We start from the raw sequence: 57,671 nt of genomic DNA, 5'->3' as shown, positions 1-57,671 counted from the left end.
ACCGCGGGACGTCGTCCTCTACGGCTTCGGCCGCATCGGTCGCCTCCTCGCCCGCATCCTCGTCGACCACGCCGGCACCACCGGCCTCCGGCTGCGTGCCGTCGTCGTCCGCAAGAACGGTGAGGGCGACATCATCAAGCGTGCCTCCCTGCTGCGTCGCGACTCGATCCACGGCAAGTTCGACGGTTCGGTCGTCGTCGACGAGGAGAACAACACGATCCTCGCCAACGGTGTCCTCATCCAGGTCATCTACTCGAACGACCCGGCCACCGTCGACTACACCGAGTACGGCATCAAGGACGCGATCGTCGTCGACAACACCGGCAAGTGGCGTGACGAGGCCGGCCTGTCCCAGCACCTGCAGGCGAAGGGCGTCTCCAAGGTCCTCCTCACCGCTCCGGGCAAGGGCGACCTCAAGAACATCGTGTTCGGTGTCAACACCCACGACATCACCCCCGAGGACCGCATCATCTCCGCCGCGTCCTGCACGACGAACGGCATCACCCCGGTGCTCAAGGTCCTGAACGACAAGTACGGCATCGTGAACGGCCACGTGGAGACCGTCCACTCCTTCACGAACGACCAGAACCTCATCGACAACTTCCACAAGGGTGCCCGCCGCGGTCGCGCCGCCGGCCTCAACATGGTCCTCACGGAGACCGGTGCCGCCAAGGCCGTCGCCAAGGCCCTCCCGGAGCTCAAGGGCAAGCTCTCCGGCAACGCGATCCGCGTCCCCACCCCGGACGTCTCGATGGCGGTCCTCAACCTCAACCTCGCGCAGGAGACCACGGCCGAGGAGCTCAACGCGTACCTCCGCGAGATCTCCCTGTCCTCGCCGCTGCGCAACCAGATCGACTACATCCATTCCCCGGAGATCGTGTCGACCGACCTCGTCGGTTCGAAGCGTGCCGGTGTCGTCGACGGCCTCGCGACGATCGTCGAGGGTGACCGTGCGGTCGTCTACGTCTGGTACGACAACGAGTTCGGTTACTCGAACCAGGTCATCCGCTGCGTCGCCGCGATGGCCGACATCGAGACCCCCTCCGTTCCGGCCCCCGCCGCCGGTGTGGAGACCGTCTCCGCCTGATCCTCACCCCGGCTCCGCCGGCCCCCTCCCGAGGCGCTCGCCCCGGTGACCTGCCAGGTCGCCGTGGCGGGCGCCTCGGCGTTTCCCCTCCGATCGGCCGCCGGAACCGGCCGATCCGCTGTGCGCCGGACCACGACGATTCCTCACCGCCCACTAGGATTCCGGTATGGGACATGTGCTTGCCCTCGACGAGGGAACGACGTCGACACGCGCGGTCATCTACTCCGAGGACGGGCGGGTGCTCGCCTCGAACCAACAGGAGTTCCGCCAGATCTTCCCGGCGGCCGGACTCGTCGAGCACGATCCGGTGGAGATCCTGCGGACGACCCGGGAGGTCATCGGTCGGGCGCTCGGATCGGCGCTGCTCACCGCGAAGGACCTCACGGCGGTCGGCATCACCAACCAACGTGAGACGACCCTCGTGTGGGACCGGACGTCCGGCGCGCCGCTCCACAACGCCCTCGTGTGGCAGGACACCCGCGGCGGCGAGCTCGTCCGGGCGCTCACGGAGGCCGGACACGCGGAGGAGATCGCGGAGATCACCGGGCTGCCGGTGAATACCTACTTCAGCGCGATCAAGGCGATGTGGCTGCGGGAGAACGTCCCCGCGGTCCGGGAGGGGCTCGACGCCGGCACCGCACTCATCGGCACGATCGACTCGTGGCTCATCTGGAACTTCACCGGGGGCGTCCACGGCGGCCTCCACGCCACGGATGTGACGAACGCGTCCCGGACGATGCTCATGGACCTGCGCACCCTCGACTGGTCGCCCCGCCTCCTCGAGCTCACGGGGCTCCCGGCCACAGCGCTCCCGGAGATCCGTCCCTCCGTCGGGGACTTCGGCACCGTCGCCCCCGGTTACCTCACGGCGGGCGTGCCCATCACCGGCGTGCTCGGTGATCAGCAGTCCGCCGCGTTCGGGCAGGCGTGTTTCTCCCCCGGCGACACGAAGAACACGTACGGCACCGGGTGCTTCATCCTCACGAACACCGGCGAGGCGATCCGGCGTTCGGCCCACGGCCTCGTCACCACCGTCGCCTTCCGGATCGGGGACGAACCCGCCCAGTACGCGCTCGAGGGGTCGATCGCCGTCGCCGGGTCGCTCGTCCAGTGGTTGCGCGACAACCTCGGGATCATCCGGTCCTCCGCGGAGGTGGAGACACTCGCGGCCTCCGTCGAGGACTGCGGGGACGTCTACTTCGTGCCCGCGTTCTCCGGCCTCTACGCCCCGCGGTGGCGGCCGGACGCCCGCGGCACCATCACCGGTCTCACCCGCTTCGCGCACAAGGGGCACATCGCCCGCGCCGCACTCGAATCGACCGCATTCCAGACCGCCGACGTCCTCGACGTGCTCCGCCAGGACTCCGGGTACACGATCGAACGGCTCCGGGTCGACGGCGGGATGAGCCGCAACGACCTCCTCATGTCGTTCCAGGCGGACGTCCTCGGTACCGAGGTCGTCCGACCCACGACCATCGAGTCGACGGCGACGGGAGCGGCGACGGCGGCGGGGATCGGCGCAGGACTGTATTCCGGTACCGCGGACGTCGCGCGCTTCTGGACCGAGGAGAAGCGCTGGTCACCGCGGATCGACGAGGACGCACGGGTCCGCCTGCTCCACCGCTGGAACGAGGCCGTGGACCGGTCGCTCGGATGGGCGTGAGAGTGCCGTGGTGGCACCGGCGTCTCGACATGGCACCGGAGCCACGGTGACTCCGGTGCCTTCTCGGGATTCCGGTGTCACCTCGGCGGCCCTTCGTCGGCGCGGCGGCGCCTCGTCGGTTCAGCCGCTGAGCTCCTCGTAGGCCCAGTACGGTTCGAGGTCGTCGATCCGCGCGGCGAGGGCGGGATCACCCTCCCGTTGCGCCGCGAGGTCGTCGACCGTGCGACGGTGCAGGAGGAGACACACCGGCCCGATGAGGCCGAGGACGACCGCCCCGATCGCCGCACCGACGGCGAACGCCGGCGCCTCGCCCTGCAGGACCGTCCCGAGGATCCCCGCCGCGACGACGCCGATGAGGAGCACCGTGATCGCCGCGGGCACCGTCGTCGGCGCGCGCAGGGGCGGGGGTCGACGAGCGGCGAGGTCGTCGAGGGGATCCTTCGCATTGAGCCGGCGTGCGCTCAGCACACCCCAGAGCGCGGCGAGAAGACCCACAACCGCCATCGCCGTCGCCGCGAGCAGGAGCACGTGCCGGACCGGTTGCGAACCGAGGGAGGAGACCGCCGCCCCGATCGACGCGGCGAGCATCGCGAGTGCCGCGAGGAGTCGCACCGCGACGAGGACGAGGCGCCGGGTCATGAGCGTGAGGAGTGCTTCGTTCACGAGGTCCGACCGGCGACGGGAGTAGGTCCGGTCGTTCACGCCCGTCCTTCCGCCGTGGTCGGACGTGCTGCGGTCTTCGGGCCCTCTGCCGAGTACCCCGTCGTGAGGTCGATCCGGTTCTGCAGGGTCTCCCCCGCGAGATAGCGGTCCCAGTTCGCGAGGAACCCGTCGGCGAGGCGCTGCATCCACCCGTGCGTGTCGCCGCTCATGTGCGGGGTGAGGACGAGGTTCGGGGCCGACCACAGCGGGTGGTCCTCCGGGAGCGGTTCGGTGTCGACGACGTCGAGCCCCGCCCCGGCGATACTGCCGGATTCGAGAGCCGCGATGAGAGCTGAGGTGTCGAGGCTCGCACCCCGCCCCACATTCACGACGCGGGCGTGATTCGGGAGGGCGGCGAACACCTCGGCGTCGAGGAGGTTCTCCGTCGCCCGGGTGAGCGGAGCGATGTTCACGAGCCAGTCGACGTCCCCGACGTGCCGGGCGAGTTCGGCGGAGTCGACGATCGTGTCGAAGTCCGGATCACCGTCGCGGGCGCGCGAACCGGCGCCGACGACCCTCATCCCGACCGCCCGGAGCAGCCTCGCCGTCTCCCGACCGATCGCACCGACGCCGACGATCATCGCGGTCGTTCCCGCCACGTCCTCGGTCTCCCGGTGCTGCCACACGCGGGCCCGCTGATCATCCCACGACCGCGGCATGTCCTTCGCGAGGAGGAGGACGAAGGAGAGCACGAACTCCGCGATCGGCCGATCGAAGGTCCCGCGCGCGTTCGTGAGGGTCACCTGCGAGTTCCGCAGCGCGGGGAACATGAGTGTGTCGACCCCGGCCGAGGCCGCGTGGATCCACCCGAGGCGGTCGGCCCGGTCGAACACGTCCGCGAGGGCCTCGGAGAAGAAATCCCACATGAGGAGGACGTCGGTCCCGGGCAGGGCGTCGCCGAGGTCCTGCGCCTCGACGACACGGAGCTCGGCCTCGTCCCGCAGCCGGTCGAACGCGGCGGGCCATCCCTTCGTCTCCGAGGTGAGGACGGTGAGCACGGGACGCGCCGCAGCCCACCGGGAGGTACCGGTGGGCTGCGGCGCGGGGGCGTCGGGACGGTCGGAGGGGCTGCTGTCAGCGGGAGTGGGGATCTCCGGCTGCGGACGGGACGCGATCATCGGCACTCTTCTTCTCGGACCGGGGAACGGACTTCTCCCCGGGTTCGGTGGCGGGTGAGACCACTGTATCCAAGGGCGCCGTTCCCGTGGCGGCGAGCTCCGCCGAGGTCGCGGTGATCGCCTCGTCAGAGGTCGACCGGACGCTCGGCAGGGAGCCGGTCGGCGAGGTGAGCTCCGCGGGCTTCTGCTCCGGTGCGGTGTTCTCCGTGGTCCGGGGCGCCTCGGCGGAATTCTCCTCGTCCACCCGGGCCCGGGAGGGCGCACCGCGGTCGAGCTTCGTCGCGAGCGGCACCTCCTTGATGAAGAATGCGAGGACGAGGCCGACGGCGACGAGCGGCACGATGAAGAGGTACAGCGGCACGAGCGCGTCGTTGTACGAGGTGACGACCGCGTCGTGGACGGGAGCAGGCAGCTCCTTCACGAGTTCCGGAGTGAGGCTCGCGGCACTGGCCCCGCCGGAAGCCGCACCCTCGGGGAGGCTCCCGGAAAGATTCGACATGAGGCGGCTCGTGAAGAGCGATCCGACGATCGACATCCCGAGCGAGGATCCGATCTGGCGGAAGAAGTTGCTCGAGGCCGTCGCCACGCCGACCATCGCGACCGGGAAGGCGTTCTGCACGACGAGGACGAGCATCTGCTGGCTCAGACCGATACCGAGACCGAGGACCGCGATGAAGCCCATCGTCACCCACGCGTTCGTGTCCGCCCTCAGGAGGGACATGAGGACGAGGGACACACCGACGAGCGTGATACCGACGAGCGGGTAGATCTTGTACCTGCCGGTGCGGGCGACGACGAACCCGACGAGCGTCGAGGACACGAGCATGAAGCCCATGTTCGGGATCATCATGAAGCCCGCGACCGAGGCGGACACACCGTGGGTCATCTGGAGGTACGTCGGCATGTAGCCGATGACACCGAACATCGCGACCGCGACCATGAGGCCGGCCGAGGTCGAGAGCACGAAGTTCTTGTCCTTGAACAACCACAGCGGGATGATCGGCTCGGACGCGACCCGTTCGACGAGGACGAAGGCGACGGCCGTGACGACGACGACCGCGCAGAGGCCGAGGATGACCGGCGAGGTCCACTCGTAGGTATTGCCGCCCCAGGCGGAGACGAGCACGAGCGCCGAGGTGAAGGCGCTCACGAGCACCATGCCGGCGATGTCGAGCTTCGGCCGCACCTCGTACTTCGTCTTCGGCAGCTTGAGGAAGATCGCAGCGGCGAGCAACGCGCACAGACCGAGCGGGAAGTTGATGACGAACGCCCAGCGCCAGCCGGGACCCTCCGTGAGCCAACCTCCGACGAGCGGTCCGGCAACCGAGGACACCGCGAACACGGAGCCCATGATGCCCATGTACTTGCCGCGCTGACGCGCGGGGACGACCGAGGCGATGATCGCCTGGGAGAGGATCATGAGGCCACCGCCGCCGATGCCCTGCAGCACGCGGCCGAGGATGAGCAGACGCATGTCCTGCGCGACGAGACCGCACACGGCGCCGACCATGAACACGGCGATCGCGAAGACGAAGAGCTTCTTGCGTCCGAAGAGGTCACCGATCTTGCCGTAGATCGGCATGACGGCGGTCGAGGCGAGCATGAACGCGGTCGAGACCCACAGCATGAGGTCGACACCGTTGAGTTCACCGACGATCGTCGGGAGGGCCGTGGCGAGCATGTTCTGGTTGAGGGAGAACATGAACATCGCCATCATGAGGCCGATGAAGAGGAGGAGAACGGCCGACTGGCTCATCGGTGCGTCCGGGTCGACGGGCGCGCGCTTCGCACGACGGGGCTTCGTCCGCGTCGGGGAGGCGTCTGCGGCGGCGTGTGCCGGAGCAGCGGTGTCGGAGGAGGGATGGGTGGTGGCTGGCTCGAAGTCGGATTCGCGTGGAGCGACGAGTCCGGCGGAGTCTGCGGCAGAATGAGCTGCCTTCCGCACGTCGGGCATCTCCTTTCGTGATCGGTGTGTCATGGGCGTGGCTTCCGGTTTCACTCGGCCCCCTCGAAGGGACCGGAGGACGGTCCGCGGAGCACATCGAGGAACAGGGCGATCGACCGCCCGAAGAGCTGGGCCGTCTCCGTGCCGGAGATCTCGCCGCGGTCCTTCGCCGCGAGTTTCCGACCCGAGAAGCGCAACGGAGCGGCGCAGACCTGGACGATCATGCGCGCGAGGTCCTCCGCGTCCTCCTCGGTGTCGTACTCGATCCCCCAGCGCACGAGTCGGCCGCGGACGATCTGCGCGGCCTGCTCCTCGAGGAGGCTCGTGCGTTCGAGCTGCCGACGGAGCAGGTGCGGGTGGAGCGCGAAGATGCGCCGCCGTTTCTCCGCCACCTCGTCGTCGTTGAACGTGAGCATGAACGCCTCGTGGATGAGGCGCGCGATGTCCTCGAGCATCGTCCCGTGGAGCGGTTCCTCCTCGATGAAGGCCCGCACCTGGTCCTCGTCGAGCGTCTGATCCGTCGTGAACCCGACGATCGCGTCGTCCTTCGAGGCGAAGTAGTTGAAGAACGTCCGGGTGGACACACCGGCCGCCTCCGCGATCTGCGCGACGGTCACCTTGTCCATCCCGTGTTCGAGCACGAGTTCCACGGACTGCACGTGGATGGCCCGGCGGGTCTGCCGGGCCTTGCGGTCCCGGAGCGACTCCTTCGGCGCGAGCGATTCCTTGGGCGCGATGTCCGGGATCGGTTCGGCGTCGGGGGATTCTGCGGTGGAGCCGTGTCGAGTCGTGATGATCGTTCCTGATTCCGGGAGAGGTGCGAGTGCGGTGCCGACCTGTGGATCCGTCTCACGAGGTGGTTCGTGGCGTCTCCGATACCGGTCACCCGAGCAACACCTCAATTTTGCATCCCGTGCAATTTTTCCTCAAGTGCAATCTTGCGTGATGTGCACAACTGCACGGAGTGCAGGCACGGGCCGTCCGGGGTGGAGGCAATCAGCTGCGCACTGTCGCACGATTCCGGAACCAGCTGCGCACTTCGGCACGATCCAGCCGCCTGAAATCGTGCCGAAGTGCGCAGCTGATAGAGGGATCCCTCCAAGAGGGGCCCCGCCGGTACGTCTTCACAACCCTCGTCCCCGGATGAGCCGGACAACGCATCGAGATCACGATTCCCCGTGGTGAACCCTGTTGAGATCGCGATTCCCCGTGGTGAGCCCGTTGAGATCGCGATTGACTGCGCGTTCTGGCGGAAACTCCACCAGCAATTGCGACCTCGACATCGGCAATCGCACCGGATAGCGACCTGAAGTGGTCGAAGCTGCTTCGCGCAGCCGACACCGCTGCCGCGGACGAGAGTCGGGCCGGCGCGTACCTCGTCGCAACCACCCGAGCCCCGACGGTTGAAGGGCTACTTCCGGTGTGGCGGTATTCACACCATGGCGGTACTCACACCATGGCGGGGCTGATTTCGAGGATCTCGCACCGAACTTGCTGACCGGGCAAGTTCAAGCGAGTTCTGCCCGACGGGTTACTGGGCAAGAGCCCTATCCCGTACACACATTTCGGCCTTTGACCCGGGTTGTCCGAGGTGGAGGGCCGACGTGTCCGGGACCACCTCGTGAATCCGCCGGCCCGGGACGCTCGAGCGACCACCGGGTCACATGAGCGACGGCGGTGTCACATGAAAGACGGCGGTGTCACATGAAGGACGGCAATGTCACATGAGCGACTGCAGGCGGGCGCGCTGACGCTGGAGGATCTGCAGCTGTTCGAGGAGCTTGCTGCTCGTCGTGAAGTCGGCCGGGTCCGTGCGCTGCAGCCGGGAGTGCAGTTCGCCGGCGATCCGCAGCATGTCCTTGTCGAAGAGGCGCGCGATGATCCCCCGGCAGTACCGTTCGATCCCCTCACCCTCGGTCGCCGGCAACGGCTGCACGGTGAGTTCGCCGACGAGGCCCCGCAGTTCCGGAGCGATCGCCTCGAGGACACGTTCGGGCCAGGCGGCGGGGTCGGTGATCCCGAGGCGCACTCCCCCGGCGGCCTTCATCGCCGCGTGCACCGCGCGGTACCGGGGATCGGAGAACACCTTGCCGTTGAGTCCGTCGAAGAGCTTCGCGTTCACGTAGGTCGGCTGCTGGAGCGCCACCATGAGTGCTCCGCGTTCGATCTTGAGCCCCGTCGGGTCGACGGGCGCGCCCTCGAGTTCCTCCGCGTAGGCCGCGAGCTCCCGGCCCGGATCGTCCGCCGATCCGGACCCGGGCCCGGTCTGCGGCGCGCCGGTCCGGGGCGCGCGTGCGTACCGACCGTCCTGCGCATACCGACCGTCCTGCGCAGTCTGCCCGTATTGTCCGTCCGGGCCGTACCGACCGTTCTCGTTCCGTCGACCGTGCGTGTCGGACTGTCCGTTCCGACCGTACTGACCGGTCGCACCGTACTGACCGGTCGCACCGTACTGACCGGTCGCAGGGCTCTGCCGACCGCCTCGGTCACCGGGGCCGGGGGCTGTGACGCCCTGGCTCCCGGCGGCCGGCTTCCCGCCACCGTGATTCCCACCGTCCCGGCCGCGGCGTCGTTCGTTCAGGACGGCACGGGTCACCTGGGCGGTGTCGACGCCGATGTGACCGGCGACGATCCGCTCGTACTCGGGACGCAGCGCCGCGTCACGGATCTGCGCGATGAGGGGTGCGGCCGACCGGATCGCGCGGACGCGGCCCTCGGCGGTCTCGAGGTCGAAGGAGTCGACGGTCGTCGTGAGCGCGAACTCGAAGAGGGGCCTGCGGGTCTCGATGAGGTCCCGGACCGCACCGTCGCCCTTCGCCACGCGCAGATCGCACGGGTCCATCCCGTCCTTCGCCACCGCGATGAAGGTCTGGGACACGAACTTCTGGTCGTCCCGGAAGGCCTTGAGCGCGGCCTTCTGCCCGGCCTCGTCGCCGTCGAAGGTGAAGACGACCTCACCGGCGTGCGTGGAGTCGTCCCCGAGCAGGCGCCGCACGATCTTGATGTGTTCCTCACCGAACGCGGTACCGCACGTCGCGACCGCCTGGTCGACCCCGGCGAGGTGCGCGGCCATGACGTCGGTGTACCCCTCGACGATGACGATCCGCTTCGTCTTCGCGATCGCGCGCTTCGCGAGGTCGAGTCCGTAGAGCACCTGGTTCTTCTTGTAGAGGACCGTCTCCGGGGTGTTGAGGTACTTCGGCCCCTGGTCGTCGTCGTACAACCGCCGCGCACCGAACCCGATGGTCCGGCCGGTGACGTCCCGGATGGGCCAGGTGAGACGCCCGCGGAACCGGTCGTAGATCCCGCGTCCTCCCTGGGACACGAGCCCCGAGGCGATGATCTCGTCCGAGCGGTACCCGCGCCCCCGCAGATGGTTCAGGAGTGCGTCCCAGGACTTCGGGGCGTACCCGACACCGAAGTGGGCACACGCCGCGTCGTCGAAGTCGCGCTCGGCGAGGTACTCCCGTCCGATCTGCGCGGCCGGGGTCGCGAGCTGTTCACGGAAGAAGTCCCCGGCGACCTGGTGCATGTCGACGAGGCGCTGCCTGCGGCCGTGCTCCTCCTTGTCGGGTCCCTTGCCCTCCTCGTACTGGAGCTGGACACCGTACTTCCCCGCGAGGCGTTCGACCGCCTCGACGAAAGTGAGTCCGTCGATCTTCTGGAGGAACGAGTAGACGTCGCCGCTCTCCCCGCATCCGAAGCAGTGGTACATCCCCACCTGCGGACGCACGTGGAAGGACGGCGTGCGCTCGTCGTGGAAGGGGCACAACCCCTTGAGGGACCCGATGCCCGCGTTCTTGAGGGTGACGTACTCACCGACGACCTCGTCGATGCGCGAGCGCGAGCGGACCTCGTCGATGTCCTCACGACGGATCAGACCGGCCATCGACGTTCACCCCCTCGCGCGCGCACGGCACGACTCCCCCGCAGCCTCACAGCAGGCTGGCCTCGTCCGCCTGCATGCGGTGGTACGCCGACCACGCGGAGTGATCGGTCATCGAGGCGACCTGGTCGACGACGACGCGCAGGCGGGCGGCCTCGTCCGCGGCCTCCCTGTGGTCGTGGAGGAAGATCCGGTCCATCGCCTCGGGTTTCTCCGAGAAGTACTCACACAGGGTGCCGAGCACCCGGGCCTGGATGCGCTGGAGGGAGAGGCGGTCCTCGGCGACCATGACGGTCACCGTCGCGAGGCCCTTGAGCACCGCGATCTCGTGGCGGGTGGCCTCGGGGACGACGAGGTTCCCGTCGTAACGGCCGAGGGGTTCCCAGCCGTACTCCTCACGGGTGGCGGCCTCCGCGGCACCGACGAAACGTCCGATGAGCTGACTCGTCATGTGCTTGAGTCCCGCCTGTGCGGAGCGCGACCCGTCGTAACGCTGCTTCGGCCAGTACGCGGCCTTCTGCAGGCGCCGGAGGGCACCGGTGATGACCTCGTCGCTCGCCTCGGGCAGGTACCACGAGCGCGTGATGTCGATGAGCCCGCCGAGCGCGTGGTCGTTGTCGTACGCGAAGAGGTCGAGGGCTCCGGAGAACACCGCGTCCTCGACGTCGTGCACGGAGTACGAGATGTCGTCGGCGAGGTCCATGATCTGCGCCTCGATGCAGCGCTGACCGTTCTCCCGCCCCTCGCGCAGGAAGGTGAAGACCGGGCGGTCCTCGTCGTACACCCCGAACTTCGTCACGGTGGAGCCGGCACGCGCGGCGATCGGACTCTCCCCGCGCGGCCACGGGTACTTCGTGCACGCGTCGAGGGTCGCCCGGGTGAGGTTGAGGCCCGCGGGGCTGCCGTCCTCCCGGATCACCTTCGGTTCGAGCCGGGTGAGCACCCGCAGGGTCTGCGCATTGCCCTCGAATCCGCCGATGTCGGCACACACCTCGTCGAGCACCGTCTCCCCGTTGTGACCGAAGGGCGGATGACCGAGGTCGTGCGAGAGGCACGCGGTGTCGACGATGTCCGGGTCGCTCCCGAGGTACCGGGCGAGTTCGCGGCCCACCTGCGCCACCTCGAGGGAATGGGTGAGGCGGGTGCGGACGAAGTCGTCCGAGCCCGGGGACACGACCTGGGTCTTCGCACCGAGGCGGCGCAGACCCGAGGAGTGCAGCACCCGGGCGCGGTCGCGCTGGAAGTCCGTGCGGCGGGGATTCTTCGCGGCCTCGGCCGCCCATCGCTCCCGATCGTGCGCGGAGTAGGAGGCGACGGCCGTGGGGATCACCGTGGTCATCGATCAGCCCCCGGAGACGTCGAGCTCGGCGAGCGCGAGTTCCGCCTTGCGGTCCTCGGCCATCTCCCGCGAGTCGAGCCAGCCGTCGGGCAGATGGGGCCTCTTCGGGCGGGTGGTCCGCCCACGGGTGCCCTCGGCGTCCGCACCGGGGTACGGGGCGTCGCCGAGGCCGTCGAGGAGCTCACGGAGCTCGGCGAGGGTGGACACCATCGCGAGCTTCTGCCGCAGCTGCCCGCCCACCGGGTACCCCTTGAAGTACCACGCGATGTGCTTGCGGAGATCACGGACCCCGAAGAACTCGTCCTCGTAGTACTCGGTGAGGTAGACCCCGTGCTGGTACACCGCATCCGCGACCTCCTTGAGACCCGGACGGATGCGTTCGTCGCTCCCGGCGAGCGCGTACTGGAGGTCGCCGAAGAGCCACGGACGGCCCTGGCAACCGCGTCCGATGACGACGCCGTCGCAGCCGGTGCGCCGCATCATCTCCACCGCGTCCTCGGCCGCGAAGATGTCGCCGTTGCCGAGGACGGGGACGGCGTCCCCGATCTCGTCCTTGAGCCGGGCGATCGCGTCCCAGTCGGCGCGTCCCGAGTAGAGGTCCGCGGTCGTGCGGCCGTGGAGCGTCATCGCGGAGACCCCGGCGTCCCGGGCGATCCGACCGGCGTCGAGGTACGTGAGATGGTCACCGGTGATGCCCTTGCGCATCTTGATGGTGAGGGGGACGTCGCCCTTCGAGGCCTCCTTCACCGCGGTCTGCACGATCGCGGTGAAGAGGTCGAGCTTCCACGGGAGGGCGGACCCGCCGCCCTTGCGGGTCACCTTGGGAACGGGGCACCCGAAGTTGAGGTCGACGTGGTCGGCCCGGTCCTCCTCGACGAGCATGCGCACGGCCTGCCCGATGGTGACCGGGTCGACGCCGTAGAGCTGGACGGACCGCGGGGTCTCATAGGGCTCGTGATGGATGATCCGCATGCTCTTGGCATTGCGTTCGACGAGCGCGCGGCTCGTCACCATCTCCGTGACGTAGAGGCCGGCCCCGTACTCGCGGCACAGGCGACGGAACGCGGTGTTCGTGATCCCGGCCATGGGCGCGAGCACGACGGGAGAATCGAGTGCGATGTTCCCGATCGTGAGGGACCGGGGCACGAAGGCACGCTGCGTGTCCGCGCTGCGTGAATCGGTGCTCCGCGCGTCTGTCTGAGGGGTCTCGATCGTCGTTGTCACGTCACCATTCTTCCACTTCTCGTCGTTCCACCGTGCCCCGTCCCCACGAGGTGCACGGAAGGTCACAGCCTGCAGTCCGAACGCAGGTCCTCCACGTCCCATTCCTCGTCCACCCCGGCCCGCCGGGCGAATTCGGGATCGTGGGTGACGAGGAGGACCGCTCCCTCGTACGCCTCGAGGGCCTGCACGAGCACCTCGGTGCTCGTGAGATCGAGGTTGTTCGTCGGTTCGTCGAGGACGAGGAGCCCCGGAGCGGGATCCGCGACGAGCCGGGCGGCGAGCGCCACCCGGAACCGTTCCCCGCCCGAGAGCGTGCCGCAGTCCTGCTCCACGCGGTTCCCCCGGAGTTCGAGTGCCGCGAGCACCTCACGGATCCGGTGCACGTCCGCATCGGGGGCCGAGTCGCGGATCGCCTCGAGCACCGTGCGGTCCGCCGACAACCCGTACTGCTGGGCGAGCGTGCCCACCGGCACGTGGACGTGCACTCCGAGGCCGGGGAACAACTCCGCGGCGTGCCCGGCCGGGCCGCGCGCTCCCCCGTCACCTGCTCCCCCGTCGCCGTCTCCTCCGCCGCCCGCTGCGCCGGTGAGCAGATCGAGGAACGTCGATTTGCCGGATCCGTTCGGCCCCACGAGGCGCACCTTCCCGGGTCCGACGATCCGGCGAACGACCTCATCGCTCCGCGTGTCGTCGGTCGCACGCACCACCTCGAGCACCTGTTTGCCCGCATGGACCCGGGTCTCCGGCAGGGACAACCGGATGAGGGTCTCCCGCCGCAGCGCGTCCTGGGCCACCCGGAGCGCCTCCCGTGCCGCGTCCTCGTCGGCGGCCTTGGCTCCCCGCACCCGCCCGGCGTTCCCCTGGGCCTTCTGCTTGAGACTGTTCATGAGGATCTTCGGGCCGCTGTCGTTCCGCTTCGCGCCGTACGCGGCGGCCCGGGCGAGTTTCGTCTCCGCCTCGATGCGTTGCTTCTTCTCCTTCTCGAACACCTTCCGGGCGTCGACGACACGTGCGCGCCGCGCCGCCTCCTCGGTCTCCACGGCCTCGCGGTATGCGTCCCAGTTCCCGCCGTACAGATGCAGCCCGCCGGCGAGTTCGGCGATCCACTCGACGCGACGGAGCAGTTCCACGTCGTGCGAGATCACGAGGGTGGGCCCCGTCCGGCGGGCGAGTACCTCGAACACGAGGGCACGCCCGGCGGCATCGAGGTTGTTCGTCGGTTCGTCGAGGACGAGCCAGTGCGCGCCGGCGAGGAGCGCCGCCGCGAGACCGATGCGCATCGCCTCGCCACCGGAGAAGGAGTCGACGCGCCGGTCGAGGACCGCCGCCGCCGAGGCGCCACCGGCCGCAGCCGGACCGGTCCCCTCCCGCGGGCCCGCTGTGTCGAGGCCCACCTCGGCGAGTGCCGCGAGAGCCCGTTCCTCGAGGTCCCAGTCCTGGCCGATGAGGTCGAGGTCGCCCTCGTCCATGTCCCCGGCGAGGACACGGCGGAGGGCGGCGAGCGCCTCGGCGATCCCGAGGGCCGTGGCGACGGTGACGGAGGAGGTGGGCAGGAGTTGGTCGACGACGTGGACCTGGCCGGCGCCGGTGATCGCACCGGAAGTCGGGGCGAGGGTGCCGTCGAGCAGCCGGGCGAGCGTGGACTTGCCGGAGCCGTTGTCACCGACGAGGCCGATGAGGCCCGGCGGCAGCGTGGCGGTGAGATCCCGGAGGACGGGAGTGCCGTCGGGAAGGGAGTAGGACAGTGCGGACAGGGAGATGCCGGAAGTGAGGTTGCCGGAAGGCATGAGGGAACCCGTTTCGTTCAGTACTGCTGTTCCGCACGGGAGGAATCCGGCGGAACACTGACGCGGAAGCGGGTTCTCACTTCACTGCGGTGCACCCTTCGTCGACGACACCTGCCCCACCATGGTAGTCCTGTACTCGTTTCCCCGCATGTCCGTTCCCTGCGTGTCCCTGTGCACCCCGCTCTCCCCTTCCGTGCCCGAGAGGAACCATGAACCCCGAGCTCACGTCCGGCGCCCTCGCCCTCCTTCCCGTCGCGGTCGCCGTCGTGTGCATCCTCGTGCGGGTCTCGCCGATGATCTCGGCGGGCCTCGGCTTCCTCACCGCCGCGGTCGTCGCACTCCTGTGGTTCCCGGAACCGGCGGGTGTCTGGGCGGGGAGATTCCTCGCACAGGTGCCCCTGTTCCTCGAGATCATGCTCATCATGCTCGGCGGTCTCGCACTCGCCCGGGTCCAGGAGGCCTCCGGGTACATGCGGACCTTCTCCGCCTGGCTCCTGCGGTCCGTTCCCGGTCCGACGGCCGGCGCCGCTCTCGTCGTGTGGGCGATCGTCCCCTTCGCGGAGAGCGTGACCGGCTACGGCGTCGGGATCACCATCGGCATCCCGATCCTCGTGCACCTCGGTTTCGGTCCGCTGCGGGCGGCGTTCCTCGGCGTGCTCGGACTCACGATGGCGCCCTGGGGATCGCTCGGTCCGGGAACCCGCATCGCGGCGGAACTCGGGCGGGTCGACCTCACGGAACTCGGGATCGAGAACGCGTGGATCAACGGAGCCGCGGTGCTCGTCTCCGTCGTCGTCGTCACCGCGACCCTGCGATTCCACCGGCCGGAGCACACGGTGCCGATCGTGCTGTGGAACCTCCTCGGAGGGGTGACGATGTGGGCGGGCATCCTCGTGGCGAACATCCTCGTGAGCACACCCGTCGCCGGTGTGCTCGGGTCGGTGCTCGTGCTCGCCGTCCTTTTCGCGGTGTTCCGCCTCCAGGGCAACGACGTGTCGATGAGCCCGCGGGTCCTCCTCGCGCTCACGCCCTACCTCACTCTGCTCCTCGGCTGTGTGGCGGCCGCGTTCGTCGCACCGCACGTGCCCGCGGCGGCCGCGACCGTGCTCACCTCGCCGGCCCTGTGGCTCGCAGTGGGCACCGTGACCTCGTTGTTCGTCTCCGAACGCGCGTGGGCCGGTCAGGAACCGGCCCCGTGGAACCTGCCGGCCACCGCGGTCGCGGTCGTCCGGAGCTGGGCCCCGGCGGCGACCGCGACCCTCGGTTTCCTGCTCCTCGGATTCGTCCTCACCGCCACCGACATGGCGGCGTCGATCGGTGACCTCATCACGCTCACCGGACCCGCCGGGTTCCTCTGGATCGGCGGGTTCCTCTCGGTGCTCGGCGGAGTCGTCACCGCCTCGGGCACGGGGACGAACGCGATGTTCGCCTCGACCTTCGGACTCGGGGCGGACGCTCTCGGGATGGACCGCACACTCGTGCTCGCGACGACGAACGAGGTGGGCGCGATCGGCTCGAACGCCTCGGTCGGGAGGGCGATGCTCGCCTCACAGGTCGCCGGGACGGACGCCGCAGCCCGCGGCACCCTCCTACGCTACCTCTTCCTCTGGGTGCTCGCGGTGTACGTCGCGGTGCTCGCACTCGTCCAGCTCGTGCTCGCGTTCGTGTGAGCGGGGCGCGCACGGCCGCGAAAGCACCGCTTTGCGCCGCGTGACAGGGATTGTTTCCTCCTCACCGACGCAAAGTGGTGCTCACTCGGGACCAGGCGCCGCCTCAGGACCCGGCGCCGCCTCGGGGCGGGCTGGCACCGCGACGAGCGCCGCGATCCCGGTCGTGAGCGGGATCGCGAGGACGAGACCGATCGAGGTGACGAGGATGTTCACCACCTGGATCGCGAGCTCGCCGAGGGTGAGTGACTCGAGGAAACCGCGCGAACTCGACACGACGAGCAGGAGTGTCATGAGCGCTCCGCCGACGAATGCGAACGCGATCGTGTAGACCGTCGAGGCGATGTGGTCCCGCCCGATCCGCATGGCCGACCGGAACACCTCGAGGCGCCCGGCCCGCGGGTTCGAGGACCGCAGTTCCCAGACGGCCGCCGCCTGCGTGATGGTGACGTCGTTGAGCACGCCCAGACCGGCGACGAGGATCCCGCAGACGACGAGGTCCGCGGTGGACACCCCGTTCGAGTACAGGAGGTAGCTCTCCTCGGTGTACACACCCGACAGCCGCGACCACTCGCTCCACCACAGCCCGAGCACCCCGGTCACCGCGATCCCGCCGAAGGTGCCGAGGAGCGCCGTCGTCGTCCGGGCCGAGAACCCGTGAGCGGCGTAGAGGACGACGAACATGATGACCGCCGAGGCCACGCACCCCACGAGCACCGCCGAACCCCCGTCGAGGAGCGCCGGCAGCATGAAGCCGAGCATGACGGTGAATGCGAAGACGAGCCCGAGGAGCGCCCGCACCCCCTTGAGCCCGGCGACGAGGGCGACGACGAGCGCATAGACCACGGCGAGCACCCCGATCGGCAGGTTCCGGTCGAAGTCCGTGAACACGTAGTCCGCAGCGCCCGGGGCCGCCGCGGCCTCCGCCGCCACCGAACTCTCCGTCCCCGCCGGAGCTCCCGGACTCGCGACGTCGAGCGAGAACGCCTTGATCGGATCCCCGGGGGCGAGGCCGGCGCGCATCGCCTCCGGCGGCACGTACAGGCTCCCCTCCCGAGGCGCCCCACCGGATCCGGCGGAGTCGCCCTCCCGGAACGTCGCCGCCGAACATCCGGCGGTGTCCGCATCGGGGCACTCCCCGAGGTCGAGGGCCATGACGGTGCCGGTGACGAAACCACTGCCGGCGGCGGTGGCGGCGGGATCCCACAGGGTGTCCGCGGGGGAACCACCGCGCGCCTCGGCGCCGGGCCACAGGAGGACGAGCCCGAGGACGGTCGCGAGGACCAGCGGCGCGAGGAACGCCGCCATGAGTGTCCAGGCGCGCCGGGAGACGGCGACCTGCGCCGCCGCCGTGTCACGACCTCGGCCACGCCGACGGGAACGGAGCGAGGAGTGGGGCATGTGCATCGGGGGACCTCGGGATCGGAGGGGGCGAACGACGGCGGGGCCGGAAGCACATGCTCCCGACCCCGCACGGTGGTGTGTCCTCGGCCGCCCTCAGCAGCCGAGGCCGGCGGCGAGGTACGCGGGCACCTCGTCGAGGGCGATCCGCTCCTGCGACATGTCGTCGCGCTTGCGAATCGTGACGGCATCGTCGTCGAGGGTGTCGAAGTCGACGGTGATGCAGTACGGCGTCCCGATCTCGTCCTGCCGGCGGTACCGACGGCCGATCGCACCGGCGTCGTCGAAGTCGACGTTCCAGCGCTTGCGGAGTTCCGCCGCGAGTGCCTGGGCCTTCGGCGAGAGCTTCTCGTTGCGGCTCAGCGGGAGCACCGCCGCCTTCACCGGCGCCAGGCGCGGGTCGAGCTTGAGGACGACACGCTTGTCGACGCCGCCCTTGGTGTTCGGCGCCTCGTCGACGGTGTACGCATCGACGAGGAACGCCATCATCGACCGGGTGAGACCGAAGGACGGTTCGATGACGTACGGGGTGTAGCGGTCACCGGACGCCTGGTCGAAGTACTGGAGCTTCGCGTTGGAGTTCTCGGTGTGGTTCGTGAGGTCGAAGTCGGTGCGGTTCGCGATACCCATGAGCTCGCCCCATGCGTTGCCCTGGAAACCGAACTCGTACTCGATGTCGATCGTGGCGGCCGAGTAGTGCGCCCGGTCGTCCTCCGGCACATCGAAACGGCGCATGTGCGCGGGGTCGATGCCGAGATCGACGAACCAGTTCCAGCAGTCCTCGACCCAGTTGTCGAACCAGGTGCCCGCCTCGTCCGGGTGGGTGAAGAACTCGATCTCCATCTGCTCGAACTCGCGCGTGCGGAAGATGAAGTTGCCGGGGGTGATCTCGTTGCGGAAGGCCTTGCCGACCTGGCCGATGCCGAACGGCGGCTTCTTGCGGCCGGCCGTGACGACGTTGTTGAAGTTCACGAAGATGCCCTGCGCGGTCTCCGGGCGGAGGTAGTGCAGCCCCTCCTCGTTGTCGACCGGACCGAGGTAGGTCTTCATGAGGCCGGAGAACTGCTGGGGTTCCGTCCAGTTGCCCTCCTGGCCGGTCTCGGGGTCGCGGATGTCGGCGAGGCCGTTCTCCGGCGGGTGGCCGTGCTTCGCGGTGTACGCCTCGATGAGGTGGTCGGCACGGTAGCGCTTGTGGGTGTGGAGGGACTCGACGAGGGGATCCGTGAACGTCTCCACGTGACCGGAGGCCTGCCACACCTGCGAGGGCAGGATGATCGAGGAGTCGAGGCCGACCATGTCGCCGCGTCCGCGCACGAAGGTCTGCCACCACTGCTGCTTGATGTTCTCCTTGAGCTCCACGCCCAGTGGGCCGTAGTCCCATGCGGACCGGGTTCCGCCGTAGATCTCACCCGCCTGGAACACGAAACCGCGTCGCTTGGCCAGTTCGATGACGGAATCCAACGTCGATGCCACGAATATCTCCTTCATAGGGGGCGAACGGCTGGCTGTCGCTCGCATGCGCGATCCCCCAGCGTAGTCGAGACGTCCCGGCGACACGCAGGGTGCGCGCGAGTCCGACGGCACGGTGTGCGAGCGCGGCCGCACCCGCGACTGTGGCGCAGCGAACACCGCCCGAACGCCCCTCACCGGCGATCCCGTGTAGACTGGTCGCACACCCAAACCTGTTTTCCGCAGCTGTTTTGTGCCGTGCACCATGGGCCCCGCTCCCGAAGAGCGTGCGCACCACACGAGGATCCGAGTGTGATCCCGGGACACGAGTAGGCACTCGGCTTTGCGGTATCGGCCCTGATTGCGTGAGTGGAGTGCAAGGGCGGCCGTCCGGGGCGATCGCCAACTCAGTCACCTGCGATCAAGTGTGTGCCGATTCGCAAAGAGAGTCTTCATGTCAGAACAGAACACCGCCGTCCTCGACGCTCCCGACACCACGAACACCGACGCGGCGAACGCTGCGCCGGCCGCCGGCTCGGAAGCCCCGGAGATCGCGCCGTTCACCGATTTCGATCTGCACCCCGCAGTGCAGGCCGCGATCACGGACCTCGGCTACGAGCGTCCCTCCCCCATCCAGGCGGAGACCATCCCGCTGCTCACCGCCGGTCGCGACGTCATCGGCCTCGCCCAGACCGGCACCGGCAAGACCGCGGCCTTCGGCCTGCCCGTCCTCTCGCACCTCGCGGAGGCCGGTCGCGCCCAGAACGGCCCCTTCGCCCTCGTTCTCACCCCGACCCGTGAGCTCGCGCTCCAGGTCGCCGAGGCATTCACCTCCTTCGCCTCGCACATCCCGGACTTCTCCGTCCTTCCGATCTACGGGGGCCAGTCGTACACCCCGCAGCTGCAGGGTCTGCGCCGCGGCGCCCAGATCGTCGTCGGCACCCCGGGCCGCGTCATCGACCACCTCAAGCGCGGTTCCCTCCACCTCGAGGAACTCCGTCACCTCGTCCTCGACGAGGCCGACGAGATGCTCAAGATGGGCTTCCAGGACGACATCGAGGCGATCTTCGACGCCGCCGGTGACGACCGTCAGGTCGCGCTCTTCTCCGCCACGATGCCCGGTTCGATCCACCGCATCACAGGCCAGTACCTCAACGATCCGGTCGAGGTGCGGGTCAAGGGCAAGACGACGACGAACCAGAACGTCCGTCAGCGGTTCCTCACGGTCAACCACGCGCACAAGCTCGACGCCCTCACCCGGATCCTCGAGGTCGAGGACTACGACGGCACCATCCTCTTCGTCCGCACGAAGCAGCAGACCGAGGAGCTCGCCGAGAAGCTCCGCGCCCGGGGTTACACCGCGGCCGCGATCAACGGCGACATCCCGCAGCAGGCACGTGAGCGCACCGTCGAACAGCTCAAGCGCGGCACCATCGACATGCTCGTCGCGACCGACGTCGCCGCCCGCGGCCTCGACGTCGAGCGCATCGAACTCGTCGTGAACTTCGACGTGCCGCACGACACCGAGTCCTACGTCCACCGCATCGGCCGTACCGGCCGTGCGGGCCGTTCGGGCGAGGCGATCCTCTTCGTCACCCCGCGCGAGATGAACTTCCTCCGTTCGATCGAGCGCGCCACCCGTCAGAAGGTCGAGCCGCTCGCCCTGCCGACGGTCGAGGACCTCACGAACACCCGGATCCAGAAGTTCCAGCAGCGCATCACCGAGGCGCTCTCGGGTCTCGACCTCGACGAGGTCCGCCCCGTCGTCGAGTCCTACGCGACGCAGCACGACGTCGAGCCCTCGGAGATCGCCGCGGCCCTCGCCGTCCTCCTCCTCGACGGTGAGAAGCTCACCGCCGAACCGCTCCCGGAGCCCAAGCCCCGCAAGGGTCGCGAGCGCGATTCCTTCGGTGACCGCGGCGATCGTGGTGACCGCGGTGGACGCGAGCGCCGTCCGGCCCGGTCGCGCGAGGGCATGAAGACCTACCGCCTCGCGGTCGGTCGCAACGACCGCGTGCAGCCCGGTGGGATCGTCGGTGCCATCGCGAACGAGGGCGGCCTCAGCTCCGCCCAGATCGGTCACATCGACATCCGGTCGAACCACACCCTCGTCGACCTCCCGCAGGACCTCTCCCGCGAGACCTTCGAGCGCCTCTCGAACACCCGCGTCCAGGGCAAGCTCATCGAGATCCGCGAGGACTCCGGACGCCCGGGCCGGACCGGCGGGTTCAAGCGCTCCGGTGGTGACGGCGAGCGCCGCGGCGGCTTCCGGGGCGGCGACCGCGGCCCGCGCGGCGGCGGCAAGTTCTCCGGTGGCGACCGCGGTGGCTTCCGCAAGAAGTTCCGCGACTGATCACCCTCCGCGCAGGTCGTCCGTGACCTGCTGAGCACCACCGTTCCACCACCATGGACCCGGGTCTTCGTAGACTCGGGTCCATGCGTATTCAGACGATCCACCGTTTCCCCGTCAAGGGCTTCCCCACCGAATCGCTCACCCGGGCCCGGGTCCGGGCGGGTTCGGGGATCCACGGGGACCGGCTCCTCGCCTTCCCGAACGGCTCGACACCGGTGAGCGACGGTGAGTGGAACCACTGCCTGTCCTTCACCGCGCTCAAGACCGACACGAGCCTCCAGCAGTGGTCGGTGGCGACGGACGGCGCCGAGGACCCCGCACACATCACGCTCACGGCCCCGTCGGGGGCCCGGGTGGACATCGATCCGGACGATCCGGCCTCGCTCGAGGGCGCCTCGGCGGTGCTCCGCGGGCTGCTCGCCGCGCGCGGTGGGGAACCCCGTCACCTCGTGCGGGCCGGGCAGGGCATGTTCGACGGCCGGCTCTCGGGCCTCTCGCTCATCAACCCGGCCACGGTGGCCGCGCTCGCGGAGTACGCCGGACGCGATCTCGACCCGCTGCGGTTCCGCGGCAACCTCCTCGTCGAGGGTCTTCCGGCGTTCGCCGAGTACGGACTCATCGGGGCGGTCCTGCGGATCGGCACTGCCGTCGTCGGCGTGCGGAAGTCGAGCGAGCGCTGCCCGGCGACGAAGGTGGACCCGACGACCGCCGCGGTCGACGCCAACGTCCCGCGTCTCCTCGCCACCGGTTTCGGTCACGTCCACATGGGCATCGACGCGTTCGTGATCGAGAGCGGCACGTTCTCGGTCGGCGACCCGATCGAGGTCCTCCACACCCCCGAGGAACGGGCCTGGGAACCGTCCGGGGCCCGTGGCGGGACGTTCGACGTGCAGCACCGCAGCTCCCCGCGTTTCGCGGTCGTCGAAACCGTGCAGGTGTCCGGATCCGGAGCGGAGGCGGTCGCCGAGCTCCGCCTCCGGGACTCCCTCGGCTGGATCGGCACCCTGTGGGAGCCCGGGCAGCACGCGCGCCTCCACCTCGCCCCCGGGCTGTGGCGGGCCTTTACGATCACCGGGGTCGACCGCGCCACGGGCACCTTCACCGTCCTCGTCCGCCTCCAGGGGCCCGGCTCCGAGGCGGTCCATGCGCTCGTTCCGGGCACCCGCCTTCTCGTGTCCGGGCCCTTCGGCGCCGTCACGGCCACCGGGCTCGACGGTGCCGCCCTCCTCGGCCTCGTCACCGCCGGCATCGGCGCGACCGCCGCGCTCGGCGTCCTCGCCGAGGGACTGCCGGACTCCGTCCGCACCGTCACTCTCGTCCACGTCGAACGCGCGCAGGACCCGAGTTCCGTCGCCGTCCGGCTGCAGGAGCGCCTCACAGGGCAGTCGGAGACCGGGGTCCGCACCCGCTTCGTCCGTGTCTCGACCGCCGCCGGGAGCCGGCCCGGTCCCGAGGCGCTCCTCACCGAGGCTCTCGACGGGACTCCCGACGGGGCCGTGGCCCCGGAGGACACGGCAGTGCTCCTGTGCGGCCCGGTTCCGCTCACCGAGGCGCTCGTCCGCAGCGCCCGGACCGCCGGTGTGCACGAGGACCGGATCCTCCGGGAGGTGTTCTCCTCCCCCGGTGGCGACACGGAATCGCTCGTCGCCGAACTTCCCCCTGCCCGGGTGACGGTCCGGGGCGCAGTGACGAGGAAGGACCGCGTGACACGGCAGGACGACCCGGCCGGCGCCTCGGCGGACTTCACGTGGACCCCGGAGGAGGGCACTCTCCTCGAGGCCCTCGAGGACCGGGGCGTCGACGTGCCGAACTCGTGCCGAGCCGGCTCGTGCGGGAAGTGCGCAGTGCGCCTGGCCGCCGGACGGGTGCTCTATCCGCTCGAACCGATCGCCGCCCGGGGGCCGGACGAGGTCCTCCTGTGCTCGGCCGTTCCGGAGACCGACCTCGCGCTCGAGGTGTGAGGCACTCGGCCACCGGGTTCACGGTCCGCTCGGGTGCCTCCGGCCGCGGTGGTGAGAGAATGGTGCGGTGAAGTACTACCGCGACGAGGGGATCGTGGTCGGCGGCCACAAGCTGGGCGAGGCCGACCGCATCGTCGTCGTCCTCACCCGCAATCACGGGCTCGTCCGTGCCGTCGCGAAGGGCGTGCGCCGCACGAAGTCGCGTTTCGGTTCGCGCCTCGAACCGTTCATGTACGTCGATCTCCAGTGCCATGTGGGCCGGTCCCTCGACGTCGTCACGCAGGTCGAACTCCTCGAACCCTTCGCCAAGGGGCTCGGGAGCGACTACGACGCGTACTCCGCGGCGAGCGTCATGGCCGAGACCGCCACCCGGCTCACCGAGGACGAACCACACACCCGCGCCCAGTACCTCATGCTCCTGTCCGCACTCCGCTCGCTGTGCAACCGGGAGCACCCACCGCGCCTCAGCCTCGACGCGTACCTCCTGCGGGCGATGGCGATCGCCGGGTGGGCACCGAGCCTCGTCGACTGTGCCCAGTGCGGCGCGCCCGGCCCGCACCCCGCGTTCTCCCCCGCCCTCGGTGGGGCCGTGTGCTCGGCGTGCCGCCCCCAGGGAGCTGCCCTGCCGAGTTCCGAGACCGTGCTCCACATGGCCGCCCTCCTGTCCGGTGACTGGGAGCGGGCACGGGCGGCCGCCCTCCACACCATGACCGAGGCGTCCCGCCTCATCACCGTGTACGTCCAGTGGCACCTCGAACGGCGCGTGCGCTCCTTCGCCGTCCTCGACTAGCGTTCCCGGGGGCCCGCTGCCGACGTGCGGGCCCGCACCGGTCCGTCGCCCACTGCACGTGCAACCCCGAGAAACGGAGTCCCGATGTCCTACCCCGCCCCTCCCCCTCACCCCTCCGGCGCCACCCCGCCGCAGATCGCGCGCACCTTCGTGCCCCGGCACGTCGCGGTCGTCATGGACGGGAACGGACGCTGGGCGAACGAGCGAGGACTACCGCGCACCGAGGGGCACCGGGCCGGCGAGGCCGCCCTCATGGAGGTCATCCACGGGGCGATCGAGATGGGGATCGACTACCTGTCCGCCTATGCGTTCTCCACCGAGAACTGGAAACGGTCGCCCGAGGAGGTGCGGTTCCTCATGGGCTTCAACAAGGAGGTCATCGCGCGCAGGAGCGACGAACTCCACGCCCTCGGGGTCCGGATCGTGTGGTCGGGACGCCGGGGACGCCTGTGGAAGTCCGTGATCTCCCAGCTCGAGGACGCGCAGGAACTCACGAAGCACAACACCGGCCTCACGCTCCAGTTCTGCGTCAACTACGGAGGACGAGCGGAGATCGTCGACGCGGTGAAGGACCTCGCCGAGGACGTCGCCGCCGGCCGGGTGAAGCCCGCCCGGATCACCGAGAAGTCCCTCGCCTCCCGCTTCTACGCTCCCGACGTCCCGGACGTCGACCTGTTCCTCCGGTCCTCCGGTGAACAGCGCACCTCGAACTTCCTCCTCTGGCAGTCCGCGTACGCCGAGTACGTGTTCCAGAACGTCCTCTGGCCGGACGTGGACCGCCGCACCCTGTGGGACGCGGTCCTCGAGTACGCGTCCCGTGACCGCCGCTTCGGCGGGGCCGTCGACCGGCCGGCGGATACCGGGAATCCGGGTCCGGCGGGGCCGTCGGTGCGTGCGTGAGCGGGTTCCTGAACGGCATCCCACCGACCGATCGCTAGGATGGACCGCATGAATCTTCCGCCCCGACCCGACCACCGACCGCAGCGTCGGCGTCCGGCCGAGGAGCAGCCGGAGGAGTCGCTCACGACTCAGCTGTTCATCGACCGACCCGCCGTGGGCACCCCGTCCCCGCAGGGCGCTGCGAGCAGCGGTCCGGACGCATCGGACGAGGCCACCCAGATCTTCGACGCGAGCGCACTGTCCGGCGGTGAGGACGAGGCCGATTCCACCCGGGCGATGAGCCTCGACGAACTCAAGGACCTCGCGAAGGAGTCGCACGTCGACAGCATCGACGGGCCGCGCTCCGAGCCCGCCTCCTCCCGCGGTGAACGTCGCAGCCGCAAGGAGGTCCTCGCCGCCGAGCGTGCCGCCGGCACGCAGGCCGCTCCCTCGACGTGGAACGCCGGTGCTGCAGCAGGTGCCCCCGCCGCAGCCGAGGCGCCCACCCGACAGGCCGCGGGCCAGGGCCTCGCCCAGGCGGCGTTCGCCGCCTCCGCCCAGGGCGCCTCGGGCCCGGGCGCACCGGGAGCCGGGAACGGACAGCAGGTCTCCCCGCCCTCGCAGATGATCCCGCAGGCGTACGCGTATCCCTACCCGGAACGGCGCCGCGGCATCCCCGGGTGGGCCCTCGCGATCGTGCTCCTGTGCGCCGCGGCGATCCTCGCGGTGATCGCCTACATGGTCGTCGACTACCTCGGCCGTGAGGAGCCCTTCGACGTCGCGAGTGTCGCGGTTCCGGAACCGGCGACGAGTGAGGACGCGGGAGCGATCGGCTCCACCGACACCGCGAGCGAGGAACCGGTGGAAGACGCCGACATCGAGTCCTTCGCGTCTCCCTCGGGCAACATCTCGTGCACGATCGATGCCGAGCGGGCCCGGTGTGCGATCGCCGACTTCGACTTCGACGCCGGCGAGGCGCCCGAGGGATGTGCGGTCGACTACGGTTCCGTCGTCGTCGCGAACAACGACGGTGCGGGGTACTCGTGCGAGGAGTCCCCGGACGGTGCACCGGCCGCGACCTCCCTCGACTACGGGAAGACGGTGTCCGCCCACGGGATGACGTGCACGTCCTCCGAGGAGGGCATGTCGTGCGCCTCGGACTCCACCGGCAAGGGCTTCACGCTCGCCCGGGCGGCAGCGACCTTCGAGAACTGAGCTCGGCGTATCACATGGCGGACCCCGGATTGGACCTCCGGGGTCCGCTCTCGTCTATGGTGGGCATGTGACCAGGAACGTTTTTCTCCTTCTTCGCTGCCGCGGCGGGGCCTGACAGCAGGCCGATCCCCTCCGCGGTGTTCGTGTTGCCGGTCTGAATCAGCCACCCGCCGCATCCATTCCACCGGCGTACCGAAGAAGGAACAGTTCCATGGCGAATCACCAGAAGCCCAGCCCGATGCCCTTCGGCAAGTACAAGTCCTTCCAGCAGCGCATCTCCCTCGACATGCGCGACCGCACATGGCCGGACCAGGTCATCACGAAGGCCCCCCGCTGGCTCTCCACCGACCTCCGGGACGGCAATCAGGCACTCATCGACCCGATGACCCCCGACCGCAAGCGGAAGATGTTCGACCTCCTCGTGAAGCTCGGGTTCAAGGAGATCGAGGTCGGGTTCCCCGCCGCCTCCCAGCCGGACTTCGACTTCGTCCGCCAGATCATCGAGGAGGACGCGATCCCCGACGACGTGCGGATCTCCGTCCTCACCCAGGCGCGTGAGGACCTCATCGAACGCACCGTGGAGTCGCTCGTCGGTGCACGGATGCCGACTGTCCACCTGTACAACGCGACCGCACCGGTGTTCCGCAAGGTCGTGTTCGGTTTCGACGGGGAGGGCTTCGACGAGACCCGCGACATCGCCCTGCGCGGCACCCAGGCCGTGATGAAGCACGCGGAGTCGCTCCTCGGCGACGCCGACTTCGGCTACGAGTACTCCCCCGAGATCTTCGTCGACACCGAACCCGAGTTCGCCCTCGACATCGTCGGCAACGTCCTCGACATGTGGCAGCCGGCCGCCGGCCGCGAGACCGTCGTCAACCTCCCGGCGACCGTCGAACGCGGCACCCCCAACACCTATGCGGACCAGATCGAATGGTTCTCCCGGAACATGCCGTACCGCGAGGACGTCGCGATCTCCCTCCACCCGCACAACGACCGCGGCACCGGCGTCGCGGCCGCCGAACTCGGGCTCATGGCGGGTGCCGACCGGATCGAGGGCTGCCTGTTCGGCAACGGCGAACGCACCGGCAACCTCGACCTCGTCACCGTCGCGATGAACCTGTACTCGCAAGGCGTCGACCCCGAACTCGACTTCTCCGACATCGACGAGGTCATCCGCACCGTCACGTACTGCAACCAGATCGGCGTGCACGAACGTCACCCCTACGGCGGCGATCTCGTCTTCACCTCCTTCTCCGGTTCGCACCAGGACGCGATCAACAAGGCGTTCCGCGACCGTGAGGCACGGGCGGCGAAGGCCGGCATCCCGATCGACGAGATGGAATGGGACATGCCGTACCTGCCGGTCGATCCCAAGGACCTCGGCCGCACCTACGAGGCCGTCATCCGCGTGAACTCCCAGTCCGGCAAGGGCGGGGTGTCCTACCTCCTCAAGTCCGAGTACGGGCTCGAACTGCCGCGCCGCCTCCAGGTCGAGTTCTCCCAGGTCGTCCAGCACCACACGGAGGCCGGCGGCGAGGTGAGTGCCCCGGAGATCTGGCGGATCTTCTCCGACGAGTACCTCCCGGCCGACGACGCCGACAAGCAGTGGGGTCGGTTCCGGATCACCGGGCTGCGCACCACCTCGGCGAACGACGCGGACTCCGCGGCCCCGGCCTCGAAGAACTCGGAGACGATCGAGATCGACCTCGTCGTCGACGGCCAGGAACGCACCTTCGAGAGCCACGGCAACGGCCCCATCGACGCCCTCGTGAATCTCCTCGCCGAGCGCTTCGACGTCGACATCCGCCTCACCGACTACAGCGAGCACGCGGTCGGCACCGGAGCGGACACGACGGCCGCGTCCTACGTCGAACTCGCGATCGGTGACCGTGTGCTCTGGGGTGCGGGCCTCCACCCGAACATCACCCGGTCCTCGCTCAAGGCCGTGATCTCCGCGGTCAACCGCGCGCTGCGCTGATCCCCCGCTCAGGGCTGCGCTGATCCCCCGCTCAGGGCTGCGCTGATCCCCCGCTCAGGGCTGCGCTGATCCCCCGCTCAGGGCTGCGCTGATCCCCCGCGCCGCGCGCGCCTTCCGGAGGGGTCCACACGTGTTCGCTACGCTGACACCCGTGGACCCCTTCGGCTCTTCCCGTCACCCGAGCCCCGCGTCACGCTCGGGACCCACGGCTCGTACGGCGCTCGCACTCGGTGCGGTCGCCCTCGGTGCCGTGCTCGTGCTCGTGTTCGTCCTCGCCCAGGTGCGCAGCGCGGACGCCCGCCCCTCGCATCCCGAGGCGCTGCCGGCTCCGGCCCAGCGACTCGCCGGCGACTTCGCCGCCCCCGTTCTCCAGGTACCCGCGGGGTCCACCGATCCCGCCTCGGCCCCACGGAACACCTCGACCGACGCGCCCGGTCCTGCGATCCCCGGCCTCGGTCCGGAGACGATGGCGCGGATCCCTGCGGAGACGACCCAGGTGCTCGTCGCCTCGACCCCGGACGCCGACGGAACCGAGGCCCGGACCGCCCTCTGGGAGTTCGCGGACGGTACCTGGGAACGCACCGGCGAGTTCGCCGGGCACAACGGCGGGGCCGGCTGGCTCGAGGACCGCCGGGAGGGTGACCGGACGAGCCCGATCGGCGTCTTCACGCTCACCGATGCCGGAGGCGCGCTACCCGATCCGGGCGCGAAGCTGCCGTACACCCACGACCCGAGCCTGCGCACGAACGCGCAGGCGACGTACGGGGACGACTGGGCGGACGTCTTCGACTTCGTCATCGCGATCGACTACAACCGGGTCCCGGGTTCGCCGCCGACCGACGACCGGCGTCCGCTCGGTTGGGACGCCGGTGGCAAGATCTGGCTCCACGTCGACCACGACTCACCCACGAAGGGGTGCATCTCCATGAGCGCCGACGACATGCGCACGCTCCTGCGCACTCTCGACCCCGCCGCCGCACCACACATCGTCATGGGACCGGAAGAGGTGATCGCCCGGTGACGGACGACTCGAACGTCATCCAGCTGTCCGCGCACTCGAAGGCCGCGCCGCAGGCCGAGCTCGTGCAGATCCATCCGGAGTTCCGGCCGCTGCCGCCCGAACACGACGAGACCGCGCTCGTCGACCTCTACGACTCGCTCGATCCCGGTCCGTACGGGGTGCGGGTGCAGGCGAACTTCGTGCAGACGGTCGACGGCGCGGTCGTCGGCGGTGACGGGCGTTCGGGTTCGATCTCCTCCCCGGCGGACAAACGTGTGTTCTCCGTGCTCCGGTCGCTCGCGGACGCCGTCGTCGTCGGCGCCGGAACCGCCCGCGCCGAAGGGTACACGCGGCTGTCACCGAAGCCCCGTCACCTCGCTCAACGCCGGCTGCGGCAGCAGGACGACGTGCCGGCCCTCGTTCTCGTGACCCGGTCCGGACGGATCGACATCGAACGCCTCGAGGTCGCCGGGAACTCGCCCGTCATCGTGCACACGACGACACGGGCGGAGGCCGAGCTCACACGGTTGCGCAGCTTCTGCGGCACCGAGAACGTCGTCGTGCACGAGGACCACGAGGAACACGACGGAGTCCCGCCGCTCGCGGTGCTCGAGGACCTCGCCGGCCGCGGCTTCGTCCGCATCCTCACGGAGGGCGGCCCCGCACTCATGCATGCGTGGGTGTGCGCCGGAGCCGTCGACGAACTGTGCCTCACGGTCTCCCCCTTGCTCGTGGGGACGCCCCGTGCGGCGGAGGAGGACATCGACGGCACCGGACCGGCGCCCTCGCGGCTGCTCGGGGACCTCCCCCTGCCCGAGGTCGTCCGGGTACGCCTGATGTCCTCCCTCACCGACGGGGCGACCATCATCCAGCGGTACTCGCTGCGCTGAGTCACGTGCTGGGCCGAATCACGTCCGGCGCTGATTCATTCGCTGCGCGGGGATCGTCCTGTGCTGTCGCCGTAGGGTCCCTTCTTGCCGAACGGACCGTTGTCGCCGAAGGGGCCGTTCGGACCGAACGGGCCGTCGTCGCCGAAGAGCCCCTCGTCTCCGAACGGACCGTCGTCCCCGAACGGACCGCGGTCGCCGAAGGGGCCGTTCGGTCCGAAGGGACCGTCCTCGCCGAAGAGTCGTTCGGGGTCGAACCCCCGTCGGCCGGCGCGGTCGCCGTGGGCGTGTCCGGCGTGCGGACCGGAACGGTGACCGCCGCGCGGCCCTCCGCGCCGCTTCCCGCGGCCGAGGAAGCCGCGGAGTCGGTGTTCCCAGCCGGGGCCGAGCGCCTCGGTCATCGTCGACACGAACGTCTCGTAGCGGTCCTCGCCGAGGTGGGCACGGAGTTCGTCCATCCACGGGGTGAGGTCCGGTCCGGGCGTCCCGAGTTCCGCCTCGAGGTCCGCGATGACGATCCGGAGGAGTTCTGCGAGGGTGAGCCGCTGTTCCTCGGTGAGCCCCTTGAAGAGGTCGGAGTCGGGGATCTCCTGTCTCGTCGCCCGTCCGGCCTCCGTGAGCCGCACGAGCATGACGCGTCCGTCCTCCGGTGAGCGCTCCCGGACGACGAGGCCGGCACGTTCGAGCTTCGTGACGAGTTCGTTGAGCGAGGCCGGGCGGATCCCGAGGACGTAGGCGAGGTCCTTCGCGGGCATCCCGTCCTGCATCTTGAGGAGCGCGAGGAGCCGCCCCTGCCCGCGGGTCGGGTCCGCGAAGGGACCGCCGGCGCCGGAACCACGTCCGCGCCGTCGGAGCTTCTTGCGGTGGACGAGGGACACGAGCCGCGCGAGCAGCCGATCGAGGTCCTGTTCGGAACCGGCGGGTGCCTCGGGCTCCTCCTGTGCCGTACCGTCCGCGGGGTGCGTGCTCGAGTCGCCCCCGGTGCTGTACGTGGCATCGGTACTGTCTGTGTGATCCGTGCTGTCGGTGATCTCCCCCTCGAGGACGGGGTCCTCGTCGAAGGGATCCGGGGTCGACGATGTGGTGTTCATGATGGGCCTCTCGAGTGCGGCCCGTCGCCGGAGGAGCTGAAGCATCGTGGTTGAGACCGACGGCGGGATCCGGATGCCGAAGACGCACTTCGACAGGTACCTGTTATAAGTACCTGCAGAAACGGTACAGGTACCTGTCGAACACTGTCAACAGGTACCTGTTCCTTTTTCAACGCCCCCGCACGCCAACGGATTCGGCGAGGGAAATCGATTCGGTTGACCCCTCGCGAGAAGTCAACCGAATCGATTTCCCCCGGCAATAGCGTTGGCGAAACGCCGCAGGGCCGCTCCGCGACGCTCAGCGCCAGGCGGAGATGATGTCCACGAGGTCCTTGCGCGGGCCCGAGTAGAACGGGATCTCCTCACGGACGTGGAGGCGCGCCTGCGTGTCGCGCAGGTCCCGCATGAGGTCGACGATGCGGTCCATCGCCTCGGCCTCGAACGCGAGGATCCACTCGTAGTCGCCGAGCGCGAAGGACGCGAGGGTGTTCGCCTTGATGTCCTTGTACCCGGCCGCCGCGATGCCGTGCTCGCGGAGCATCTGCGAACGCTCCTCGGCCGGTAGGACGTACCAGTCGTAGGACCGCACGAAGGGGTAGACACAGATGTACGAGCCCGGCTCGTTCCCGGTGAGGAACGCCGGCAAGTGGGACTTGTTGAACTCGGCGGGGCGGTGCATCGCGGCGACCGACCACACGGGCTCGAGGATCCCACCGAGCTGCGAACGACGGATGACGGAGTACGCCTTCTGCAGCACCTCGATGCTCGGGGCGTGGTACCAGAACATCAGGTCCGCCTCGGCCCGGAGCGCGGAGACGTCGTATGTACCGCGGACCACGAGACCCTCCTCCGCGAGCGCCGCGAGGCCCTGCGTGAGGTCCGCCGCGAGGGCGGCACGGTCGGCGTCGGCGAGCTCACCGGCAGCAGCGAACACGGAGTACGCCGTGTAGCGGATCTCCGAGTTGTACTGTGCGATCTGGTCGTCTGTCGGCGGGACGTAATCGGTCATGCTCATGCTCCTTGGTGTCGATCACCGGTGGGTGTTCTGCGTGCCGAGGACACGCGTGATCTCGGACTCCGCGCGCGCCAGGCACGCGGGGATCCCGACGCCCTCGTGGACGTTGCCCACGAGGGCCAGCCCGGGCACCGGGGCCAGCTGCGCGTCGATCCGCGCACTGGCCTCGAGGTGCCCCGGGAAGTACTGCGGGAGGGCGTCCTCCCACCGCTGCACCTCGACGTGCCGCGCCGGTGCGGTCCGTCCGGTGATGCGGCGCCAGTCCTCGAGGGCCCGCGCGGCGAGTTCCTCGTCCGGGAGGTCGGCCCAAGCGGTGTCGCCGAAACGCCCCACACTCATGCGGACGACAGCGGTGTCCGCGGGCAGCCCGGCGGCGAGCCACGGCCACTTCGCGGAGGCGAATGTCGAGGCCTTGATGAAGGCCGGTTCGACAGGCGGGACGAGGAAGCCCGATCCGGTGAGCGGCGCCTCGGCGGTGTCGATGACGGCGGTGACGACCGCGGAGGAGGCGTACTCGATACCGGAGAGCTCCTCCGCGATGCTCCGGAGTGCCGGGTCGCCGACGCCGGCGAGCAGGGGCGCCGAGACGAAGGCCGGAACGGCGAGGACGACGAGGTCCGCCCCGAGCTCCTCGGAAGGGCCCGGCATCGCGTCCGCGGAGTCGGTCGAGCCGGTGACGTCCGTGACCCCGAGGCACCATCCGTCCTCCGTCCGGGCAAGCGATTTCGCGGCCGTGGAGGTGCGGATCCTCCCGCCGGCTGCGGTGATCGCGACTGCGAGCGCGTCGACGATCCGGGCGATGCCGCCCGGCAGCGACATGAAGACCGGCGGGGCACCGTTCGCCTGGGAGCCGGGCACATTCGCCCCCGGACCACGGGCACCGGAGCCGGAGGCACGGCGTTGCTCCTGCACCTCGGCGACGCGGCCGAGGACCGAGGTGCCGTCGTGGAGCGCCGGCAGCAGGGCCGGAACGGTCGCGGCCAACGACAGATCGCGGCAGCGTCCTGCATACACCCCGCCGAGGAGGGGGTCGACGACGGCGTCGACGAGCGCATCGCCGAGGCGCGCCGCGAGGAACTCCCCGACGGAGGCGTCGCCCTCGGCCGGTGGGGTGAGCGTCTCGTTCCGGACCCGGTCCAGATCGACGTCCGGGAGCAGCCCGGCGAGCGCGTCCGGGTCGGCCGGAACACCCATGAGGGTGCCCTTCGGCATCGCATGCATGCGGCCGTGGGCGAAGATCTGCGAGGACTGCGCGGGATCCGGGAACACGGCCTCGAGCCCGAGCTCGGCCGCGAGGGCCCGGGTCTCCGGACGGACGAAGAGGCTCGCCTCGGCTCCGATGTCGGCGCCCTCCGGCGCCACTCCCCCGAGCGTCGAGGACTTGAGCAGGCCCCCGAGGCGCCCGCGCCGCTCGATCACGGTGACCTCGGCGTCGGGAACGGCGCGCAGCAGCCGATGGGCGGCCGTGAGCCCGGAGATCCCTCCCCCGACGACGAGTGCACGCATCAGGCCTCCTCCGCTCCTGCGGTCGCGCCGGTGGACGCCGCTGCGCGTTCGGCGAGGACGAGACGGGACACCCGGTGGACCTCCTCGACGACGAGGCCCGGGACCGCCGGATCGGTCGCCGGGAGCACCCCGTGCCCGAGGTTGAAGACGTGGCCGCCGTGATCGAGGCCCTCGCGGACGATCGTCTCGATACGCGGGCGGAGGACCTCCCACGGGGCGAAGAGCATCGCGGGGTCGAGGTTGCCCTGGAGTGCCTGACCGGGGCGGACCCGACGGGAGGCGTCCGGGAGTTCCACCCGGTAGTCGACGCCGACGACGTCGGAACCGGCCTCCGCCATGGAGGAGAGGAGCTCACCGGTCTGCACCCCGAAGTGAAAGCTCGGCACGTCGCAGGACGACAGTGCGGAGAAGATCCCGGTGGAGTGCGGGAGGACGTGGGTGCGGTAGTCGCGCGGAGCGAGGTAACCGGCCCAGGAGTCGAAGAGCTGGAACGCGGAGGCCCCGGCGGAGAGCTGGACCTCGAGGAAGGTCGTGGAGATCCCGGCGAGCTTCGCGAGGATGTCGCGGAAGAGCTCCGGATCCCCGAGCATCATCGCCTTTGTGCGCTCGTGGTTCTTCGAGGGACCGCCCTCGATGAGGTAGGACGCGAGGGTGAAGGGTGCGCCGGCGAACCCGATGAGCGGGGTGCCCCCGAGGGACGCCACGAGCCGGGTGACGGATTCGGCGATGTCGGCGATCGCCTCGGGGTCGAGGTCCGGGATCCGCTCGAGGTCCGCGCGCGTCCGCACGGGGTGCGCAATGACCGGGCCGACCCCGGGTTCGATGACGACGTCGACGCCGGCGGCCTGGAGGGGCACGACGATGTCGGAGAAGAAGATCGCGGCGTCGACCCCGTGACGGCGGACCGGCTGGAGGGTGATCTCGGTGACGAGGTCGGGGGTGCGGCACGCCTCGAGCATCGCATTGCCCTGTCGGATCTCCCGGTACTCGGGAAGCGACCGCCCCGCCTGCCGCATGAACCAGACGGGCGTGTATTCCACCGGCTGCGAGAGCGCAGCACGCACAAGAGTCGAGACCATTGCTTCATCTTCGCACTGCACCCCCGCCTCCCGCGACCCGGACCGACCTCGGGACACACCGTCTCGCGGTGCGATCCGTCACGTGGTCCCGACCCCGTCGCGTACCGACCCGGGACACCCGGGGAATACCGACGGATCTCCGCCGGATTTCCTGTCCCACCGGCGTGGGTCCACCACTGCGCGCGCCGGTTCTCCTACCCTGACTGCGTGGCTGCACCATCACCGCTCACGCGGATCCCCGAACCCTTCGCTGCCGTGTGCGCCGTTCTGCGCAGCGCCCGCAGCACACCCCACGTGTCCGTCAAGGAGATCCCCGCTCCGGGCCGACTCGCCCCCTACGCCGTCGCGCTCGGGGCCGAGGTGCGCGCGGACCCGGCGTTCCTCGCGGCCTCCGGGGACGGGATCGAGGAACTCGCCACGGGGCGCGTCGTCGTCCTCTACGATCCGAGCGCCCCGGCCGAATGGGGCGGCGTCTTCCGGATCGTGAGCTACATCCGCGCCGAACTCGAGCACGAACTCGGGAACGAGGCGATGCTCGGATCGGTCGCGTGGTCGTGGCTCACGGAGGCGCTCGAGAACCACGACTGTGACGTACGGAACGCCGGCGGTACGACGACGCGGGTCCTGTCCGAGAGCTTCGGCACACTCGCGGACCGTCGGGCGACCATCGACCTCGAACTCCGGGCATCATGGACTCCTGTGATCGAAGAACCCGAATCCGTCCGTGACCACCTCGAGGCGTGGGTGGAACTGCTCTCCACCGTCGCCGGCCTGCCCCCGCTGCCCGAGGGTGTCGTCGCTCTGCCGGGGCGGCGGCGCTGAGGTGAGTTCTTCGACACTGTCGCCCGACGAGGCGTCCCTCCCCCTCCTCGAGAATCCCGCCGGGGGTGTCCCCGAGGTCGTCGACACCGTCCCGCGCCTGCGGGTCGCTGCCAAACGCCTCGCCGCGGGCACCGGCCCGGTCGCGGTCGACGCCGAACGCGCCTCGGGCATCCGGTACGGTCACCGGGCCATGCTCGTCCAGCTCAAGCGGGCCGGTGCCGGGATCGTCCTCATCGACCCCGAGGCCCTCCCGGATCTCTCGATCGTCGACGAGGCACTCCGGGGAACCGAGTGGATCCTCCACGCCGCCACCCAGGACCTGCCGTGCCTGAACGAACGCGGGATGCGCCCGGATGCGCTCTTCGACACCGAACTGGCAGCCAAGCTGCTGGGATACGAACGCTTCGGGCTCGCTGCCGTCGTCGCCCGCACCCTCGGCGTGCGCCTCGCGAAGGAACACTCGAACGTCGACTGGTCCACCCGGCCCCTGCCGGCCGAATGGCTCAACTACGCGGCCCTCGACGTCGAGGTGCTCATCGAGGTCGCCGACATCCTCCAGGAACAGCTCCTGCAGGCCGGCAAGGCCGAGTACGCTCAGGAGGAGTTCGAGGCGCTCCTCGACTTCCGGCCGCGGACCTACCGGGAGCCCTGGCGTCGCACCTCCGGCCTCGGCACCCTCAAGTCGAAGCGCGCCCTCGCGCGGGTACGTGAGATGTGGGAACTGCGCGACGAGGTCGCCCGATCCCGCGACATCGCTCCGAGCAAACTCCTGCGCGACCGGGACATGGTCGAGATCGCGGGAACGCGGATCTCCTCCCCCGAGGACATCCGGAAGGTCCGTGGGGCCCGCTCGCTCTCCAAGGCGGGGCTGCGCCGCCTCTACCTCGCGATCGTCCACGCGGACGGGCTGCCGGAGGCCGAGCTGCCCGGCCGTCGCTCCCCCGACGGGGAGCCGCGTGCGCAGGTCGACCGCATGCTCGTGAAGGCACGACTCGACGCGATGAAGCCCGCGGTCGCCCGCATCGCCGAGGACCTCGGAATGACCCACGACCTCGTCGTCCCCCCGAGCCTCGTGAAGCAGTTGGCGGGCCTCACGAACGTCGGCCGCCCCTCGGACGTGTCCCGGTTCCTCCGCACCCACGGTGCCCGGAACTGGCAGGCCGACCTCGTGTCGAGTGCCCTCTCGGAGGCCGCCGCCGGCGTGGAGGGTTAGCCTCCGCCGGTCGTGCCCTCGAGTCACGGGAGAATCGCCGCGACACGGGGTTCGTAGCCGTCCATTCGCGAATTCTCCCGTGGCTCGCCGCCCCACACAGGACATCCTCGGACCCGCACGATCGGCGACGCTCAGTCCCGGGAGTTCAGATCGCGATTGGCTGCGGCCACCCACATCGAGATCGCGATCGGCTGTGCGAAATCAGGGAAAACCAGCATTCAATCGGAACCTGAACAGGCAGCACCGACGACAATCGCGCAGTGAACACGTGCAGCCCCAGTACTCTCCGCCCGCGAGTAATTCACCGAGACCCGAAGTTCAGATCGCGATTCCCAGCGGACCCCACATCGAGATCGCCATCGACTGCGGTCCACAAGGTTGAAATCGCTATTGGCTGCGCGAAATCGACGAGACCCCGCATTCAATCGGAACCTGAACAGGCAGCACCGACGACAATCGCACAGTGAACGCCGGCGTCGGTCCGAACCTGTGGACGCTCCCAGACGCAGTACCCTCTCGGAAGCAGCCGCCGAGCTGGAGAGGTAGATCCCCGCCGGTCGAGTCTACTTTTCCGTGAGGTCCGCACCCCGGCTCTCACCCCTCGAGTCACGGGAGAATCCCCGGGACACGGAGTTCGTAGCCGTCCATTCGCGACCTTTCCCGTGGGTCGCCGCTCAAGACCGGACACCGAGCCCTTCGACGTCATCGATCGCGCGGACAACACCTTCGGAGGCCGCGGCCGAGGCGGAGGGGTAGTAGTCCGCCGGCGGCAGCGGTCCGAGAGTTGAGTTCGGGATTCGCTGCGGCCCATGACGTTGAGATCGCGATTGGCTGCGCGAATTCGGCGAAACCCAGCATTCAATCGGAACCTCGACCGGCAGCACCGCACACAATCGCGCAGTGAACGACTCCGACGATCGAGACCGGAGCCGTCGACCCGGAGCGGACGGGGCGTTCAGGCGAGGCGGCGCGAGCCGAGTGCTGCGTGGCGGGCGACGTCCTCGGGCAGGATCGCGAGGATCTTCTGCACGAGGGTGGGGACCGACAGACCCGCGTACTCGAGGATCTCGTCACGGGTGCCGTGCGGGAGGAACTCGTCCGGCACACCGAGCTCGACGACACCGGTGCGGTCACCGGTCTCCCTGAGGTCCTGCCGGATCTGTGAGCCGATCCCGCCGATCTTCACCCCGTCCTCGATGACCGCGACGAGCGCGTGCTCTGCCCCCGCGGCGATGACGGATTCGGGGACCGGCAGCACCCAGCGGGGGTCGACGACCGTGGCACCGATTCCCATGGACGCGAGCTCCTCCGCGACCGCGAGGGCACGGTCCGCGAGGGCGCCGACGGACACGATGAGGACGTCCTTGTGCAACCCGGCGGGAGCCTCGGCGAGCACGTCGACGCCGTCGTCGGTACGGCGCAGGGCCGCGATGTCCGAGCCGACCGATCCGCGGGAGAACCGCACGACGGTGGGTGCGTCCTCGACCTCGACGGCCTCGTCGAACTCCTCGACGAGGCGCGCGGCGTCACGCGGTGCCGCAAGACGCAGGCCCGGGACGATCTGCAGCATCGCCATGTCCCAGATGCCGTGGTGACTGGCCCCGTCCGGCCCGGTGACCCCTGCGCGGTCGAGGACGAAGGTGACACCCTGCTTGTGGAGGGCGACGTCCATGAGGAGCTGGTCGAAGGCGCGACCGAGGAAAGTCGCGTACAGGCACACGACCGGGTGGAGCCCGCCGTAGGACAACCCGGCTGCGGAGGCGACCGCGTGCTGTTCGGCGATCCCGACGTCGAACACGCGGTCGGGGAACTCCTGCTGGAACTTCTTGAGACCGACGGGGATGAGCATCGCGGCGGTGATGGCCACGATGTCGTCGCGGCGGCGGGCCACCTCGACGATCTCGTTGCCGAACACGCTCGTCCACGACTGGCTCTTCGCCGGCTGGGCGCGACCCGTCTCCGGGTCGATGACACCGACCGCGTGGAACTGGTCGTCCTCGTCCTCGAGGGCCGGGGCGTACCCGTGGCCCTTCTGGGTGATCGCATGGACGATGACCGGACCCTGGTCGTAGGCCTTCGCACGGCGGAGAGCGGTTTCGACGCTCTCGAGGTCGTGGCCGTCGACGGGGCCGAGGTACTTGATGCCGAGCTCGTCGAACATACCGAGGCCGGAGCGCGCGTCCGCCAGGGAGTCGACGGAGGAGGCGACCATGTCCTTGAGCCCGCGCTTCACACCGTGGAGGGCTGTGTAGACCGCACGCCCGGGGGCCCCGCCCTGCTCGAGGCGTTCCTTGCCCCACGTGAGGAACTTCTCGTAGTCCGAACGGCCCCGGAGCGAATCGAGGTGCTGTGCGAAACCGCCGACGGTCGGGGCGTAGGACCGCCCGTTGTCATTCACGATGATGACGAGATTGCGTTCGCTGCGGTGCGCCTCCGCGGCGATGTTGTTGAGGGCCTCCCAGGCCTGACCGCCGGTGAGTGCGCCGTCGCCGATGACGACGATGACGTGCCGGTCGGTCTCCCCCTTGAGGGCCTGCGCCTTCGAGATCCCGTCCGCCCACGAGAGGGCGACCGAGGCGTGCGAGTTCTCGATGACGTCGTGCTCGCTCTCGGCCCGGGACGGATAGCCCGAGATCCCCCCGCGGCTGCGGAGGGTCGGGAACGCGGCGGCGCGCCCGGTGAGGAGCTTGTGCACGTACGACTGGTGGCCGACGTCGAAGAGGACCGTGTCCTTCGGGGACTCGAACACCCGGTGGATGCCCATCGTGAGCTCGACGACGCCGAGGTTCGGCCCGAGGTGACCGCCGGTCGCGCTCACGGTCTGCACGAGGTAGTCGCGCACTTCCTTCGCGAGGACCCCGCACTCGGCATCGGTGAGCCGGCGGAGGTCCTCGGGTGACGAGAGGCGGTCGAGGAAAGTCATCCCTCAATCGTACTCAGCACGCTGGGAATCGGGTGAACCGCGCCGGTCACCCCAGCCACGTCGGGACCGCGACGACGAGCCATGCGAGGCCCGGTCCGAGTGCGCACATGACGCCGGCGTACTGGAGCATGCCCCGGTAGTACGTTCCCCGAACATCCTCGTCGACGTTCGCGAGGAGCATTGCGCCGTTCGTCGAGAACGGGCTGATGTCGACGATCGTCGCGGCGATCGCGAGGGCGGCGACGAACCCGGCCACATGCACCTCCCCCGAGGCGAGGAAGGGTCCCGCGAGCGCGATGACGACGCCGATGATGCCGAGCGAGGAGGCGAGAGCGGACACGAGGCCCGACATGTAGAAGAGCAGGAGCGCCGCGAGCAGCGGCACACCGATCGAGGAGATCCCCGCGGACACCCAGTCGACCGTGCCGGCCTCCTCGAGCACGTGGATGTACGTGAGCACACCGCAGATGAGGACGACGACCGACCACGAGACCTTCCCCAGTGCCCGGGCGCCCGCGGCGGGCTCGACGAGCGCGAGGACGACCCCGAGTCCGATCGCGAGGATCCCGACGTCGAGGCCGAACGCGACGACCCCGAGCGCGAACACCGCGAGGACGACGAGGGTGAAGAGCTGCCGGGCGTCGACGCGCACCTCGGTCTCTTCCGGTGCGGCGACGCCGCCGGCCGAGGCGCCCCGCACCGAGGCGTCCGCCCCGCCACCCGGCAGCGCCGGGGCCACTGACTCCGCTCCGGGTCCGGGCCTGCGGCGCATGAAGAGGAACACGACCACGACGAAGACGAGATTGAAGACGAACGGCGCGAGGAAGAGGCTCCACGGGTCCGCCGTGAAGTCGTTCCGCCCCATGAAGTCGGCGATGAAGATGCCGTAGACGCTCAGCGGGGAGAACGCTCCGGCGAGAGCACCGTGGACGACGAGGAGGCCCGTCATGAAGACGTTGAGCCCGTTGCGGCGGGCGAAGCGGAGGGCGAGCGGCGCGATGATCGCGACCGCGAAGAGTGCGCCGAGAGCGATGAGCACCGCGGTGAGGAGGAAGAACACCCACGGTGCGAACGCCGCGCGGCCGGCGCACAGGCGCAGGCACCAGTGGACGAGGACGTCGATCGCCCCGTTGTTCTGTGCGAAACCGAAGAGGAACGTGAGGCCGACAAGAGAGACGAACATGTCGACCGGGAATCCCGCAAGTGCGGTCTCGAGGTCCATACCGAGCATCCCGCAGCCGAACGCAACGGCACCGAGGAGCCCGAGCAGACCCATGTTCACCCCTCTCCACGTGGCGAGGACGAACATGACGACGAGGACGAGGAGCGAGACGATCTCGGGGCTCACGGGGAGAAGCTTTCGGTGACGCCGGCAGTGGCGGCACTCCGATGGGAGGTACGGGGGGACGGCCCGCTGCGGGATCGCCGCCTGTGGACCGCGCCACACGCTACCGCTCGGGCGGCAGGTCCCGCCTGCGCCGTCCACGGACCGAACCACCCGACCGAAGGGCCTCTGCGACCCGTACGATCACCGGCAGGTCTCCTTGTCCGCCCGGGTATATTGCGAGGCACCGCCACGGTACCGATCACCGAGGAGGACAGATCGTGAAGCACACCGTTCTCAGGACCGTCTGCGCCGGCGCGCTCGGCGGCGTACTCGCGCTCACGGGATGCACCACCGGGAGCCACACCGACCACGCGGGCCACGACGGGACGGCGTCCTCGGACACGGCGCCGTCCGGTACGCCGACGGAGGCCTCCCACGAGGGATCGCACACCGAGGACGCGATGGACCACGCCGCCATGGGGCACCCCATGGACGGAGGACCGGCACCGGCGGGGATCGCCGAGGCGGGATCCCCCACGTACCCGGTCGGCACCTCGGTCGTCCCCGAAGCCGACCACATGGAGGGCATGAAGGGAGCGGCCGCCACGATCTCCGGTGCCTACGACACGTTCGCCTACGCGGTCGACTACACACCGACGACGGGCGGGGAACCGGTCCGCGACCACCGGTGGGTCGTCCAGGAGGAGATCGCGGACGCAGGCACGGAACGCCTCGCCGACGGCACCGAGGTCGTCCTCGAGGCAGAGCACATGGAGGGAATGACGGGCGCACATGCCACCGTCGTGGCGTCGACCGACAAGACCGTGTACATGGTCGATCTCGAAGCGGATGGCATGCGGATGACGCACCACAAGTGGGTCGTCGAGAGCGAGATCAGCCCGGCCGGCTGAGCGAGCCCTCCGGCAACACCGAAGGCCCGTGCTCCTGCGGATCGCAGGAACACGGGCCTTCGGGTCACGTGGACGTTTCACGCCCGCGGGCGTGAGCGGCTCACTTGACGAGCGAGCGGAGCACGTACTGGAGGATGCCACCGTTGCGGTAGTAGTCGGCCTCACCGGGGGTGTCGATGCGGAGAACCGCGTCGAACGAGGTGGTCGAGCCGTCCGCCTTGGTCGCGGTGACCTTGAGGGTCTTCGGCGTGGTGCCGTTGTTGAGCTCCTCGACACCGGCGATGTCGAAGACCTCGGTACCGTCGAGCCCGAGGGTCTCGGCGGACTCACCGGCGGCGAACTGCAGCGGGAGGACGCCCATACCGATGAGGTTCGAGCGGTGGATGCGCTCGAAGGACTCGGCGATGACCGCGGCGACGCCGAGGAGCTTCGTGCCCTTGGCCGCCCAGTCGCGGGACGAACCGGAACCGTACTCCTTGCCACCGAGGACGACGAGCGGGATACCCGCGGCCTGGTAGTTCTGGGAGGCGTCGTAGATGGTGGTCTGCGGCGCGCCCTCGAGGGTGAAGTCGCGGGTGAAGCCACCCTGGACCCCGTCGAGGAGCTGGTTCTGCAGGCGGATGTTCGCGAAGGTTCCGCGGATCATCACCTCGTGGTTGCCACGGCGCGAACCGTAGGAGTTGAAGTCCTTGCGCTCCACACCGTTCTCGATGAGGTACTTGCCGGCCGGGGTGTCGGCCTTGAAGGAACCTGCCGGGGAGATGTGGTCGGTGGTGACCGAGTCGCCGAGCTTCGCGAGGACGCGGGCGCCCTTGATGTCGGAGACCGGAGCCGGCTCGAGCGTCATGCCCTCGAAGTAGGTGGGCTTGCGCACGTAGGTCGACTTCGGATCCCACGCGAAGGTGTTGCCCTCGGGGGTGTCGAGCTGCTGCCAGCGGGCGTCACCGTCGAAGATCGTGCCGTACTCGTTCGAGAACATCTCGGTGTCGATCGAGGAGTCGATGACCGACTGGATCTCCTCCGGCGAGGGCCAGATGTCCTTGAGGTAGACGTCGGCACCCTCGGAGTCCTGGCCAAGCGGCTGGTTCTCGAAGTCGAAGTCCATCGTGCCGGCCAGCGCGTAGGCGATGACGAGCGGCGGGGACGCGAGGTAGTTCATCTTCACGTCCGGGGAGATGCGACCCTCGAAGTTGCGGTTGCCCGAGAGCACCGCGGTGACGGAGAGGTCCTGCTCCTGGATGGCCTGCGAGATCTCGTCCTCGAGCGGACCGGAGTTACCGATGCAGGTGGCGCAGCCGTAACCGACGACGAAGAAGTTGAGGGCCTCGAGGTCCTCAATGAGACCGGCCTTCGTGTAGTAGTCGGTGACGACCTTCGAACCCGGGGCGATGGAGGTCTTCACCCACGGCTTCGAGTTGAGACCCTTTTCGCGTGCCTTGCGGGCCAGGAGGCCGGCAGCGAGCATGACGGAGGGGTTCGAGGTGTTCGTGCACGAGGTGATCGAGGCGATCGCCACGGCACCGTTCCTGAGTTCGAACTCGCGGCCGTCGGGCATGGAGACCGGCTGGGACTTCGCTTCCTCGCCGGGCTGCGCGTAGTTGTGGATGTCCTTCGCGAACTGCGACTTGGCGTCGGTGAGCTCGATGCGGTCCTGCGGACGCTTCGGGCCGGAGATCGACGGGACGACGGTGGAGAGATCCAGCTCGAGGTACTCGGAGTACTCGACCTCGACCTCGGGGTCGTGCCAGAGGCCCTGCTCCTTCGTGTAGGCCTCGACGAGGGCGATCTGCTCCTCGGAGCGGCCGGTGAGGCGCAGGTAGTCGAGGGTGACCTGGTCGATCGGGAAGATCGCGGCGGTCGAACCGAACTCCGGCGACATGTTGCCGATGGTGGCGCGGTTCGCGAGCGGCACGGCGGAGACGCCCTTGCCGTAGAACTCGACGAACTTGCCGACGACACCGTGCTGGCGGAGCATGTCGGTGATCGTGAGGACGACGTCCGTCGCGGTGACGCCGGCCGGGATCTCACCGGAGAGCTTGAAGCCGACGACGCGCGGGATGAGCATCGAGACCGGCTGGCCGAGCATCGCGGCCTCTGCCTCGATACCGCCGACGCCCCAACCGAGGACGCCGAGGCCGTTCACCATCGTGGTGTGGGAGTCGGTGCCGACGAGGGTGTCGGGGTACGCACGGACGACACCGTCGACCTCACGGGCCATGACGACGCGTGCGAGGTACTCGATGTTGACCTGGTGGACGATACCCATGCCCGGGGGGACGACCTTGAAGTCGTCGAACGCGGTCTGGCCCCAGCGGAGGAACTGGTAGCGCTCCCCGTTGCGCTGGTACTCGATGTCCATGTTGCGTTCCATGGCATCGGCGGAGCCGAAGGCGTCGATCTGGACCGAGTGGTCGATGACGAGCTCGGCCGGAGCGAGCGGGTTGATCTTCGAGGGATCGCCGCCGAGGTCCTTCACGGCCTCACGCATGGTGGCGAGGTCGACGATGCAGGGCACGCCGGTGAAGTCCTGCATGACGACACGGGCCGGGGTGAACTGGATCTCGGTGTCCGGTTCCGCGCTCGGGTCCCAGGAGGCGAGTGCCTTGATGTGTCCTTCGGTGATGTTCGCACCGTCCTCGGTGCGGAGAAGGTTCTCCAGAAGCACCTTGAGCGAGAACGGAAGCTTCTCCGAGCCCTCGACCGCGCTGAGGCGGTAGATCTCGTAGGAGTTGCTTCCGACCTCGAGAGTGCCCTTCGACTTGAAACTGTCGACGTTGCTCATCGTGTCTCTCCTGTTCGTTGGCACGCTGATACTCGTTCCGTACGGGAACACGCCCCCACACGTGCGGGAACCGTCACCATTACATGACGAAAGTGTTTCCTAAAGTATCTTGACGTCGAGATAAATCCTAGCAGGCGAGGCCCCGTCCCTCCACCGCCTTCACCGTGCGAACACGGAGACGAACTCGGTGTGTGCGGTGAGCGGGAAGTAGTCGTGGCCCTCGGTACTCACGAGGTCGAACCCGTGCCCCCGCAGCAGTGCGGCGTCCCGTGCGAAGGTGCCGCCGTCGCAGGACACGTAGACGATCCGCTCCGCCGCCGAGGCGCCCATGAGTGCGCACACCGCCTCACCGGCGCCGGCCCGCGGCGGGTCGAGGACGATCGTGTCCGCCGCCGGCAGCACGTCGAGCTGTTCGATGCGGGCGACCTCGAACTCGGCGTCGACGGCGGGAACCCCGCCTGCCGACGAACGCTGGGCGGTCGCATTCCGCCGCGCCGAGTCGATCGCCTCGGACGAGCCCTCGATCCCGACGACCGGGATCCCGTGCGCGTCGCCGACGGCGAGGGAGAACAGACCGACACCGCAGTAGAGGTCGAGCACCTTCCGGGCTCCGGTCGTCTCCGCGACCACCCGTGCCGCGAGTTCGCCCGCGGCGTCCCGGTGGACCTGCCAGAACCCGTCGGCCCGCACGCGGAAGGTCCGGTCGAGTCCCGGTACGTGCTCCGTGAGGTATCCGTTGCCGCGCACAGCCTCGAGGCGCTGTTTGCGGGCGCCGCGACCGCCGCGGTTGCGGGCGGCGGCGCCGCCGGTGCGGACGAGGAGGTCCCACGCCCCCGCTCCCCCGCGTGAGGCGGAGGTGAGGACGTCGGTGACGGCGGCCCGCGCCTCGGCGGTGGGGGTACCGTGGAGGAGTACCGCACCGGAACCGTGGGTGTCGCCGGCGCCGGTGGCGGCGGCGATCTCGAGCCGCTCGACCCCGGGTAGGGAGAGGTGGTGGAGGCCGAGTGCCTCGATCGTGGGAACCGCGAAGGGGATGTGGTCGACCGGCAGGACCTCGTGCGAGCGCGCCGCCCGCATCCCGACCCGGCCGTCCCGCGCGACCGCGAGCTGGACCCGGGTGCGCCAGTCGAGGCCCACGGTCGCACCCCCGCCGGCGGCCTCACCGGCGGCCTCGTGGGCGGCGGGGAGCACCTCGGGGGCGTGCGCGAGACCGCCGAGGCGCGTGAACTGATCGGTCGCCGCCTGCGCCTTGAGGACGCGGGAGTGCGCCAGGTCGACGTGGGCGAACTCCATCCCGCCGATGCCGGCGGCCCCGAGCGCGAGGCGCCGGTCGGGGACGCGGTACGTCGAGGCCTCGAGGACCTCCTCGACGTCCGCGCGTGCGAGTCGCTTCTTCACCTCGGTCACCCGGGCGCGGACCCGTTCGCCGGGGATCGCACCCCGGACGAAGACGGCACGGCCGCCCGGCCGGGCGATGGTCTCCCCGCCCGCCGCCTGACCGGTGATGTCGAGATCGAGGAGATCCCCGGGGGCGAGTGCGTCGGAGGCGGGCGGAACGGGCTGCGATGAGGTCATCTGAAGGTGTCCAGGGCTTTCGAGTCGATGTCGCCGGCACGGCGGAGGAGGGAGTCCCGGTTCCGGTTGAACGACCTCAGGCGCCACGGGACCGTGGCGACGACGACGTTGGGAACGATGAGCAGTCGGGACTTCAGACGGAGGACCGTCTGGTTGTGCAACCAATTCTCCCACCACCGGCCGACGATGTACTGCGGGATGTACACGACGACGAGGTCACGTGGCGAACGTCTCCTGATCGAGCCGATGTGGTTCATGATCGGCCGGACGAGTTCCCGGTAGGGACTGTCGAGCACGGTGAGCGGGACGGGGAGCTCGAGTGCATCCCATTTCTTCGCGAGGGCGTCCGCGGCGTCCTCGTCGACCGCGACGCTCACCGCGCTCATGAAGGTCGGACGGGTGGCGCGCGCGAAGGACAGTGCCCGGAGGGTCGGCTTGTGGACGTCGGTGACGACGACGATCGCGTGGATGTTCGCCGGCAGGGTGCGCCGGTCGTTCTCGTCCTCGTCCGGGGCGAGTTCGCGTTCGACCCGGGTGTAGTGCCGGTGGATCGACCCCATCCCGAGGTAGAGGACGACCATCGCGACGACGGCGATCCACGCCCCCGCGAAGAACTTCGTCACGAGTGCGACGGAGAGCACGAGGATCGCGATGACGAGTCCCACCGCGTTCACCGCGCGGTTGAGGTGCATCCGGCGCCGGGTCGGTGAGGACACGATGCGCCGGATACGTGCGCTCCAGTGCCGGATCATGCCCCACTGACCGAGGAAGAACGCCGCGAACACGCCCACGAGGTAGAGCTGGATGAGCTGCGGGGCGTCCGCCCGGGCGACCACGACGAGGACGATCGCGGCCGCGGCGAGGAGCAGGATGCCGTTCGTGAAGGTCATGCGATCGCCCCGCGTGGCGAGCTGGTGCGGGAGGAAGCCGTCGCGCGCGAGGCGGGAGGCGAGTCCGGGAAAACCCTCGACGGCCGTGTTCGCGGCGACGAAGAGGACGAGCGCGGCGATGAGTGCGACCGCGTAGAACATGAAGGGCGCCCCCGAGAACACGGCCTGGGCGAGCTGGCCGAGCACCGGGTCGAGCCGGAAGTCCTCCCCCACCGGCAGTCCCGCGGGGGTCACCAGACTCCGCTCCGGGTCCGCGACGTACACGACCCCGACGCGTCCGGCGAGCCACGTGAGCCCCACGAGCATGAGCGCCGAGAGCAGACCGGTGATGACGAGGGTCGTCCCGGCGTTGCGACCCCGGGGCGCCGCGAACCGGGGCACGGCCGTCGCGACCGTCTGGACACCCGCGAGGGCGACGGACCCGGAGGAGAACGACCGCAGGACGATGAAGACACCGGCGAGACCGACGAGCATCGTGTCGGCGTGTGCCTCGGGTACGACCGCGTAACCGGAGGTCGCGGCCTCGGGCACGTCCCCGGAGGCGATCCGCACGGCGCCGACGAGGATCGTCACGCACACCGCGCCGATGAAGAGGTACGTCGGCAGTCCGAGGACCGAGCGGGTGGCGAAGGAGCCGCGCAGACCGGCGATGGTGACGAGCACGATCCCTGCGACCGCGACGAGAGTACGGTGCTCGGCGAGCACGGGGAACGCGGCGGCCAGATACCCGGAGAACACCGTCATCGAGACGGCGAGGGTGAGGACGTAGTCGACGAGGAGGGCGGCGGCCGCGGCGAGCCCGAACCGGCGCCCGAGGTTCTTCGTCGCCACTTCGTAGTCGCCCCCGCCGCCGGGGTACGCACGCACCGTGAGGCGGTAGCAGAACACGACGACGACGATGACGACACCGAGGACGAATCCGATCCACGGGGAGACCGTGAGCGCGACCACCCCGGACACCGCGAGGGACAGCAGGATCTCGTCGGGCGCGTACGCCACCGAGGAGAGCATGTCCGAGGCGAACACGGGCATGGCAGTGCGCTTCGGCAGCGCCTCCGCACGGAAGTGATCGCTGCGGAAGGGACGTCCGACGAGTAGTCTCTTGACCGCATCGGAAAAACTGGTTGCCACGGCCCCATCGTAGGGGACCAAGGAAAGGACTGTGCCGGCAGTGCACTTCGTCATCATGGGATGTGGGCGTGTGGGCGCCACGCTCGCGCGGACACTCGACACCGCAGGTCATACGGTCGCCGTCGTCGACCAGGACCCGGATGCGTTCCTCAAACTCGGCAAGAGCTTCTCCGGTTCGACCATCACCGGGGTCGGGTTCGACCAGGACGCCCTCGCCCGTGCCCGCTGTGCCGACGCCTACGCCTTCGCCGCCGTCTCGAGCGGCGACAACTCGAACATCCTCGCCGCCCGCGTGGCCCGCGAGACCTTCGGGGTCAGGAACGTCACCGCCCGCATCTACGACCCGCGGCGCGCCCAGGTGTTCGAACGCCTCGGCATCCCGACGGTGGCGACCGTGCGGTGGACCGCGGACCAGGTGATGCGGCGGCTCATCCCGCAGGGGTCCGTCACCGAGTTCCGGGATCCCTCCGGCCGGGTCGTCCTCGCCGAGGTGCACCTCCACCCGGAGTGGGTGGCGCACCCCGTCTCCGAGATCGAATCCCGCATCGATGCCCGGGTCGCGTACATCACCCGCCTCGGTGATGCGATCACCGTCTCCGGCGACACGCTCGTCCAGGCCGGTGATCTCGTCCACGTCGTGTGCGAGAAGGACCGCCTCGAGGAGATCGTGCGGATCCTCGACCTGCCCGTCGACCGCCGGAACCGTGACGAGCTCGGACTCGGGATCGAGGAGGACGCGTGAAGGTCGTCATCGCCGGGGCGGGTTCCGTCGGCCGGTCCGTCGCCCGTGAACTCCTCGGCAAGGGGCACGAGGTGCTCCTCATCGAACAGAAGAAGGACGCGATCCGCCACGACAGGGTGCCCGGCGCCTCGTGGCTGCTCTCCGACGCCGTCGAGCTCGAGGGGCTCGAGGGCGCGGGGCTCGAGACCGCCGATGTCGTCGTCGCCGCGACCGGTGACGACAAGGTGAACCTCGTCCTCAGCCTGCTCGCGAAGACCGAGTTCGGGGTGCCCCGCACCGTGAGCCGGGTGAACAATCCGAAGAACGAGTGGCTCTTCGACTCGAACTGGGGTGTCGACGTCGCGGTGTCGACCCCGCGGCTCATGACGGCGCTCGTCGAGGAGGCCGTGGAGGTCGGCGGTCTCGTGAATCTCATGAGCCTCGAGAAGGGGCAGGCGACCCTCATGGAGTTCACGGTGCACGAGGGCGCGACCGTCCTCGGCTCGCGGATCGGCGCGCTCACGTGGCCGCCGGACACCGTGCTCGTCGCGATCGTGCGTCACGGCAAGGCGATCGCCCCGACCCCGGACGACACGATCGAGGCCGGGGACGAACTCTTCTTCATCTCCTCGCCCGAACGCCAGGGTCAGCTGCTCGGACTGCTGCGGGCCTGAACGCCCGGAGCCCGGGATCCCGGGGCCTGAACGCACGGGGCCCGGGATCCCGGTGGGCGGGACCCAGTACTGCTGCGGGCCCGAGGACTCAGTGCTGCTGCGCGCGGGGCTCCGCGCGTTCCGAACCGATGAGTCGGTAGGCCGGGTTGAGGGCGACGAGCCCGCCGGAATCGGAACAGAACCGCCCCTCGAGGACGAGGACGCGACCGGGCGCGATGCCCGTGATCTCCCGGCGGCCGAGGAACCGTGCACTCACGACCCCGGTCCCGTCACTGAGATCGACGGAGAGCTGGGGCGCCTCGCCCGGCACCGAACGGGTGACGGCGACGACGACTCCTGCGACGGTGCACACCGCGCGCGGCTGCACCTCGTTCATGGGGACGGCACCGTCCACCCGGCTGGCGCGGTGGAGTTCCTCGCCCTCCTCGGTGTCGCGGGACGCGATCCGGTCGGCGAGAGCGCGGGCGCGCTCGAGAAGAGTCATCACCGGACCTCGGTGATCTCCGGGCCGCGTTCGAACGGGTCGAGGTCGTCGAGGTCGTCCTTCTTCGGCTCGGTCCCGGCGGCGGTGTCGCCGGCTGCGTCCTGCGCACCGGCCGCCTTCGGCTCGGTGAGCGCGAGGAGCTCACGCGGGGGCATCGCCGCGGAACCGCGGACGACGACCGTGCCGCGGACGATCTCCTGGAGGTCCTGCAGCACGGACTCCTCGGCGAGCGCCTTGCCGTTGAACACCGCGCGGAGGAACCAGCGCGGTCCGTCGATCCCGGCGAACCGGGTGAGACGCATGCCGACCCGTCCGTCGGGGAGTTTCGCGGGCGACTTCGTGACGATCTCGTGGCCGAGGTCGGTGTAGAGCTCGTCGACCTTCCCGCCGGCCGTCGTCACCTTCTCGGTGATCTGGCGGCGCACGTCGTTCCACAGTCCTTCCGAGGCGGGCGCGGCGAACGCCTGCAACTGCACGGATCCGCCTCCGTGGACGAGGGTGACCGCCATGATCCGGCGGGTCCTGTCCTGGACGTCGAGCCGGACCTGCATGCCGTCGCGCACGGGGACACGGAGTGCCCCGAGGTCGATGCGGTTCGCCTCCGGATAGTCCTCGTCGGCGTCCCAGGGCCCGTTCTCCGCCCGATCGCGCGGCGCGGACTTGTCGAACGACACCCACTCCTCGTCGTCCTCCGCGTCACCGGTCTCCGCGGTGACGGGGCGGGTGTCCTCCTCGGTCGCCTCGGCGTCCTCGAGGAAGCGGTCGTCGGCATCCGGGCGGTCGGCGGCGCGATCGTCCTTCTTCCGCAGGAAGTCGAAGAGTCCCATGGTGTCCTTCGGTCGGGTGTGGAACGCAGTCAAGTGTAGCGGCGGGTGCGATCGTGTCAGCCCTGAGCGGGGATCGAAACAGCCCTGAGCGGGGATCGTGTCAGCCCTGGGCGGAGAAGCCCCCGGTGGAGCCGAATCCGCCCTCCCCGCGCACGGTACTGGAGAGCACGTCGACGACGGTGAAGTCCGCCTTCACCACCCGTTGGATCACGAGCTGGGCGATGCGATCGCCCCGGGAGACGACGAACGGCGCCGTCGCGTCGAGATTCACGAGCGGGACCTTGATCTCCCCGCGGTACCCCGCGTCGATCGTGCCGGGTGCATTCACGACGGTGATGCCGTGCTTGATCGACAGGCCGGAGCGCGGGTGGACGAAGGCGGCGAACCCCTCGGGGAGGGCGATCGCGATCCCGGTCCCGACGAGGCGGCGTTCGAAGGGCTGCAGGGTGAAGTCCTCCGCCGAGTACAGGTCGGCACCGGCGTCGTCCGCGTGCTCGTAGAAGGGCACGGGGAGACCGGAGTCCACCGCTTTCAGTTCGATCGTGAGTTCTTCGATAGCCACGCAGGGCACTCTAGCGCGCATCCTCCGCAGCGCATCCCGGGTGTGGCGCGTGTGGGAGAATCGAGGCATGTCCGCACCCACGACGAACTCCACCATCACGTACTCCGAGCGGCTCTGGCCGACCTTCGGCTACTGGTTCATCACCGCCGCTCTCTCGGCCATGACGTCGCTCATGGTGATTCCCGTGTGGGCGGCCGGTGGGATCATCGTCCCCATCGTCGTGTTCGTCCTCGCCGCGCTCGTGCTGCGGGCGCTGTCGGCGCGGATCGTCGTCACCGCGGACACCTTCTATGCGGACAAGGCGCACATCGACCGCGCGTTCATCCGCAGCGCGGAGGCGTTCGAGGCCGAGGAGGCGTTCGCCGAGCGCGGGATGCGTCTGGACGCCCGCGCGTTCCTCATGACCCGCCCGTGGGTGAAGGACGTCGTCAAGGTCACGATCGACGACGCCGACGACGTCACGCCGTACTGGATCGTCTCGACGCGGAACGCCACGGCCCTCGCTGCGGCCCTGCAGCCGGAGGGTTGAGCCGCCGACGAGGGCCCGCGGCGCGGGCGGCGAACACTTGCCACTCACCCCACGACGACGCAACGGCCCCCGAGGATCTCTCCTCGGGGGCCGTTCTCCGTACTGTCGGGGGCCGTTCTCCGTACTGCTCGCGTGAGGGCCGAACCCGCTCAGCCCGCGCAGTCGGTGCACACGGGGTGCGACTCGTCGTCGTTCGCCAGCTGCGAACGGTGACGGACGAGGAAGCACTCCATGCAGGTGAACTCGTCGTTCTGCTTGGGCAGCACGCGCACCGAGAGTTCCTCGTTCGAGAGATCGGCGCCGGGCAGCTCGTAGCTGTCCGCCGCTACGGCCTCGTCCTCGTCGACCTGGCTGGCCTGCTTCTGGTTCCGCTGCGCCTTGAGTTCTTCGATCGAGTCACTCTTGAGCTCCTCGTCCTGCTTGCGAGGTGCGTCGTAATCGGTCGCCATCTAGTCTGATCACTCTTTCGCGTGAGGGATGTGCGTGGAAAACTCGCACGGAGGGGCTGATCCGGGTGCTGCGGAAAGTCCAGAAGTGGGCCGGTGGAAGGCCCTCTGTGCAATGTCCCCGCTATTGTTCACGTAGGCCGATGCTTTGGCAAGGGGGAAGTACGTAACGGTTTCGTTACACATGAGACTCCTCACAAGCCTCCCTGCCGGGCCCCGCACCGTGCGCGGAAAGGCCCTTCGACCCCCTGCCCTCAGGAGGCGTCGGCCGTGACCGCGGGCCACGTCGGGTGGACCTCGCGCTCACGCACTCCGCGGCAGCACGCGATCGAGCAGGCGCCGCTGCCGGGACCGAGCGGACCCTCCGCCGTGACGGCCGGCGCCTCGGGATCCTCGCCCCGCGCCTGGGCGGCACGCTCGAGTGCGAGGTCGACGAGCCCGGCGACGAACTCCTCGTGGGTCCCCACGGTCGCGGCACGGACGTACGCGAGACCGAGGTCCGCCGCCGTCTGCCGCGCCTCGGTGTCGAGGTCGAACGCGACCTCCATGTGGTCGGAGACGAACCCGAGCGGCACCGCGAGGACACCCTCGACACCGGACTCCTTCAACTCCTCCATCCGATCGTTGATGTCGGGTTCGAGCCAGGGCACGTGCGGAGCACCCGAGCGCGAGCAGTACACGAGCTCCCAGTCGAGCGGCATCGCCCCACCGAGTTCACCGACCACCCATTCGATGAGGGCCTCGTGCTGGGCACGGTATCCGGCGGTCTCCGCCTCGGAGGCGTCCTGCATACCCTGAGGGATCGAGTGGGTCGTGAAGAGGACCCGGTGCGTGCGCGGATCGAGCGTGCCGACGAGTTCCGTGAACTCGGCGAGCCCGCGGCGCACGCAGTCGAGCTCGGCGCGGGCGAAACCGGGGTGGTTGTAGTACTGGCGGATCTTGTCGAAGGAGACCTCGAGGCCCTCCTCCGCGAGTGCGATCCGGGTCTTCCAGAAGTCCTCACGGTACTGCCGGCACGAGCTGTACGAGGAGTACGCGGAGGTGTCGATCGCGAGGAACCGGGTCCGTCCGTGGTCCTTCGCCTGCTCACGGACGACATCCGTGAGGTACGGGTTCCAGTTGCGGTTGCCCCACAGCACGGGGACGTCGAGACCGCGGCGGGCGACCTCCGCCTCGAGCGCGGCCCGCAACTCACGGTTCTGTTCGTTGATCGGCGACTTCCCGCCGAACCCGTAGTAGTGCTCCCCGACCTCGACGAGGCGCTCGTCCGGGATACCGCGACCCCTCGTCACGTTCTGCAGGAACGGCAGGACCTCCTCCGGCCTCTCGGGTCCACCGAAGGACATGAGGACAAGAGCATCGAAGGGCGCAAGAGCCGCGGAGGACGCAAGAGCCGCGGAGGACGTCGAGGAGGCAGCAGAATTCACGCCATCGATTCTACAAGCCGTCGTACAGCGCGCCCGCGCGATCTCGCTCACGTGGGAGCGGGCGTCTCACGCGACAGGCCCCTGCCGAACCACACCGTCCTGCGACTCGCCCGCCCACCTCCGCCCAACCGCAGCGCCCCCGTGTCAGGATTCAAGCGGTTGTACTTCTTGGAGGACGGACGTGATGTTGAAGCTGACTCTGCGCGGTGTGCACGAGGACGAGGAACACCTCGTCCTGCGCGACCCCGAGGGACGCGAGTTCCTGCTGCCCATCGACGAAGGCCTGTACGCCGCCGTGCGCCGGGACCGCTCCCGGCTCTCGCAGATCCAGGCGGCCGGGGAGGCGGTCCGCCCGAAGGACATCCAGGCGATGATCCGCTCGGGCATGACCTCCGCCGAGGTGGCCGAGGCCACCGGTGCCGATCTCTCCCACGTGCAGCAGTACGAGCATCCGGTGCTCGCCGAGCGCGCGCACATCGCGCAGCGCGCCGGGCGCAGCCTCGTGTACCCCGAGAACGACCCGGACCGGACGCCCAAGCAACTCCTCGTCCTCGCCCGCGAACGCCTCGCGATGCGTGAGGTCGACCTCGACACCATGAGCTGGGACGCCTGGAAGAAGAACACCGGGGTCTGGTACGTCGAGCTCCGATTCATCGCCGCCGGCAAGGAACGCCGCGCCGGCTGGGAGTTCGCCCGCGGCTCCGTGAACCCGGTCGACGACGAGGCCAAGTGGCTCTCCGACGCCGGTCCGACCGACTCCGGCCCGATCCCGAACTTCGGCACGGCGCAGGAGCGCGTCTTCAACATCGAGTCCGACGGCGGGCGTACCGCGGTCCACGAGGAACGCTCGGGCCGCACCGTCTCCCTCGTCGATCACCGTTCCACCCACGAGGAGGAGACCGGTCGCATCCTCGAGAGCCTGCGTCGTCGGCGCGGCCGCCACCTCACGGGCGTGGCGTCCGAGGCTCCGGCACCGCAGGCACCCACCACTCCCCCGGCGCCCAAGCAGTTCGGGCTCCGGGCGGTGAGCGACACCCCGCCGGCACACCCGGACGGGGCCCACACCGCCCTCGGTGCCCCCGAGGACGCCGTCGACGCCGGTATCCTCGCCCGCCCCGCGAAGCCGGGCGCCGGTCAGGACACCACCGCACGTCCCGCAGGTGGTCCCGACGACCGCCGAGGCGCCCCGGGCCGGGCCTCCGACCCCGCCTCGGCGCCGGTCGCCGGCTCCGCCTCCGCGCCGCACGGTGACTCCGAGCCGCAACCGACCCTGCCGATCATGGTCCGTCCGGACGCGAACGGCGAGGAGACCGCTCCGGCGACCGGCGGCGCGAACGGCTCCGCCGACGACGGAGCACGGAGGAAGGGCCGTGCCTCGGTCCCGAGCTGGGACGAGATCATGTTCGGCGCGAAGCGGGACTGACCCGGCGCCGCTGCACACCCCACCGACCGCACGATGCGGGCGCCGAGGAAATCCCGGAGCCCGCGTCGTCATTCACGCCCCGCTCTCGTCCTCAGGACGCGGCGTACTCCCGCGCATCGCGCCCGAGCTCGATCCTCTCGTCCCCGCTCCGTGCCGCACCGGTGTCGTGCGTGACGAGGACGACGATCTGGGAACCGAGTCCCCCGCGCAGATCGGTCATGAGGTCCTGCGCCGCTTCGGGGTCGAGGTGCGCGGTGGGTTCGTCGAGGACGACGACGCTCGACCGGGCCAGGAACGAACGGGCGACCGCGAGCCGCTGCCGTTGACCACCGGACAGGTGTGACCCGCCGGCGCCGATCGTCGCACCGAGGCCCACCTCGTCGACGAGGTCCCCGAGACCGACCCGCACGAGTGCCGCACGCATCTCCTCGTCGCTCGGGGCATCGTCCCGTCCCCGCGCGATGAGGAGGTTCGCCCGGAGGCTCGAATCGAACACATGGGCCTCCTGCGGGCACCAGGCGACGATCCCCTCGAGGTCCGCCGGATCCACCCCGTGCATGTCCTGCCCGTCGAGGCGGTAGGTGCCGGCGCTCGGCTCGAGGAATCCGAGGAGCACGCTCACGAGGGTCGTCTTACCGGTTCCCGAGGGACCGCTCACGACCGCCCAGCGACCGGTCCCCACCTCCGCGTTCACCCCGGTCACGACGTCGTGGTCCATTCCGGGCCAGCGCACCGCGACGTCCTCGAGCGCGAGCGCGCGGACCGGTCCGGAGACGTGCGGACGGCGTGCAGCCCCGGCGTGGTCGTCACCGTCCGCGGTCTCGGTGGACGCCGCGCGATCCCGGGGTCCGTCGAGTTCGGGGACCCGGGCGAGGACGCTGCGCAGGGCCGGCCACTGCTGGGTCGCGGTGAGCGCGTCGAGGAAGGGATCGATGAGCGCGAGCGGCAACAGCACCGCGACCGCGAGCAGTTCGCCCGACAGGGCACCGGAGAGCACGGCGGGGGCGAGGACCGGGAGCATGCACACCCCGGTGAGCACGCCCGCACCGGTGATGAGGGCCTCGCCGACACCCGTGGCACGCACCGCCCGCAGCTCCGCGTCACCGACGGCCCGGTCGGCCTCCCGGAACGCGGCGAGTGCCGCCGGTGCCCTGCCGTTCACGAGGATGTCCTCGCGGGCCCACAGCAGCGCGGAGAGACGTTCGAGCACCGTCCGGCGGGCCCGGACCCGGGCGATCCCGGCGCGGGCGTCGAGCCGGAGGGTGAGAGGCGGGACGAGCAGTCCGCACACGAGCGCACCGCACGCCATCACGATCCCGGCGAGGGGGTGGACGATCCCGAGGACGACCACGGCCGCGGCGGCGATCACCGTTGCGACGATCGGAGGTAGGACGACGCGGGGCGCGAGGTCGCGGATGTCGTCGACGTCGGAGACCAGCCGGGTCAGAGCCACCTCACCGCGGGCGAGCGAGCGGTTCGCGGTCCCGGTCCGGGCGAAGGCGAGCCAGATCCGTTCGCGGAGGTCGACGAGGGCGTCGAGCATCGCGTGATGGAGCTGGAGCCGTTCGGCATAGGTGAACACGGAGCGGGAGAGGCCGAAGAACCGGACGCCGACGATCGCGACGAGGAGGTACATGATCGGCGGTTGGGTCGAGGCGTGGACGATGAGCCATGCGGACACGGCCGTGAGCGAGGCACCGGCCGCGACCGCACACACCCCGCAGAGCACCGCGAGGGCGAACCGGATCCCGCGCATGTCGACGGCCCGGGCGAGCCGGGCGAGCAGGACACGCGTCGCCGGCCCGGTGGGCTCGTCCGCCGGGCCACGGTCGACCGGGGGCGGGACGGCCCGCTCCCCCGTCGCCGTCCCGGACGCCGGGGACCCGGCCGCGGACGGGACCGTGGCTTCCGTGCCCGAGGTGGTCGGCGCCTCGGCGGAATCCGTTGCCCTCCCGTTCGCCTGCGGTGTCGCGGGTGCCTTC

43 protein-coding genes (1 of these 43 cut by a window edge) are annotated in these 57,671 nt (G+C 69.7%); 18 read left to right on the top strand and 25 right to left on the bottom strand.

Annotation, left to right across the window (positions count from 1 at the left end):
• Together ABD172_RS07720 and glpK are read left to right on the top strand one after the other, a co-directional pair.
• Positions 1–1,087: the 3' portion of a glyceraldehyde-3-phosphate dehydrogenase gene (locus ABD172_RS07720; protein ID WP_344308455.1), read on the top strand. Its footprint begins 380 nt before the window's first position; only the last 1,087 of its 1,467 coding nucleotides appear in the window; the start codon falls outside the window, past its left edge; it ends in the stop codon at positions 1,085–1,087.
• A 166-nt stretch (positions 1,088–1,253) separates the two neighbouring features.
• On the top strand, positions 1,254–2,750 hold the full coding sequence (gene glpK / locus ABD172_RS07715) for a glycerol kinase GlpK (RefSeq protein WP_344308454.1): 1,497 nt from the start codon (positions 1,254–1,256) through the stop codon (positions 2,748–2,750).
• Between the two features lie 120 nt (positions 2,751–2,870).
• Here glpK and ABD172_RS07710 read toward each other — a convergent pair whose 3' ends face one another.
• The 8 genes from ABD172_RS07710 to ABD172_RS07675 form a co-directional block, all read right to left on the bottom strand.
• On the bottom strand, positions 2,871–3,452 hold the full coding sequence (locus ABD172_RS07710) for a hypothetical protein (RefSeq protein WP_344308452.1): 582 nt from the start codon (positions 3,450–3,452) through the stop codon (positions 2,871–2,873).
• Positions 3,449–4,570, bottom strand: a complete 1,122-nt coding sequence (locus ABD172_RS07705) for a D-2-hydroxyacid dehydrogenase (RefSeq protein WP_344308450.1) — start codon at positions 4,568–4,570, stop codon at positions 3,449–3,451. The genes ABD172_RS07710 and ABD172_RS07705 overlap by 4 nt, the downstream gene beginning before the upstream one ends.
• Entirely contained in the window at positions 4,527–6,326 is a 1,800-nt protein-coding gene (locus ABD172_RS07700; RefSeq protein WP_425546670.1) for an MDR family MFS transporter, read from the bottom strand. The genes ABD172_RS07705 and ABD172_RS07700 overlap by 44 nt, the downstream gene beginning before the upstream one ends.
• A 239-nt stretch (positions 6,327–6,565) precedes the next feature.
• Positions 6,566–7,417 carry a TetR/AcrR family transcriptional regulator gene (locus ABD172_RS07695; protein ID WP_344308447.1) on the bottom strand — a complete coding sequence of 284 codons (852 nt, stop codon included), beginning with the start codon at positions 7,415–7,417 and terminating at the stop codon, positions 6,566–6,568.
• An 818-nt stretch (positions 7,418–8,235) separates the two neighbouring features.
• Entirely contained in the window at positions 8,236–10,404 is a 2,169-nt protein-coding gene (dnaG, locus tag ABD172_RS07690; protein WP_344308446.1) for a DNA primase, read from the bottom strand.
• 46 nt (positions 10,405–10,450) lie between these two features.
• Positions 10,451–11,740 carry a deoxyguanosinetriphosphate triphosphohydrolase gene (locus tag ABD172_RS07685; protein WP_344308444.1) on the bottom strand — a complete coding sequence of 430 codons (1,290 nt, stop codon included), beginning with the start codon at positions 11,738–11,740 and terminating at the stop codon, positions 10,451–10,453.
• Positions 11,741–11,743: 3 nt separating this feature from the next.
• On the bottom strand, positions 11,744–12,886 hold the full coding sequence (gene dusB / locus ABD172_RS07680) for a tRNA dihydrouridine synthase DusB (RefSeq protein WP_344308536.1): 1,143 nt from the start codon (positions 12,884–12,886) through the stop codon (positions 11,744–11,746).
• 140 nt (positions 12,887–13,026) lie between these two features.
• On the bottom strand, positions 13,027–14,751 hold the full coding sequence (locus ABD172_RS07675) for an ATP-binding cassette domain-containing protein (protein ID WP_344308442.1): 1,725 nt from the start codon (positions 14,749–14,751) through the stop codon (positions 13,027–13,029).
• A gap of 209 nt (positions 14,752–14,960) precedes the next feature.
• Between ABD172_RS07675 and ABD172_RS07670 the strand changes: the two genes are divergently transcribed.
• Complete coding sequence (locus ABD172_RS07670) at positions 14,961–16,421, top strand: L-lactate permease (RefSeq protein WP_344308440.1); 1,461 nt, start codon at positions 14,961–14,963, stop codon at positions 16,419–16,421.
• Between the two features lie 81 nt (positions 16,422–16,502).
• On the opposite strand, the gene ABD172_RS07665 is transcribed toward ABD172_RS07670, so the two are convergent.
• Complete coding sequence (locus tag ABD172_RS07665; protein ID WP_344308438.1) at positions 16,503–17,819, bottom strand: YibE/F family protein; 1,317 nt, start codon at positions 17,817–17,819, stop codon at positions 16,503–16,505.
• Between the two features lie 96 nt (positions 17,820–17,915).
• Entirely contained in the window at positions 17,916–19,307 is a 1,392-nt protein-coding gene (locus ABD172_RS07660; protein ID WP_425546666.1) for a glycine--tRNA ligase, read from the bottom strand.
• Positions 19,308–19,722: 415 nt separating this feature from the next.
• Here ABD172_RS07660 and ABD172_RS07655 point away from each other — a divergent pair, with 415 nt between their 5' ends.
• The 8 genes from ABD172_RS07655 (at position 19,723) to ABD172_RS07620 (ending at position 30,334) form a co-directional block, all read left to right on the top strand.
• On the top strand, positions 19,723–21,621 hold the full coding sequence (locus ABD172_RS07655) for a DEAD/DEAH box helicase (RefSeq protein WP_344308437.1): 1,899 nt from the start codon (positions 19,723–19,725) through the stop codon (positions 21,619–21,621).
• 83 nt (positions 21,622–21,704) lie between these two features.
• Complete coding sequence (locus tag ABD172_RS07650; RefSeq protein WP_344308435.1) at positions 21,705–23,582, top strand: MOSC domain-containing protein; 1,878 nt, start codon at positions 21,705–21,707, stop codon at positions 23,580–23,582.
• A 67-nt stretch (positions 23,583–23,649) separates the two neighbouring features.
• Positions 23,650–24,372 (top strand): DNA repair protein RecO, encoded by a 723-nt coding sequence (gene recO, locus ABD172_RS07645; RefSeq protein WP_344308433.1) that lies wholly within the window; start codon positions 23,650–23,652, stop codon positions 24,370–24,372.
• An 84-nt stretch (positions 24,373–24,456) separates the two neighbouring features.
• Positions 24,457–25,272, top strand: coding sequence for an isoprenyl transferase (locus ABD172_RS07640; RefSeq protein WP_344308431.1), 816 nt, complete (start codon positions 24,457–24,459; stop codon positions 25,270–25,272).
• A 48-nt stretch (positions 25,273–25,320) separates the two neighbouring features.
• Positions 25,321–26,466 carry a DUF6636 domain-containing protein gene (locus tag ABD172_RS07635; protein ID WP_344308429.1) on the top strand — a complete coding sequence of 382 codons (1,146 nt, stop codon included), beginning with the start codon at positions 25,321–25,323 and terminating at the stop codon, positions 26,464–26,466.
• A 211-nt stretch (positions 26,467–26,677) separates the two neighbouring features.
• Complete coding sequence (leuA, locus tag ABD172_RS07630) at positions 26,678–28,444, top strand: 2-isopropylmalate synthase (protein WP_344308427.1); 1,767 nt, start codon at positions 26,678–26,680, stop codon at positions 28,442–28,444.
• A gap of 151 nt (positions 28,445–28,595) precedes the next feature.
• The gene (locus ABD172_RS07625) at positions 28,596–29,465 is read left to right on the top strand and encodes a L,D-transpeptidase family protein (protein WP_344308425.1); all 870 of its coding nucleotides are present in this window, start codon (positions 28,596–28,598) and stop codon (positions 29,463–29,465) included.
• On the top strand, positions 29,462–30,334 hold the full coding sequence (locus ABD172_RS07620) for a dihydrofolate reductase family protein (RefSeq protein ID WP_344308423.1): 873 nt from the start codon (positions 29,462–29,464) through the stop codon (positions 30,332–30,334). Before ABD172_RS07625 ends, ABD172_RS07620 begins: the two co-directional genes overlap by 4 nt.
• Positions 30,335–30,369: 35 nt before the next feature.
• On the opposite strand, the gene ABD172_RS07615 is transcribed toward ABD172_RS07620, so the two are convergent.
• The 4 genes from ABD172_RS07615 to hemE form a co-directional block, all read right to left on the bottom strand.
• Positions 30,370–31,422, bottom strand: coding sequence for a MarR family winged helix-turn-helix transcriptional regulator (locus ABD172_RS07615; protein ID WP_344308421.1), 1,053 nt, complete (start codon positions 31,420–31,422; stop codon positions 30,370–30,372).
• A 298-nt stretch (positions 31,423–31,720) separates the two neighbouring features.
• Entirely contained in the window at positions 31,721–32,431 is a 711-nt protein-coding gene (hemQ, locus tag ABD172_RS07610) for a hydrogen peroxide-dependent heme synthase (RefSeq protein WP_344308419.1), read from the bottom strand.
• Between the two features lie 21 nt (positions 32,432–32,452).
• Positions 32,453–33,943, bottom strand: coding sequence for a protoporphyrinogen oxidase (hemG, locus tag ABD172_RS07605; RefSeq protein WP_344308417.1), 1,491 nt, complete (start codon positions 33,941–33,943; stop codon positions 32,453–32,455).
• Complete coding sequence (hemE, locus tag ABD172_RS07600) at positions 33,943–35,022, bottom strand: uroporphyrinogen decarboxylase (RefSeq protein WP_344308416.1); 1,080 nt, start codon at positions 35,020–35,022, stop codon at positions 33,943–33,945. Before hemE ends, hemG begins: the two co-directional genes overlap by 1 nt.
• A gap of 207 nt (positions 35,023–35,229) precedes the next feature.
• On the opposite strand from hemE, the gene ABD172_RS07595 reads away from it, so the two are divergent.
• Together ABD172_RS07595 and ABD172_RS07590 are read left to right on the top strand one after the other, a co-directional pair.
• Complete coding sequence (locus tag ABD172_RS07595; RefSeq protein WP_344308414.1) at positions 35,230–35,844, top strand: DUF3000 domain-containing protein; 615 nt, start codon at positions 35,230–35,232, stop codon at positions 35,842–35,844.
• Position 35,845: 1 nt separating this feature from the next.
• Complete coding sequence (locus tag ABD172_RS07590; RefSeq protein WP_344308412.1) at positions 35,846–37,057, top strand: HRDC domain-containing protein; 1,212 nt, start codon at positions 35,846–35,848, stop codon at positions 37,055–37,057.
• Positions 37,058–38,012: 955 nt separating this feature from the next.
• On the opposite strand, the gene dxs is transcribed toward ABD172_RS07590, so the two are convergent.
• Positions 38,013–39,980 (bottom strand): 1-deoxy-D-xylulose-5-phosphate synthase, encoded by a 1,968-nt coding sequence (gene dxs, locus ABD172_RS07585; RefSeq protein WP_344308410.1) that lies wholly within the window; start codon positions 39,978–39,980, stop codon positions 38,013–38,015.
• A gap of 46 nt (positions 39,981–40,026) precedes the next feature.
• Positions 40,027–41,328, bottom strand: coding sequence for an SLC13 family permease (locus ABD172_RS07580; protein ID WP_344308409.1), 1,302 nt, complete (start codon positions 41,326–41,328; stop codon positions 40,027–40,029).
• Positions 41,329–41,585: 257 nt separating this feature from the next.
• Between ABD172_RS07580 and ABD172_RS07575 the strand changes: the two genes are divergently transcribed.
• Entirely contained in the window at positions 41,586–42,218 is a 633-nt protein-coding gene (locus ABD172_RS07575) for a YdhK family protein (RefSeq protein WP_344308407.1), read from the top strand.
• A 100-nt stretch (positions 42,219–42,318) separates the two neighbouring features.
• Here the strand turns inward: ABD172_RS07575 and acnA are convergent, their stop codons facing one another.
• The 3 genes from acnA to ABD172_RS07560 form a co-directional block, all read right to left on the bottom strand.
• Positions 42,319–45,000 carry an aconitate hydratase AcnA gene (gene acnA / locus ABD172_RS07570; RefSeq protein WP_344308405.1) on the bottom strand — a complete coding sequence of 894 codons (2,682 nt, stop codon included), beginning with the start codon at positions 44,998–45,000 and terminating at the stop codon, positions 42,319–42,321.
• A gap of 159 nt (positions 45,001–45,159) precedes the next feature.
• Positions 45,160–46,575, bottom strand: coding sequence for a class I SAM-dependent RNA methyltransferase (locus ABD172_RS07565; RefSeq protein ID WP_344308403.1), 1,416 nt, complete (start codon positions 46,573–46,575; stop codon positions 45,160–45,162).
• Positions 46,572–48,596: an APC family permease gene (locus ABD172_RS07560; protein ID WP_344308401.1), complete on the bottom strand. Its 2,025-nt coding sequence runs from the start codon at positions 48,594–48,596 to the stop codon at positions 46,572–46,574. Before ABD172_RS07560 ends, ABD172_RS07565 begins: the two co-directional genes overlap by 4 nt.
• 40 nt (positions 48,597–48,636) lie before the next feature.
• Here ABD172_RS07560 and ABD172_RS07555 point away from each other — a divergent pair, with 40 nt between their 5' ends.
• Entirely contained in the window at positions 48,637–49,338 is a 702-nt protein-coding gene (locus tag ABD172_RS07555) for a potassium channel family protein (RefSeq protein WP_344308532.1), read from the top strand.
• A complete protein-coding gene (locus ABD172_RS07550) occupies positions 49,335–49,991 on the top strand; it encodes a potassium channel family protein (protein ID WP_344308400.1) in 657 nt (218 codons plus the stop codon). The genes ABD172_RS07555 and ABD172_RS07550 overlap by 4 nt, the downstream gene beginning before the upstream one ends.
• Positions 49,992–50,079: 88 nt before the next feature.
• On the opposite strand, the gene ABD172_RS07545 is transcribed toward ABD172_RS07550, so the two are convergent.
• The 3 genes from ABD172_RS07545 to dut form a co-directional block, all read right to left on the bottom strand.
• Positions 50,080–50,475 carry a single stranded DNA-binding domain-containing protein gene (locus tag ABD172_RS07545; RefSeq protein ID WP_344308399.1) on the bottom strand — a complete coding sequence of 132 codons (396 nt, stop codon included), beginning with the start codon at positions 50,473–50,475 and terminating at the stop codon, positions 50,080–50,082.
• Positions 50,475–51,302: a DUF3710 domain-containing protein gene (locus ABD172_RS07540; RefSeq protein ID WP_344308398.1), complete on the bottom strand. Its 828-nt coding sequence runs from the start codon at positions 51,300–51,302 to the stop codon at positions 50,475–50,477. Before ABD172_RS07540 ends, ABD172_RS07545 begins: the two co-directional genes overlap by 1 nt.
• Positions 51,303–51,402: 100 nt before the next feature.
• Entirely contained in the window at positions 51,403–51,885 is a 483-nt protein-coding gene (gene dut, locus ABD172_RS07535) for a dUTP diphosphatase (RefSeq protein WP_425546665.1), read from the bottom strand.
• A gap of 46 nt (positions 51,886–51,931) precedes the next feature.
• Between dut and ABD172_RS07530 the strand changes: the two genes are divergently transcribed.
• On the top strand, positions 51,932–52,393 hold the full coding sequence (locus tag ABD172_RS07530; RefSeq protein WP_344308394.1) for a DUF3093 domain-containing protein: 462 nt from the start codon (positions 51,932–51,934) through the stop codon (positions 52,391–52,393).
• 149 nt (positions 52,394–52,542) lie between these two features.
• Here ABD172_RS07530 and ABD172_RS07525 read toward each other — a convergent pair whose 3' ends face one another.
• Positions 52,543–52,842, bottom strand: a complete 300-nt coding sequence (locus ABD172_RS07525; protein ID WP_344308392.1) for a DUF4193 domain-containing protein — start codon at positions 52,840–52,842, stop codon at positions 52,543–52,545.
• A 251-nt stretch (positions 52,843–53,093) separates the two neighbouring features.
• Entirely contained in the window at positions 53,094–54,266 is a 1,173-nt protein-coding gene (locus ABD172_RS07520) for a ferrochelatase (protein ID WP_344308390.1), read from the bottom strand.
• Positions 54,267–54,450: 184 nt separating this feature from the next.
• Here ABD172_RS07520 and sepH point away from each other — a divergent pair, with 184 nt between their 5' ends.
• Positions 54,451–55,689, top strand: coding sequence for a septation protein SepH (gene sepH, locus ABD172_RS07515; protein ID WP_344308388.1), 1,239 nt, complete (start codon positions 54,451–54,453; stop codon positions 55,687–55,689).
• A gap of 91 nt (positions 55,690–55,780) precedes the next feature.
• On the opposite strand, the gene cydC is transcribed toward sepH, so the two are convergent.
• A partial coding sequence (gene cydC, locus ABD172_RS07510) for a thiol reductant ABC exporter subunit CydC (protein ID WP_344308386.1) occupies positions 55,781–57,671 on the bottom strand: 1,891 nt, incomplete at its 5' end.

Source organism: Brevibacterium samyangense, from assembly GCF_039529845.1.
Classification (GTDB): Bacteria; Actinomycetota; Actinomycetes; order Actinomycetales; family Brevibacteriaceae; genus Brevibacterium; species Brevibacterium samyangense.
This window is presented reverse-complemented; position numbering and strand designations above follow the sequence as displayed.

Bases quoted from the DNA above. Each gene is read 5' to 3' on its own strand.
- ABD172_RS07640 (WP_344308431.1), top strand. From the start codon at position 24,457: ATGTCCTACCCCGCCCCTCCCCCTCACCCCTCCGGCGCCACCCCGCCG.
- ABD172_RS07655 (WP_344308437.1), top strand. From the start codon at position 19,723: ATGTCAGAACAGAACACCGCCGTCCTCGACGCTCCCGACACCACGAAC.
- ABD172_RS07700 (WP_425546670.1), bottom strand. From the start codon at position 6,326: ATGAGCCAGTCGGCCGTTCTCCTCCTCTTCATCGGCCTCATGATGGCG.
- glpK (WP_344308454.1), top strand. From the start codon at position 1,254: ATGGGACATGTGCTTGCCCTCGACGAGGGAACGACGTCGACACGCGCG.
- ABD172_RS07565 (WP_344308403.1), bottom strand. From the start codon at position 46,575: ATGACCTCATCGCAGCCCGTTCCGCCCGCCTCCGACGCACTCGCCCCC.
- ABD172_RS07530 (WP_344308394.1), top strand. From the start codon at position 51,932: ATGTCCGCACCCACGACGAACTCCACCATCACGTACTCCGAGCGGCTC.
- hemE (WP_344308416.1), bottom strand. From the start codon at position 35,022: ATGGTCTCGACTCTTGTGCGTGCTGCGCTCTCGCAGCCGGTGGAATAC.
- hemQ (WP_344308419.1), bottom strand. From the start codon at position 32,431: ATGACCGATTACGTCCCGCCGACAGACGACCAGATCGCACAGTACAAC.
- dut (WP_425546665.1), bottom strand. From the start codon at position 51,885: ATGCGCGCTAGAGTGCCCTGCGTGGCTATCGAAGAACTCACGATCGAA.
- ABD172_RS07540 (WP_344308398.1), bottom strand. From the start codon at position 51,302: ATGGGACTCTTCGACTTCCTGCGGAAGAAGGACGATCGCGCCGCCGAC.
- ABD172_RS07660 (WP_425546666.1), bottom strand. From the start codon at position 19,307: ATGAAGGAGATATTCGTGGCATCGACGTTGGATTCCGTCATCGAACTG.
- acnA (WP_344308405.1), bottom strand. From the start codon at position 45,000: ATGAGCAACGTCGACAGTTTCAAGTCGAAGGGCACTCTCGAGGTCGGA.
- ABD172_RS07685 (WP_344308444.1), bottom strand. From the start codon at position 11,740: ATGACCACGGTGATCCCCACGGCCGTCGCCTCCTACTCCGCGCACGAT.
- dxs (WP_344308410.1), bottom strand. From the start codon at position 39,980: ATGACTTTCCTCGACCGCCTCTCGTCACCCGAGGACCTCCGCCGGCTC.
- leuA (WP_344308427.1), top strand. From the start codon at position 26,678: ATGGCGAATCACCAGAAGCCCAGCCCGATGCCCTTCGGCAAGTACAAG.
- ABD172_RS07705 (WP_344308450.1), bottom strand. From the start codon at position 4,570: ATGATCGCGTCCCGTCCGCAGCCGGAGATCCCCACTCCCGCTGACAGC.
- ABD172_RS07665 (WP_344308438.1), bottom strand. From the start codon at position 17,819: ATGCCCCACTCCTCGCTCCGTTCCCGTCGGCGTGGCCGAGGTCGTGAC.
- ABD172_RS07525 (WP_344308392.1), bottom strand. From the start codon at position 52,842: ATGGCGACCGATTACGACGCACCTCGCAAGCAGGACGAGGAGCTCAAG.
- ABD172_RS07675 (WP_344308442.1), bottom strand. From the start codon at position 14,751: ATGCCTTCCGGCAACCTCACTTCCGGCATCTCCCTGTCCGCACTGTCC.
- sepH (WP_344308388.1), top strand. From the start codon at position 54,451: ATGTTGAAGCTGACTCTGCGCGGTGTGCACGAGGACGAGGAACACCTC.
- dnaG (WP_344308446.1), bottom strand. From the start codon at position 10,404: ATGGCCGGTCTGATCCGTCGTGAGGACATCGACGAGGTCCGCTCGCGC.
- ABD172_RS07650 (WP_344308435.1), top strand. From the start codon at position 21,705: ATGCGTATTCAGACGATCCACCGTTTCCCCGTCAAGGGCTTCCCCACC.
- ABD172_RS07545 (WP_344308399.1), bottom strand. From the start codon at position 50,475: ATGACTCTTCTCGAGCGCGCCCGCGCTCTCGCCGACCGGATCGCGTCC.
- hemG (WP_344308417.1), bottom strand. From the start codon at position 33,943: ATGCGTGCACTCGTCGTCGGGGGAGGGATCTCCGGGCTCACGGCCGCC.
- ABD172_RS07670 (WP_344308440.1), top strand. From the start codon at position 14,961: ATGAACCCCGAGCTCACGTCCGGCGCCCTCGCCCTCCTTCCCGTCGCG.
- ABD172_RS07635 (WP_344308429.1), top strand. From the start codon at position 25,321: ATGAATCTTCCGCCCCGACCCGACCACCGACCGCAGCGTCGGCGTCCG.
- ABD172_RS07615 (WP_344308421.1), bottom strand. From the start codon at position 31,422: ATGAACACCACATCGTCGACCCCGGATCCCTTCGACGAGGACCCCGTC.